The organism is Microcoleus sp. AR_TQ3_B6, from assembly GCF_036702785.1.
GTDB lineage: Bacteria > Cyanobacteriota > Cyanobacteriia > Cyanobacteriales > Microcoleaceae > Microcoleus.
In genome coordinates, this window is sequence record NZ_JAUBVJ010000017.1 from 1 (window position 1) to 57,671 (window position 57,671).

The window sequence follows — 57,671 nt, forward strand, 5'->3', positions numbered from 1 at the left end:
AATTAATAATTAAATGGGGGCGAAAAATCAAAAACAAGGGTAATGCTTGTATCACAGTTTAAATGTGTAACAGCTTACAACCGTTTTTACTCGCTCTACTGGCACGCAAAACTGAATATAAAATCCATCTGCACCCTTGACTAGCCGCACCCGCTTGATTTGACTCGGAGCGTAAAAGCCTAACTCACGAGTGCCTTTCATTTTTACTCGCCCAATTCCGCACTTGTCGGTAAAGCTGATTGATTTTCTATCTTCTGAAAGCTTCCAATAATTGGTTTTGTACTCAACAGAAAAACAATTATTTTGGAACTTCGGAAACCCGACTTTTTTACCTTTGATTCCTTTTTTGACGTTTTCATTGAAGCGAGAAATACTAGCCCATGCTCTTTCTGCACTAGCTTGTCGAGCCATCGCGCCTAACTTGTTGGCAAAGTCAAATTCTTTAGCCCAAATCGCACAATACTTAGAAAGAGCGAACCATGATTTAGCTCCACCATCAATCCAAAGCCGGAGCGATTTGTTGCGAATGAATTGACAAATTCTAATCGCTTCATCTATCATAGGAATGGTTGGTTTTATCCAAAAACATGGAGAAAGTCCCCCTAGAAGGGGGAGGCTCTAACCCCATTTTTCTGGTAGTCTAATATTCAATCTCTTCGGCGCACTCAGTACCAAACACCCAGTCTTTCGGCTGTATTTACCCCGTTAGCAAAAATAATTTTGGTAGAAACCGGGTTTTTGTGGCCCAATCCTAATTTACTTATTTTCTAAATCTATGCCAGCCCCAAATTCGGACGATCGCACATACATCCCAAAAAACCCCCGCAACCTCAGCCGCCAACAATACGAGCGTTTAACCGCTGAAATGACCGCTCCCTACCGGCCTATGCGACAGTTTGTCTACGTAGCTTGCGGCGCTTCCGGCTTTATCGGCGGCTTGGTTTTCCTCGCTAAAATTGCCTCGGGCCGCGAAATTGGTTCGGCTTTGCCCAATTTTGCCCTCCAAGTCGGAGTGGTGGCTCTGATGGTGTTCCTGTTTCGCTGGGAGCAGCGCGCCCAGAGCCGATCCCCAAAGGGGAAGTAACAAAAATTTACAAATCGAGACAAAAATCTATCTGAGGCAAATAAAAGTTAGAAATATAAAGAAATTATTAGGAAATCCTGGTTTGCAATCGATCCCTGTCATACTTAAAGAGTGGGTTCAATTGGGGTCAGCAAATTTAAAGGCCCTAATCATAAACCGCTTGTAATTCGTTCAATTGGGGTCAGCCTTCATAAAGACCCTAAATATATAAAATAAATTTAAGCCCAGCGCCAGCCTTCACTTATAGAAGAGCTGGCGCTCGGCATTTTGCTAGGAGCGGGAGATTGGTAGATGTGTCACAGTCTAATTAGAAAAAGATGTTGGGATATTTTACTATGAGCAGGTCATTTTTCCAAGGGCGGTGGACGTTATTTTTAGCAGCAGGCGCGGGAATTGTATTTTACAGCAGTGCTGCGGCGGCTGCCGAAAAGGTAGTGCTCAAATACAGTGCGATCCGAATGACTTTACCAGTCAGCGAATTAGAAATTTTTGCAGAAACTGGGAAAATGTCGCCCGGGTTAGAAATGCTGCTGGGAAAGGCAAAAAAAGACCCGGAAGCGGTTCGCAGCAGTCTGACGAGACCGGTGAAAGTCAGTCAAAGCTTTTTGGATCGGACGCTCAACAGTAAGGTTGGGGAAATCATTCTCGATGAAGTGGGTCAGGTAATTCGCACTCCTTCGGGGAATGCAAATCGAGAAGCTTTGCGCGAGGCTTTGGTGCTGTCTGCAACTAATGATAACGATATTACGCTGCTGGAAGCGATGAAGAATTATCCGACTCCAGAAGTTTACGTGGAGGGCGATCGTTTAGTTGAAGCTTACGGCAAACTTGTAGCTTGGTCAGAACAATTGGGTGGCGTTTCAGAACGGCTGCAAGACCTTTTGAACAAGATTCGTCTGCCTAGATTGTAGCGGATTTTGTCAAGGAGGGTTGAGCCGTGCGATCGCGCTTGGGTTGCTGAACCTGCCTCAATTACAGGGGAGTCACATTTTATTGTGCAAAATTTGCCTAATTTGGGCACCTGTTTAAAAAAAGAATGCCACCCTAGACAAGCTCCAAACCTGACCGCAATCAGTCATTCCCAAATCTCAAAACTCAAATCGTATAACTTGGCCGTAAAATCTCTGTTTAGATAAATGTTACACAGTTTACCATAAATTGAGAGTGAGTATGCGTATTATTACTGAGAAAAGTATTTGAACCAAAAAATTCGGGCAAAAGCTTGTATATCCCACATAAACTGAGATACGATCGGGTGGACATTGCAGGTTATCTATCTTAAGATAGAGAAACGCTGTCAGAGTGAGGCGCTTGCGGAAAAACGGCTGGTCATAAGTAAGCTCATGCTATAACAAATGCCTTGGCCCAACGCATTCCCCAAAACTCTTGACTAAAAAAAGTTGAAAAAAAGGTCAGAGACTGCATTAATTAACAGGATCTCAAATTCAAATAAGATCTTACTTTTCAGGGGCCTACACATTCACTCGCTCGACTCTATGTACGGGGTAACACTAGCAATATGAACAACAATCCTATTCGTTCAAAAGACCGTTTTTTGGTTTTCGGTGCTCCCGCGATCGAAGATGCTGAAATTCAAGAAGTGGTCTCAACCATGAAAACAGGTTGGTTAGGTACAGGCCCAAAAGTAATGGCTTTTGAAAATGACTTCAAAGCTTACAAAGGTTCCCAGTACGCGATAGCTGTCAATTCCTGTACGGCGGCACTGCACCTGAGCATCCTCGCTGCTGCGTTACAACCGGGGGATGAAGTCATTACTACTCCAATGACATTTTGTGCCACAGTTAATGCGATTATTCACGCAGGCGCAACACCTGTACTGGCGGATGTAGATCCGGTGACCATGAATATTGACCCCGCTCAAGTCGAAGCTAAAATAACTTCAAAAACAAAAGCAATTTTGCCGGTTCATTTTGCCGGCCGTCCCTGTGACATGGATGCGCTTTGCGAGATTGCTCGCCGTCATAACTTGAAGTTAATTGAAGACTGCGCTCACGCGATCGAAACAGAGTACAAGGGACGGAAAGCAGGCACATTTGGCGACTTCGGATGCTTCAGCTTTTATGTTACAAAAAATATCACGACCGGGGAAGGAGGAATGATTCTCGTCGGCCGTCAAGAATACGCCGACAGGCTCAAAATTTTAGCGCTGCACGGTATGAGCAAAGATGCTTGGAAGCGCTTCGGAGACTCGGGTTACAAGCACTACCAAGTGGTGGAAGTAGGTTTTAAATACAATATGATGGACCTGCAAGCTGCGATCGGCCTTCATCAAATGAAACGAGTTGCTCCTTATTGGAAGCGGCGGGAGCAGATTTGGGAGCGCTACAACGAAGCATTTGCGGATCTGCCGATTACTTTGCCCGCGAACCCCGAACCGGATACAATTCATGCTTATCACCTGTACACCATTCTGGTAGATGAAGCCAAAGCAGGAATCAGCCGCGACGAGTTCCTCAACGCTATGAATGCTGAAAATATCGGTGTCGGCGTACATTACATGAGTATGCCGGAACATCCTATCTATCAAAAAATGTTTGGATGGCAGCCGGAAGACTATCCGAATGCGAGCTACATCGGACTGCATACAATTAGCTTGCCGATTTCGGCAAAATTAACAGATGCAGATGTCGAAGATGTAATTGCTGCTGTTAAAAAATGTTTGGCGATCGGCCAACCTCGCACTCGATTACAAGTGGCAGCCAGCTAAACCGCCTAGACTATTAGCAACAAAACAATGTGAGATATCTCCGGCTAGTCAGAATCTATTGAATGACCGCTCACATTCAGTACCCTAAAATTTTACACTCTCTCAACCTAGTGGGATTGGAGTTTTTGGTTGATACATCTTGACTTTTGGGTATCCCCCAAACTATAGTTGTAGCTATTAAAAGTTCTGAACGATTAAATCTATGGGGTGCCGAATGTGAGTCAAAATCCTTTGAACCTAGATTTTGTAAAGCGAGCATTTATTGAAATCACCGAAAATCTGTCCCCAAAAATTGGCATGGCGTGGGTGCTGCGGGCTAATCTTTTTTTCAGGAACAAACAACCGATTGTTTAGCATATTTCAATTTGCCGATTTGTTAAGAAAAAAAATTAATAATGAATAAACACATTGGCTACTTTATTCCTAAATTTCCCGGACAAACTCATACTTGGATATGGCGAGAATATCAAGCACTCCTCGAGCTTGGTATGACACCTCACATAATATCAACCCGCCGTTCTCGCACGAAAGTTATACATAGTTGGGAGGAGGAAGCCCAAAGTATGACTGATTATTTACTACCCTTGGAAATCAAAGATTTTGTTAACGTTCCTATAGAACTAATCAAAGCTGGCCCCATTGCGTGGTGGCGCTGCCTCAGTGTAATTGCTAATACTAAAAATATATCCTTTTCTCAAAGGCTTTACTATTTGGTATGGGTTGTTATGGGGGCTAAGCTAGCTTGGCTTGCCAGAACCCAGGGCTGGTCTCACGTCCACGTTCATTCCTGTGGCAATTCTGCTAATATTGCCCTATTTGCCTCAATACTTTCGGGCATCACTTACAGTATGGCTCTTCTCGGTCAGTTAGAAGATTTTGGGCCCAATCAAGAACAAAAATGGAAACATTCTGCTTTTGCTTCTGTAATGTCTGAACAACTCCTCAACTCTGTCAAAGATGAGCTGGCAGGCTTCTTGCCAAAGGATGTGAGGGTGTCACCAGTCGGTGTAAATCTGGATGAAGTTAAGCGTGAAACTCCCTATAGTCCTTGGCAGGAAGGCAGTCAATGCCGAATTTACACTTGCGGCCGTCTGAATATAGCGAAAGGACAAAAGTACCTGATTGAGTCAGTGAAGTTGCTTCGAGAACGAGGGTTTGACGTGCGCTTGCAGATTGCGGGTGAGGATGAAGAGGCTGGTAATGGCTACCGCAAAGTACTGGAGAAATTCATTGAAGAGCAATCAATGTCTGATTATGTTGAGCTGCTTGGTTCTGTCTCAGAAGAACGAAATCGCCAAGGTTATAAAGAGGCTGATATTTTTGTTTTACCCAGCTTAAAAGAAGGAATTTCTGTAGCGGTTATGGAAGCAATGGCTATGGAAACTCCTGTAGTAGTGACGCAGGTGGGTGGAATGGCGGAACTGATAGATAGCGGTGTTGACGGTATGCTAATCCCGCCGGAAAATCCCGAAAAAATGGCAGATACTATAGAAAAATTGCTAAAGGACAAAGAGTTAACATTGAGCCTGATTCAAAAATCACGACAGAAGATTGCTGATAAATTCCACCATAGGCGTAGTGCTCAGATATTACTTGAATCCTTGGAGCAGATCAGCTAATTTTTGGAAGATTCAATCCGGTGATTTTTTAAGTTTTAATATCAATTCCGGCCCTCGGGGCCGGAATGATATCAAATCCTTGCTTCAAAAGTCGGGCTTAAAGTCGAATCAAGCTCGCAACAAATAATTCGCGCAATTTTCAGTTTTTTGACCCGCCCGTCAACAGTCAACAGTCAACAGTCAACAATCACGGACGGTGCAACCGGAATCGATATAGGTAGGTATCGATAACGTCCTAGCTCCTGAATAGAAGGAGCTAGGATATCTATATTAATTCTAAAACGCCCTTTGTTCAGAAAAATAGTGAAATTAACGCCGTGTTTCAAGTTGGTTTTAAACATGGGGCGATGGGAAGCTACTATCGGTTACAGCATTTGGCTTTGCTGCTGCTCAGTAAGCCAAAGTTTCTAAAGTTTCCCGCAGATAGGACCGCACCTGCTGATCGATGGTGGCATTTTGCTGCAGGCTGTCAAAATTGAGTTCTAGCTGCCAGCGTTGAAATCCTGAACTTGCGCCGATCGCGGATTTGAGACTGCCCCAGATTTCAGAATCTTCGCACAGCTCGATCGGCTCTGCGGCTTGAGGTTCTTGTGCGATCGGTAGATAATTAGCCATATTGTTATACCTCTGTTTTAATCCCCTGTAAGGATTGAAAGCTTACCTTGACACTCTCTATTATAGATTCTTCTCTCCCGATAGCCAATATAAAATATCCACAACCTGCGATGAAAAATTAAATATTAAGACTATTAATAATCTCAATCTGAGGAGGGGCATTACCTATTTTTTGCACAGCATACATCTGTACAAATTAAAGTAGCTTAAACTACAACTGTGCCCATTTTAATTTTTTATTTCACTTTTTTTCGCTCGACTGTTCGGGTAGAGATGTAACGCTCTTAGTGTCAGCAGGTTTTGGGTTGATAATACTGTCTGCTAACGAATTCTCTATGCCGGATGCTGGCCCAATTGACTCTGCGGGTGCAGCCACAGCTACAGTTGTCTCGCCTGCCAAAGCCGGCAAAAGTCGATCGACTTGCCAAGGCGCGATCGTAAAATCCTGCCGAATTTTTTCTAAAACATAAGGCTTTGTCGCTGCAAATTCTGATTCCGGCGTCAGCAAAACCGCCAGGACACTACTAGACACCTGCAAAAACAAATTGCTAGCTAAAAAAGCAGAAGCTGCCAACAACAATCCAGCCCACCGCCAGGAAGGAGGAAAGGGAGCCACCGAAGCCGCGAGGGGAGCAAATCGGTAGAGCTGCCACAAAAATAGTGCCAGCAAAACAGGCACAAATAGAGCGAGTCCTTTATTTAACTTAGTTTTAAACCGAGTCAGAATCCGGTGCTGCAAAGAAGTTAAATTCTGCGGTTTCACGGCCACAACTAAAATACTAAAAATGTAAAAAGGGCGGAACCACTGCATCCACAGCACAGGAAAAATACCTGCTACAGCCACTAAAAACATTTCTAACCAGACAGGGAGCAGGGGAGAACCCACTGCGAGTCCCAGCAAGCACAGTCCCAGGAAAATCGGCAGTGCAGCCGCCCCAGAAAGGTGAATCCACAAAAAAGGCTCTGACCAAAAAGAACGCACTTTAAATAGTTATGAGTTATGAGTTTTGATTTTTGAGTTTTGACAGCTAGGGACTCACTCTTGACCCAGAAACCCGCTGCGAATATTACATATCTAGCGGTTGTACCCAGCATTTTGGCAAGAAACTCGGTTGCTTTGCGTAAGTCTTATTTTAGTTTTGAATTTTGAATTTTCAGCAACAGGCAAAACGATTATGACGTTGTTAATTGCTGACATCTTTGCTTTTATTGCTTCTTCCTTCTCTCGCGACGATAACGAAAACCTTCTTCCTTCTTCCTTCTCTTTTAGATAACGAAAACCTTCTTCCTTCGGCTATAAGTTAAAAACAAAAGTTACGAGTGATGAGTTTGGGAGTATTGAGTGAAGAGAATAGTGGCGAGCGATCGGCAATTTAGTTGCCTTCACTCAAAACTTCTCTTCCAACCCAACACTCACAACTCAAAACTATTGAGATAGAGTCCGGCGCTTAGTAACCATCCGGTAGGCTTCAATAATATCGCCCTCCGCCCAGTCGCTAAACCCGCTCAAGGAAATGCCGCATTCAAAGCCAGCATTGACTTCCTTGGCATCTTCCTTCATCCGTTTGAGGGAGTCGAGGACACCTTCATAAACGACATTGTTGCCGCGGCGCACCCGCACCTTGCAGTTACGGATGACTTTGCCAGAGAGGACCATACATCCAGCGACAGCCCCGCGACCGATCGCGAAGACAGCGCGCACTTCGACTTGACCCAAAGGTTCTTCCACCAGTTCGGGTTCCAGCAGACCTTCCATCGCCCCTTGAATGTCATCCAAGAGGTTGTAGATAATGCTGTATTCCCGCACGTCTACGCCCGCTTGGTCGGCGGCGAGGCGAGCTTCGGTGGCCAGAGTAGTATTGAACCCGATAATCACAGCATTGCTGGCTGCAGCGAGGTCAATATCCGTTTCTGTAATTTCCCCAGGAGCCGATAGCAGCAGTCGGAGTTGAACTTCTTTTTGAGGAAGTTGAGTCAGAGCGCCGACAATTGCTTCGAGGGAGCCTTGGACATCTGCCTTCAAGATCAAGTTGAGTTCCTTGAGAACGCCTTCCTTAGCTTGTTGAGAGAAGCCGCTGAGGCTGATCCGGCCGCCTTGCAGCAGGCGGGAATCTCGTTGGGATGTAGCTCTTCCAGAGGCGATCGCCGCTGCTTCTTTTTCGTTTGCGAAGACATCAAACTCGTCTCCGGCGCGAGGAACTTCCCGCAGCCCCAGCACTTCCACCGCGAAGGATGGAGTTGCTTGCTCTACGCGATCGCCCCGGTCATCGATCATGGCGCGCACCTTGCCCAGAGCCGAGCCTGCCACCACAATATCGCCCACTCGCAGAGTGCCGTTCTGCACCAGCAGAGTTGCCACAGGTCCCCTTGCCTTGTCGAGGTGAGCTTCAATCACAGTACCCTTAGCCGGTCGGTGCGGGTTAGCGTTGAGGTCTTCCATTTCCGCGACTGTCAGAATCATTTCCAACAGCGTATCCAGGTTTTCGCCTCGGATCGCGCTGACTGGCACCATCGTGACATCACCGCCCCAGTCATCTGCGACCAAGCCGTACTCAGTAAGCTCTTGCTTCACCCGTTCCGGCTGAGCACCCTCCTTGTCTACTTTATTGATAGCCACGACAATTGGCACTTTCGCCGCTTTCGCGTGGCTGATCGCTTCAATTGTCTGGGGTCGCACGCCGTCGTCTGCCGCCACCACCAAGATGGCGATATCCGTAACCCGTGTTCCCCGAGCCCGCATCGCTGTAAAGGCTTCGTGGCCGGGCGTATCCAAAAATACCACCTGCTGGCTCTTGCCATCGTGTTCCACATCCACGTGGTAAGCCCCGATGTGCTGGGTAATCCCCCCAGCTTCTCCCTGAGCTACCTTTGTTTTGCGGATCGAATCGAGCAAGGTAGTTTTGCCGTGATCCACGTGTCCCATAATCGTTACCACTGGCGGACGGCGTTCGAGGTATTCCAAATCCGCTGCGTCCAGCATCTCAATCACTTTGATAGCTGGGGCTACTTTTTCTGGGGTTTCCACCTCTACGCCCATTTCTTCGGCTACCATCCTCACCGCTGGAATGTCGAGGGTTTCGGTAATGTTGACCGCAATGCCTTTAGAGAACAGCCGCTTAATAATTTCGGTTTCCGGAACAGCCAGAGTAAGTGCTAGTTCTTGAACGGTCATCGGCCTGCTCAGCAGCAGCTTTTCTGGACGTTCTACCTTAGCTTCGGCTGTTTTGCCCCGGTTGCCGCGTCCCCCGGTCGAACCTGAAGAAGAACTTTTATCGTGAGAAGGGCCCGGTCTCTTATTTTTTCCGCTGCTTCCGGGTGCGCCCGGAGTTGGTGTTGACTTGGGTGCTGCTTGTCCCTTCGCTTTAGCTGGGCGGGCTAGGGACAGGCTGACCGTGACTGGTGCTGGCAGATCCAAGCCGTTTTCTAAGTCATCGTCATCCTCGTCTATTGGTTTGAGGCGAGAACGTTTTGCCTTAACAGCCTTGGCCGCTTTGGCAGCATCTGAGTTTTCGTCATCATCTTCTTCCCAAATGACCGATGTCTTTTTGGCAGGACGAGGGAGAGTTGGCCTGCTGAGGAGAGGAATCTCCAGCAACGGCGTATTATCTTCTTCATTGTCATCAGTGTCATCCCCGGCCGGCACCGTGTCACCGCCCCGGCTGCGCAGCCCGGTAGCTAACGTTGCCGGGGCAGGGCTCCGGCGCGGTCCCGGCTGGGGTCGATCGGCCAGTTGAGTTTTTACTGGGCCACCAGCGCCTTCCCGGCGCGGTCTTTGGGTGTCGCGAGATTCGCTAGAAGCGGACGGTGCAGGTCTGCTGGGGCGGCTCGGTTTAGCCGGCGCTTCCAGAGTTTCTGACTGTTCTGATTGCTCTTGCTCGGTTTTTGCAAGTTTGAGTACCGGCTTGTTTCCCAAATTTTGTGGGGTACGGCTAGCAGACTCTGACGCCGCTCTGACTGGTGGCGACGTGAGTTTTGCCGACGGTCCGGGAGGGGCAACCGGCGGTTGCTTGGTGCGTTCGGGAGCCTTTTCCAATGACGGTTGAGGTGTCAGAGGTGCCACCGCCTGCGCGGTTGTTTCCGCGATCGCACCTACAGTTTCCGACAGTGTTTCTGACACAGTTTCTGACGGAGCCGCCGATACAGCGACATTTGGCTTCGACAGTACAGGTCGATTGATATTTGGTTTAGCTGGAGGCTGGAGTTGTTGAGCGGCGGGCGATTTTGGAGGAGTTGCCACGGTTGCCCCAGGCTGGGTTTTTTGCTCCTCGTTGCCCGCAGGCTGGGAGGAAGCACCAGCCGGCCGTACTTTTGGACTGCGTATTTCTAAAATTTGCTGCTTTTTTTGTTGGTCGTTAGGGTGAGGGCCAGATTCTCTAGATGGCGCTGCTGCTCTTTCCGGGGGAGCTGGCTTGCCAGGGGAAGAGTGGCTGCTGGCTACGTATTTTTCAGCCGTTTTGCGAATGCGTTCTGCTTCGGATTCTGTAATTGTGCTGCTGTGGCTCTTAACTGAAATATTGAGCCGCTCGCATACTGCCAAGATGTCTTTATTATCCAAATTTAGTTCCCGTGATAATTCGTAAATTCTTACTTTGCCGTTGTTCATCCACTCTGCCCTCTTTTGTGCCAACCAGTTTTTACATTGTGATTTTTTGTTCTAATGACGACATCATTCGCTGTGATTGATTCAGTGTCAGGAATCAGGGTTTTGGTACTCGCTCAGCAATTTTATCTAAAAGATGTAACTCGCTGAAGTCTGCGGTTGGAGAATTCTCAAGTCTTTTTGGGAACTTGGAACTCTGAAGTCTGAATTTTGGCAACAGCCACTCTCTCAACCTTCAAAGTTTGCCTTTCCACCTTGAGGATACCTCTGCTAGTACCCCACCCTTATCTAATCTGACACAAATCTTTCCAGACTGGTGGGCAGATCGGATTGGGGTTTTAGAGCTGGCGCTACCGGTAATTACTGGTAGGGCTGCCAAGAGGGTTTATACAGTCGAGGCCGAACTATTGTCAGTTTTTCGCCCGGCCCGGGATGGTGTCAGATGTACGGTCAGATTTACACTCAGATGTGGCTAAACGCTGCCAAAGTGTTTGGTACAGTTCGTCAGACACAGGCGCTTTGAGCGATCGCCCAAGTCGATTTTTTTTCTGAGCTGCTTTGAGGCATTCGGCTTCCCGACAAAGGTAAGCCGAACGGCCAATGCCACTATCTAATTGTACCTGATGAGAAGGATAGAGCCTGACTACTCGCCAAAAAGCTTCCTTAGGAGCTATTTTTCGACAACTTGCACAGCACCGGTAGTTCGGTTTCATTTCTTGTGAGAGGGGGAGTAGGGTTCGAGGGGAGTAGGGGAGAATTCCTCCTTGTCTCCCTTCGAGAGAAAATATTGTGAATGTCACAGTTTTTAGACAGCGGCTTCGGTTTCCTCCGTGGCGGCTGCCTCCTCTTCCTCAAATTCTGCGGTTTCCTCGTCGTAGTCGCCTGCAGAGTCTGCGTCGTAGTCGCCTGCTAGTTCTTCGAGCCTGGTTGCTTCTGCTGCCAATTTGGTGTCTTCAGCGGCGCGATCGTACTTAGCAATATCTTTGATATCAATTTTCCAACCGGTGAGGCGGGCTGCGAGGCGCACGTTCTGACCTTCTTTGCCAATGGCCAGACTCAGTTGGTCTTCAGCGACCAAAATGTGAGCTCTCCTGCCTTCTGGAGCAACTAAACGCACTTCATCTACTCTAGCGGGACTCAGAGCGTTGGCAATATAAGTTGCTGGATCTGGAGACCACCGGATCACGTCTATTTTTTCGCCGCGCAATTCGTTGACTACTACCTGAATCCGCGATCCCCGCGCTCCGATGCAGGCTCCTACGGGATCTACGTCGCGATCGAGAGTATCAACTGCTATTTTAGTCCGGGGACCGACGTGCCGGGAGGGCGGATTTGCCTCCCTGGCTACGGCGACAATCCTCACCACCCCGTCTTCTATTTCTGGTACTTCGTTAGCAAACAGGTAAACCACCAAACCTGCGTCGGCTCTAGAAACAAGTAACTGCGGCCCACGAGTCGAGCCTTCACCTACTTTTTTGAGATAAACCTTGAATGTAGCGTTTGCCCGGTAATTGTCGTTGGGCAACTGTTCGCGCTTAGGGAGTTCGGCATCTACTTCTGGCTGACCGAAGCTGCTGGTGACTGCTAAAATCACCGACTGCCTCTCAAACCTGAGCACTCTTGCTTGAAGAACGGTTTCTTCTAAATCTTTAAACTCTTCTTGAATCATTTTGCGCTGTTGGTCGCGCAGTTTTTGAGCGAGAACTTGTTTGGTCTGGATGGCAGCCATGCGACCAAATTCTTTTTGATTTGGTGTTACGTCTACGAGCACGATGCTCCCAGGCTGAGCTTCCGTGGCTACTTCTTGCACTTCCGAAAGTGAGATTTCGTGATCGGGATTGATGACTTCTTCGACAATAGTTTTGTTTGCTAAAACGCGGAAACCTTCTTGTTCTGCGTCGAGTTCTACATCAAAATTGTCGAAGTATTCTTCGCTGAAGTGGTCGAGTTTTTGGGTGCGGCGGTAGCGTTCGTATCCTTTGAGCAGGGCTTCTCGCAAGGCTGCTTGGACGGCGTGTTTGGGTAAATTGCGTTCTTTGCTAATACCTTCGACCATTTCTTTTAGTCCGGGCAGGGGAACCATTGACATATAAAACACTCCTTTTTGGCTTTGGTAATAAGTAACTGGTAATCGGTAATTGGTAATGGGAAATTTTCGAGTAAAAGCGATGGCGGATGATTGATGAGTTACTGGATAGGATAAGGAAAGCTAGGTGCTGTAACAATTTATTTGTTGTTCCTATTCAACCCGCTGCTAAAGATGTGATTGTTAAAAAGTAACTCGCAGCGAAGCGTTTTCAGCTTGCTGCGAGGCAATCTCAAAACTCAAAAATCAAAACTCAAAACTCAAAATTTCCCTTTACCTCTCCTTTCCTTCGTCTAGTTCAACTTTGACAATCTGAGGGCGGGGAATTTTAACCTGGCGCCCTTTTTGATTGAGATAAACCGCTGTTTCATCCCGGGAGAGGAGTAGTCCTTTCCACTCTTTGATTCGCGAGTCCGGTTCGGTGGCTTTGACTGTCACGGGGAAACCTTTAAAGGTAATAAATTCTCGATCGCTGCTGAGCAATCGGGATATTCCGGGACTGGAAATCTCTAGCACGTAGGCATCGGGTATGATGTCGGCTGCATCTAACTCGGCATCGAGGGCTGTGCTCATGCGCTCGCAGTCGGCTAAACCGGTGTCTTGTTGGAGGTTGCGGATGTCTACCCGCAAGACGGGAGGATTTTGGTTGGTGTGAAACACTGCTCCCACTACTTCCAATCCCAGTGTTTCCGCAACGGGGGTAGCTAAGTCAATGATTTGTGGGATTAGGGGATGAGTCATATCGAATACTTAAGTTAAAACTCCTAAACTCGGATAGGGGCAAGGAAAAATTTGGTGTTGAGATTGCTTGGCTTTGAGGTGGTTTGATTAGGTGGCTGCGACTTTCCTCTTCAACTTTGGGACTTAGCCAACATCCCCGCAGGGGATCTCCAGGGGGGGATTACCCCTACTGGATCGGTCCTCAACTTGCAAGTCTGACGCCCTGAGCTCTTTTCCTGCGACTAATGCAACAAAAAAAGTGGGCTTGACCCACTCCTAGGTAAAACAATTTCTTCCAAGAAGTTTGAGGACTTCTTCCGATCGAAGGCAGGCCTCAGTTCTCAGTTTAGCTCGATCGCCCGCCCAGTGACCAGAGAAATGGGTACAAGCCTCCCCCTTCTAGGGGGACTTTCAATGAAGAGGTCTTCAGTGAGGAGTCTGAATAAACAAGCTCCTATTTATTCAGAGTCGCTGTATAATGGTTGTATGTTGAATCTAACCTACGAGTACAAGCTCATTCCCACCAACGCGCAACGCGAAACATTCGACCAGTGGCTGAACATCTGTCGCAAGGTCTATAACTTTGCGTTGCGGGAACGGAAGGATTGGATCAATTCTCGCAAGTGTGATATCAACTCGTGCAGCATCAAACAGGAATACATCATCCCTGCCGATGCACCGCGTCCAACCTTTGCCCGTCAGTGCAAAACACTGGCATTCGCAAAGAAGTCAATCCCCGAATTGAAGCTCCCTCACACCCATGTCTTGCAGCAAGTGTTGCGCCAGTTAGAGGCGGCGTTTGTGGCAAGGTGGGATCGCGGGCACGGCTTTCCTAGATTCAAAAAGCGGATGCGCTCATTTGTGTTTCCTCAATTGAATCTAGAATCTGTTAAGCGCTTTAATGGCATCCATTGGGTCAACTTGCCCAAGATTGGAAGCGTCAAAATGCACCTATCGCGCCCAATCCCTGAAGGCTTTGAGGTCAAGCAAATTCGCGTTGTGAAACGGGCATCTGGCTACTGGGCCATGCTCACTTTACAATGTGATGTTGAAGTGCCTCAAGTCTCGGCATCAGGGCATGGATTGGGGATTGATTTAGGGCTAGAACATTTTTTGGCAACGTCTGATGGTGAATTGATTGATAGACCTCGATTCTTTCTGGGTGGACAACGCAAGCTGAAATCGCTGCAACGTCAACTGAAACGGAAGAAGAAAGGCTCTAGGAAATTTCGTCAGCTTCACCATCAAATTGCCAAACACCACGAGTACATCTCGAATTCTCGGAAAGACTTTCACTTTAAGACCGCTCATCATTTGTGCGATGGAGCCGAGACCGTCTTTGCCGAGGAGTTGAATCTCAAAGCCATGTCCGCCGGGATGCTGTGTAAGCACACCCTAGATGCGGGGTTTGGGCAGTTTCTCAACATTTTGAGTCATATCTGCTTTAAGCGAGGTGTGTACTTCGCCAAGGTAGATGCTCATGGTACTAGCCAGACCTGCCCAAAGTGCCAAACCCATACAGGTAAAAAGGAACTGTCTCAAAGGGTGCATAAATGTCCTGAGTGTGGCTATGAAACGAATCGAGATGTTGCAGCCGCCCAAGTGGTTTTGCAGCGTGGATATACAGCGGTGGGGCACATCGCAGTGAATTTTGGGGAGGGTAAGCTACATGAGTAGTCCCCATGAACCAAGAATCCCCTCGCCTTTAGGCAGGGGAGTTGTCAAAAACCGATCGCCCTCGGGAAAGTGTCCGAGGGGAGAGGGGAGAGCTAAGAGGGGGAATGAGGACGACTTCATCACCCTTTTGGAGCGGGGTGGGGCGAGGGCAAATTCCTGGTTGATACCGTGCTCGGGTGTGATCGCGCATAGTTAGAACAGTGGGCGATCGGTACTCAGGCGTTCTAGGGCTTGCGATACGGGAGTTTCTTTGGGAAATTCTAATTTCAGTTCGGACAAGCCCTCTGCTTCTTGATAGGCGGCAAAGAGTTTGACAGTGATGGTGATTGGTAGATTAGACATGGGCGATCGCATGATTAACGGTATATTGACAAAACAGCCCAATAAAGATTCACCATAAAAAATCCCCATTACTAATGCTCAATAGGAAGCTCAATTACAAACTCTACCCCCCCTTCGGGCAACGAAATGCAGCTCAGCTTACCACCATGTTTTTCTTCTACGATCTCACGGCTAATAGACAAACCTAAACCTGTTCCTTTACCCACCGATTTAGTAGTAAACATCGGCGTGAATAAATGCTGCATTACTTCCTCAGTTATGCCAACCCCATTATCAGCAATCCGAATCACCACTCTGTCACCCTCAAGCATTTCAGTGCCGATCCGAATCTGTGGACAGTGATTGCTCTGTTTCTTTTCCCCGCACAGCGGACAACTGATTGTATACTCTTCTAAAGCATCAATTGCATTCGCCAATATATTCATAAACACCTGATTGAGTTGCCCCGGATAACACTCAACTAGCGGCAATTTGCCATACTCTTTAATCACTGCAATTTCTGGCAAAGTTCCTTTAGCTTTTAGTCGATGCCCTAAAATTAATAAGGTACTATCTAGCCCCTCGTGAATATTCACTGGCGTTAGTGCCGATGTATCCAACCGAGAGAAATTACGCAGTGACAGAGAAAGATTGTAAAGTCGCTCTGTTCCTACGGCCATTGAATCAATAATTTTGGGCAAATCTTCAACAATAAAATCTAACTCAATCTCCAAGGACTTATCCTCAAATTCTGATGTCGAAGTAACGCTGTGCTGGCAAAGCCGAATCATCCCGATCAAATCGGCAATATATTCCTTGGCAATAGGGATATTATTGGAGATACAACTAACTGGATTGTTAATTTCGTGAGCCACCCCAGCTACAAGTTGACCAAGGCAAGCCATCTTTTCACTTTGAACCATTTGCACTTGAGCTTTTTTAAGATTATCCAAAGCTTGAGAAAGTTCAGCCGTTCGTTCTTCCACCCGTTTTTCTAACTCCTGCGCGAGCTGATGTAACGCTGTTTCTGCTGCAAGCCTGTCTTCAATTTCCCGTTTGAGAAGCAGATTTTGCTGTGCTAGAGTTTTAGTCAAAGAACGCAGTGTTAAATGGAGGTTGACGCGAGCTAACACCTCCTTTTGTTCAAAAGGCTTAGTAATGTAATCCACCGCCCCTAGATTAAAGCCTTTGACTTTATCTCCTATGTCAGAAAGAGCCGTCATAAAAATCACTGGAATTTCGTTCGTCAACCGACTTGCCTTCAGCCGATGACAGGTTTCAAATCCGTCAATTCCTGGCATCATCACATCTAACAGAATCAAATCAGGCTGACTGTATTCAGCCTGTTCGATGGCAGTTTCGCCATCAGTTGCTACCAATATCTCCCATCCAGGACCACCTAAGGCTTCAGAAAGCACGTCGAGATTGCTAGGGTTGTCATCGACGATTAAGATGGTGCTTGTTTCCATATTACTTACCTTCATTATTTTTATATTCTGTGGGATTTAATAAACTCTTTGATTTTTTTCATCTGATAGCCTTGGGCTAACTGGCGCAGCTCAATAGCAAAGGAAACAAATTGCTTATCCAATTTTTCTAGGTGCTCACTGCGCTCCACAATTCCTTTTACGTTGCCTCTCATAGCCAGTTCAAATAAAATTTCCATTTCTTCGGGCGGGGGAGCTATTAAAGAGGTCGATTCAGAAAGTGATGGAGGAGCAGAGTCAAGGGAAATAGTGCTGATTTCTTCCTGCTTTTTTTGGTCATATATCCATTCAATTTCTAAATATTTTTGCAACATCTCAAATAGCTCTTCTGCCTGCACTGGCTTACCGAGAAAATCGTTGGCTCCACCCTCCAAACTTTTATGTTGATCCGTGGCAAATACACTGGCAGATGAAGCAATGATTGGCACTTCTTTATAGTGTGGCAAATTTCGGATACGGCGCATCATCTCAAAGCCATCTAACACTGGCATCACCAAGTCAGTGATAATCATATCCAACTTAAACTCTTCTACTTTTTCTAAACCCTCTTGACCGTTTTTAGCTTCGATTACTTCAAATCCGAGGGGTGAGAGCAGATTGACAATGACTGAGAGATTTTCCCATTTGTCATCCACAACCAAAACTTTCTGCTTTCTACCTTGATAGCCTAGTAGCTTTCCTACCTGGGCAATCGTGGGTGTATTTGCCCAGTCTGCTGCTTCCGGTAAATCCAAATCTAGCCAAAAAATACTGCCGGATCCTGACTGACTTTTTACTTGAATTGTACTACCCATCATTTCGACAATTTTCTGGCTAATTGTTAAACCGAGTCCGGTGCCTTCCGCATGACGCTTGCTGTCTCCTACCTGTTCAAAAGGCAAAAATATTTTTTCTAATTGTTCTGGTGTCATACCAACGCCAGTATCTTCTATTTGAAAGCGAATTTTGTGAATTAGTAAGGCTGGCTTTGGCTCATTGCTTTGTAAGTTTTCACCTGTCCCCTTTTCCAGAGGTTCTATCTTAAAAGTCACCCCTCCCGAGTCGGTAAACTTAATTGCATTGCTCAGTAAGTTAATGAGTACCTGTCGCAAGCGTTTTTCGTCAGCATGGATGCCAGCAGGCAGTTCTGAACTGGGTTGATAAACAAAAGCAATTCCTTTTTGTTCGGCTCGGATGCGGCAGATTTCCGCGACTCCCTGCAAAAAGGAAGGAAAATGAAAATCTTTCGCGTACAGTTCCAATTTCTGGGCTTCAATTTTAGCGAGGTCTAAGATGTCATCGATCAGGGTTAGCAGGTGGGAGCCACACTGGTGAATGATACTGATGCCTTGGATCTCTTTCGGAGCCATCGTTTTCGATCGTTCTAGGATTTGAGCGTACCCTAAAATGCCATTGAGTGGCGTTCTCAATTCGTGACTCATATTCGCTAAAAATTCACTTTTAGCTTGGTTGGCAGTATCAGCGCTTTGTTTGGCTTCCGTGAGTTCGGCGGTGCGTTGTTCTACTCGGCTTTCTAGCTCTGCATTTGTTTTGGCTAGCGCCTTAAAGGATTCGCGCAACTGCTGGGCCATAAGGTTGAAAGACTGACCCAGAACTTCTAGTTCTTTTATGCCTTTTACCTGCACATTTTTCTCTAATTCTCCACTCGCAATTGCCCTAGAAGCTTCGCTCAAAAGGAGAATCTGACGGGTAATCCAGCCGGCGGTTAATATTCCTAAAACGGTAGCCACCGCCAAGGCTCCCAAACACAACAAAATGGTAGTCTGGGTATTGGCGTTAATTTGATCCATAAAATCCCTTTCAGGAATTACTACCACAATCAGCCAGTCCAAGCCTCGGCTATCGTGAAATGGCATGACTTGGAGGAATTGCCGCCGGCCGGCGAGAGTAAAATCTAATTGTTGAGAACTGTTAATTTTAGTGAGGTCGCCAAAGTGTTCTTTTAAATGCACTATTGTCAGCCGAATTAAATCATCTCTGCTGTCTAAAGCATTCAGGCGATGGATTTCACCATTCTTGGTAATAAATGGCTCTTTGAGATTTGAACTAGCTACTAGAAGTCCCGAAGGTTCTATAATGAATGTCTCTCCCGAACGTCCGATTTTTAAGCTGTGCAGGAAGTCACTGACGAAAGAGAGCAGAAAATTAGCAACTAATACTCCCCTTAGCTCGCCACTTGCGTCATACACTGGATGTCCGGCGGGGAGCGAGAGCATTTTTTGACCGACAATCGGAAAAATCTTACTCCATGTCGGCTTGCCTAAGCGTACACTATCTTTATACCAGGAACGAGTGAGTATATCATAGTTACGGGAGATTTGTAAGAGGTTTGTTTGATGGCCTTCGCTATCAGATTCATAGATATGAAGTTCATTCCGATGCTCTTTGTCTGCTATTTTAAAAATTACTTTGCCATCCTCTAGACGTTCAACGGCAATGAACTCTCCATTTTTGGTAGCCAAACCCATATTAGATATATAATTGAAGGCTTGTAGTTGCTCCCAAAAATAGCGCTCTGTACTCTCTAAGTCGTCTGGATTTAAGTATCCTAGTCGAATGGCATTGGCATTCAGTTGATTGACGCGAGGGGCTGTATCTAGGTATGTGTTTAGCTGCTGCTGGATGCGGGCCGTAATTTCACTCCGCAACTGGCTAGCAACTTCGTTGACTGCTTTTTGTCCGTTGCGTAAGGATAGCCAACCTGTCAGCCCGACGGCTGCAAAGATTTGCACAACGAATGGGAATACTAAAATCAGGCGCAGGGACACCTTTTTGTTAGAACGGTTTGATAAGAAAGTGGTTGCAGAGGTGTGTGACATGGATTTGTGTTACTCCTGGGGTAACGAGTTGGCTGAAAAATCTCAGTGGATTTAGTGCAATGAGGCGGAGGAAATATATATTGAAAAGCAATCTCTAATAGTTAGTGAAAATTTTTAGACAGTAACTTGCTTGAACAAGCATGGCTACTTACGTGTTTTTTCTGAGAGGTTTATAATTAGAACTGACTAAAGATGCTGACGCGCCTGTTTTTTTTCTAGCAGTTGTAAAGCTTTTTAGCCTTGAGGAAAGCAGTTAGCAATCATATCTAATAGATTACTTGGTTGAAAGATATTGGTAGTAGTTTTTAACTTTACTTTACAGATTGGCTCTTGAAAGTATAATTTCATCAAACTTCATATAAATTGATCTAATGTATGTCTAAAAAAATTGACCTCTTTCACTAAAAACATGACACGCCAGGCCGCTGAAAACCCTAAGGGCAGTCTAACTCAGTACCGCGCTCAAGATTTGATGCACAATCCTACAGATGACTCTCGTAGATAATGCCGATCGCACATGAAACTTTACAATTCCTGCAAGTTTCATTTGCAGGAGTTACAGCTGGGTAATGGCTAATTGCTGATAGCGGAAGAAAAAATAAGTAAAGCGGTGTGGCAGAGGGAATTATGACACAGGATAGGGGTTAGGGCTATTCTTTTAATTCTGGGAAACTATAGCCTTTCTCAGTAACATGAGGTACTATCTGGCATAAGGCATAGGCCTCCGCGGGCATAGGCCTCCGCGGGCATAGGACATAGAGCATACCTCACCACGCGATCGAACCGCTATATGTAAGCTTAATAGTGAATTTGGTATTATAGGTGAACACATTGCTGGCAAGGATTTTAAGGTTCTTCAAATCCTTGGGGCTAGGGTTTGTCATCAGTTGATGTCAAGGAAGGTAAAGTAGAGATACAACTGACTACAAGGATTCGATCGCAAGGAACAAGTCGCCGTTATGCCCGCTGGGGATGACGAGTGGGAAAGGATCAAAGATTTGTTGCCGGGAGGTGAAGGTTATGTGTGTGCGACATCCTGCCTAGAATCGGTTGTTCGTGGAAGCGGTGTTACACTAGATAAGATAATCCGTGGATTTTACCGTACATTACCGGATCTCAACTAAAAAAAGTTTTCTGCCCCAATAAAATATGATTGTTGTTGAAAGACATTAAGTAGACAGACAGCATCAATTTTTTAAACGGTTATATCGCTTATCCTTCCTGTTAAAAAACCTCTACAACCATGCTAACTATTGCATGAATCCACACTTTTTTCAGTCGGGGTCGAAGGCGGGATATGCTTTAAATCTCAAACAGTTATATGCGATCGTCAAACCCAAGGACGAGTATAAATCTTTACCACCAAAAGTTAGCAATCAACTTGTCAAATTTGCCCTCACCGGCAACCATCATCGGGTGCTGATTTAACCGCAAACTTTCAAATAAATTTTGAGAACTTAATTAGTGGGAATAACTCGCGGTTAAAGGCTGCAACGCAGGTTTCATCTCCGACGTGAACGCGCGGAGTTTTCACCAAGAGCGTTATAAAGCTGGCCACTTGATTGAGAACTTATGAAGCCAAACTCAAGCAGTATCGAGCCATTCCCACCTGCTGCCGACTTGCCCAAAGTCAACTTGGTGGGAACAATCTAATTCGCGGTTACTGCGTTACTGCGTTAGGGATCAACTGATGACAGGCCCTAACGCGGGGCTATGCGTTGCAGTTCTTTGGCTTGTTCTAAAATTTTCTCGAAGTCTTCTTCGCTCAACCGCTGAATGTAGTTGATTTTGAACTCTTCTAGGAAGTCGCACAGCAGCAGTTGTATTTCTTGCCCGGTTTGCTGCTGTTGCAGTTCGGTTGCTAAAGCTTGCCCGAAATGTTGGACTAGCTGGCTTGAGAGTTTCATGCCTATGGGGTCTTCGATGGCGATTTTGAAGGCTTCGTAGGCATCTTGGGGGCCGAGAGTGGCTAATTTTGACAGTTCTGCAACTAATTGCTCTGCTAGCTGTTCGGGCAGGTTTCCCAGGCCGGGTACTTGCTTCCATCCTTGATAGAGGGGGGATTGTTTGAGGAAGCTTTCAATATTGTACCGGAGGAGGGCTTCTAGGTCTGGCTGGAGTTGGGGGAGGACTTTGTAGACGGTTATTTGCACGAGATGGGTGGCGATCGCTTCTATTTCATTGATATTGTTGATGTCTAAATAGCGGTGTTTTTGGGATTGAAAGAGTTGACGAGTTAGTTCGCCTGTGGTAATTGATTGTTGCATCTGGTTGATGAGTTGAATTACTACTACTTCGGTCAATTCTTGGGCGAAGTTGGCGACGAAACCTCGACTGATTTGGGTGCGTATGGGTTGGAGATCCGGCATTTTGGCTTGGTGGATGCGAATTGTGACGGGTAATACTCGCAACAGGCGCCAGAATGGCAGCAGCAGGAAGATGTCGTACCATCGCCAGAGCATGGCCGACCGCCAACTGACGCTGCGGTGGCGGCGGCTGATCGAGTAGGTACGGGCTAGAAATTCGATCGCGAATATGGCAATAAATGGCAGGTCGATTTGCCAGAAGTTATCGGTGAATTCGCCGTTTTCTCCGATGGTGCGGTAATAGTTGGTGGCGATTAATGGCTTGATTTTGGCGTCAAACCACTGGATTTCTTTTTGCCAGCCTTGTTTGTTTAAATAGTCAGGGTTCCAGAATGTTTGGAATGATTGTTTAGCGGAGTCTTGCGGATTCGGAACCCGATCGCGCATCCGGTCTTTTATTTTTTCGAGGGTGCCACTTTTTGATGCTACTCGAAAGGGATCTTCGTCGATCATTTCCGCGCTCAGATTGTTTATTTCCTGCAATTTGGCTGCTACTTCGGGGGAGGGCAAGCCTGTTTGCACTACTTGAATTTTTAATTTTTCTAAGGTTTCTAGATATTTCTGGGTGTCTCGGTGGGGTTGAATTCCTTTAAATGGGTCGTATAATTGAGTGAGAACTGGCAGTTGCCGGAAGTAGAAATCTCGCCCTGGCACGTAACTTATGTCAAATAATACTAGGCTTAAATTTCCTAGGGCGACCAGTGCCATGAACCGCTCGAACCAGGGTACTTTTGGTGATTTTTTGGGGGAGTTTGGAGTTTGAGAGGGCTGTAGTTTTGGTGTCACTGGCGCTTCCTAATTAAGTAGACCGATCGAAATAGATGTAACTGGTAATAGCTGAAAAAAGGAAACAGGGAAAACTGGCTACTTGTCGGGGATCGCTCGGATTGCGATCGATCGAGCTAGTATTTATTTTAACGTGGGTTTGTTGGGGAGTTTTGGATTGTTGATTTTGCCTGGTTAGGTAAAAAATTATACTGCTAAAATATTAAAGTCGATCTAACTTGACGGAAGCCGCAGCTCTCGTTAGTCTGGTTCTCTCTGGCAATAAAATTATATCTCAGGGGGAATCCTAAGTTTTTTTTGGCGTTGCAGACCTAACTGGGCTGGTAATAAATTACTATTTCTGTTCGATCTAGTGGCTATTTGACCGCTAAATCAAATGTATTGCACGGATCGGACTCGCTTGGTTAGATTTGGACTTCGAGTTTGAGGTGAAACCCTCAAGAGAGTTATACTTGCTCAGGGGCAGTAGGGCGATCGCGCCCCCTTCGATCGCGAGGGTGGCTGCCGCCTCCGTAAGGTTCGAGGTCTCGCCTCTACAAAAACCAGCTCGCGATCGGACTCTTGAATAATATAAAACCCTGACTATAATTTTGTTCGCATTTTTTTAATATATGACATACTGCCTTAATCTCGATTGCCCAAGAGACAAGCGTCAGAACCCACCAGGCACAAAGTATTGTCTTAATTGTGGTTCAAAGCTGCTGCTAAAAGACCTTTATGCAGCAACTGAGCCGCTGCGCGACGGGGGATTTGGCAGGACTTTCCGAGCTATTAATCATGGCAAATTTGAGGAATTGTGCGTGATAAAACAGTTGTCACCCCCTCAAGAGTTTCAGCGGAAGCCCGGTCATTTTAAAAAATATGTTCGACTGTTTGAACAAGAGGCAAGGCGGTTATACGAACTGAAACACCCGCAAATTCCTCAGTTGATTTCTTATTTTGAGGAAGATGGACGCTTGTATTTGGTGCAAGAGTTTATTGATGGCAATAATTTAAAGGATGAGTTAGAAAAGTACGGTGCTTATAGCGAAAGTAAAACGAACGAACTGCTGTTAGATTTGTTGCCTTTGTTGAAGTTTGTTCACGACAGAAATGTAATTCACCGCGATATTAAGCCTGAAAATGTGATCCGCCGCTCTCGCGATCGTAAGTTAGTGCTGATAGATTTTGGGGTTTCCAAACAGGTAGTAGCTGCTGCTCCGACTAAAACTGGAACCAAGTTGGGAACTCCCGGCTACGCGGCTCTAGAACAGCGTCACGGTAGGGCTGTTCCTGCTAGCGACCTTTACAGTTTGGGGGTGACTTGCATTCGCTTGCTGACTTCTGTTATGCCTTATCTCGATATCTACGGGGACATTCACGATGACCTTTACGACCCGCTTGAAGGCCGCTGGCTTTGGAGGGAGGCTTTGCCGAAAGGAACAAAAATTAGCGATGAATTAGGTCAGGTTTTGGATAAGTTGATTCAGGAATATGTTAAAGACCGCTACAAGTCGGCTGTGGAAGTTTTGGAGGCTTTAAAACCTCCTGTTGTTGTTCTCCCAGGGCTGGACAAGTTGCAGCAGGCAACTGTTCTCAGTCCTTCTGTACCGACTCAACCGGTGGCTGAGTCTCCGGTAGTTTCTGAGAATTTAGAGTCGGAAAAAGGTATTGATTATTCTCACTTGGCAAGGCTGCTGGCTGCTAAAAATTGGCGGGGTGCTGATGAGGAAACTTCTGTGAAAATGCTGGAGGTGATGGAGCAAGTTTCACGGGGTTATTTGAGCGAGGAAGATATTAGGAAGTTTCCAGCTAAGGATTTGCAGACTATCGATAGACTTTGGGTGCGGCACAGTCACCGCAGATTCGGTTTTTCTGTGCAAAAGGCTTTGTGGGTAAAGTCGGGGGGAAAGGCTGGTGTTTATGATGCTACAGTTTGGGAGAAGTTTGGCGATCGAGTGGGCTGGCGGGTTAACGACCAGTGGGTATACTATACGGAGCTGAATTTTACTTCTAAGGCAAAGCCTGGACATTTGCCGGGGGGGACTGTTTTTGGGTGGGAAGGCGGGGTTTTGTGCGGTGTTTTGGGTTTGGGTGGGATCTGGTTTCTGCTGTCGCGGCGGGATTTGTAGGAAGCAGGAAGTTCGGCAATGGATTGTATAACGCATTTAGCGGATGGATGTTGAGGTTCGAGGGAAGAGGTTCGAGGTTCTACGCAAGAAGGAACAGGGAAGAATCGGGGAATAATGGCTCATCTGGCAATTATTTAAAGAGTTAACAAGTTTTTAAATTCTTTCTGTTCTCAATAAGCTGTGACGGCTTTGAATTGCATATTTCAATCAAGGGGTCAGTCGATTTTAGATTTGAGATTTTAGATTTTAGATTGAAGCATTGACCCCACGGATAAATACGTTAGGCAATTTTCATCGGATACAGGTTTTTTATTTCCCCGGTCCTGAGTCTGCTTTCGGAATGAATCCGGGGGCTTGTATCCTGGATGCTTTCGGTCAAAAGGGTCAAATTCTCTCCTCCTCTGCTTTTCTTCCTCTCTCCCGCGGACTTATACCAGTTTAAAAAAATAATGCAACTGTAGGCACGCTCGAAACCCATACAGAATAAGTCATTCCCAATTTTTCAATTATTTAATCTCAAATCGAAAATTGTATTACCTACAGACGCTGTAGATGGGTAGGAGCTGATTACAGGTTGCCGATCGTCAGCGATATGTCATGAGCGATATGTTATATATAAATAATGTACAAAAAACTCAGAAAATAAGATATAATCACAAACCATTTTTTTGTGATATGTTTTTAGAGAAGGGCAAGCGTACAAAGTCGCAGGCCAGTCCTGGTCCGTGGAAAAGCATGGGGACTGGCTTTGGCTCCAATTTAGCAAGGAGATATATCTATGTTGCAAGAAAAACGTCTCAAGCCGTGGACTGTAGTTCGCTCGCTCCCAAATGTGGAAAAGGTGGTTGTGGGTGAGTTTCGCAGTTGGTCTGATGCAGACGGTCACTTGAAAATTCTCAAGCGGATGGTTCCGGCGGATCGATTGACTGTTGTGTTCGATCCGGTAGTTCAAGCGTAATGTCGCTGGTAAATTGATCGGCCTGCGATCGCTCTTTGAGCTAAGCGAGATCCTCTTTTGTTAAATAAAAAATGCGATCGCTAAAAAGGATCTCGCAACTTGAATCATTTTCCTTAACTGCGGCGAATTTCAGTAATTTGGTCGGCAACATCCAAAATTATTTGGGGCATGGATGGCCCGGTAAAAATCATATCCAAATGATGCGGCTTGGTGTCAATCAATTCCACCACTTCAGCTTCGGGAATCAAGCCCAAATTCACCGCTAAACTCAATTCATCGAGAATAACTAGGGAATAACGGCCTTCGCGCACGGCATTTTGAACATACTGCCACAATTGTTCGATCGATTGCGTCTCAAGCTCATCTAAATCGGCCTTGTCAATGCAGCGGGGCAAATCGCACCGCACCCAATCTAAATTTTGCCCCAGCCGCACCGGATGCTGATGCCCTTGATTGATTCCCCCTTTGAGGAACTGCACCGCCAGCACCGGGGATCCCTGTCCTGCAATTCTGAGGGCCCCAGCCATGACACTGGTAAAAAAGCAGCGGTGCGGGCCTGTAAAGACTTGCACCAGCCCTTGAACTGTGTAGGGCAAGCTGTGGGTTAAATTGAGTTTAGGGGTTTGTAACTGAGCAACCATAGGGCAATATTTAATCAGCAACTAAGTCTTGAGTGCAGCTCCGACCTTGGCGCGGCTGAAGCCTGCTTGACAATATATAGTGTACTGGGCCGGGTGCACATCCGATCGAACGCTAGATATACAAGTTGTCAAAAGCTAGCGGCAGTGGCATTCGCAGTCGTTTGTTGGATTTTTGAACTCAAGCAAGCACTTAGGCAGAAACGGTTTTTTTACCAAAATACGGCGGGGATCGCCCCTGTTAGATAGTTAGAGGGTGAAAAAGCCAGGCGATGAGAGTCTTGGGAAGTCCAGGACTGTGAAGAAAAGGTACACATCGCGTAGAATTTGAATGTCGCGGCACTAGGAGCAGGGACTGTGAGATTGGTGATTCTGGGAGGGCCAGGAGCGGGAAAGGGAACTCAGGCTGAACTACTGTGCAGCAATTTGAGCCTTCCTCTGCTGGCTGTGGGAGACATTCTACGGGAGGCGATCGCAGAAGACACAGATTTAGGCAAGCTGGCGGTGTCTTATGTCGAAAGAGGGGAATTAGTTCCCGATGCAACTATGATTGAATTCTTTCGCCGCCGGCTGCTGCTGTGGGATGTCATTAATGGCTGGGTGTTGGAGGGATATCCGCGAACGGCTTTTCAAGCTGAGGAGTTGGATTTTTTGCTGGAGGATTTGGCTCAGCAGCTAGATTGGGCGATTTTGTTGAAAGTGCCGATCGAGGTTTTGCTGAGGCGATCGAGCGATCGGGCTCGATCGGATGACCACCCTGAAATTTTACAGCGTCGGCTCGATTTGTTCCACGAACGCACTATTCCTCTTTTAGAGTATTACGACTACCGCAACAAACTGTTAACTGTCAATGGGGACCAATCGCCTGAACAAGTCCAGCAGGATATTCTCAAATTGATCGAGGCTAAGGGCAAATAGTCAGACGATTTTAGATTTTAGATTTTAGATTTTAGATTGAATGACTGCATATTTAACGACTTTTAAAAAGCCGGAAGATTAAGGCAAATTTCCCTGTTTTTAATTCCCAATTACCCCTTACGAATCACCTAAATATTATGTCTTTCCAGCGTCCCGACGGCCGACAACCAAATCAACTTCGTCCAATTAGTTTCGATCGAGAGTTTACGAAATTTGCTAGCGGTTCCGTACTCGCAAAAAGTGGCGATACTCAGGTACTTTGCAGCGTGACAATTAAGCCGGGAGTGCCGAGATTTCTGGAGAATACCGGACAAGGTTGGCTGACAGCGGAATACCGAATGTTGCCTGGTTCTACGCCGCAGCGACAAGAACGGGAATTTATGAAGTTATCGGGACGCACTCAAGAGATTCAGCGGTTGATTGGGCGCAGTTTGCGATCGTGCTTGGATATGCGACTATTGGGAGAACGCACCATACTTGTGGATGCGGATGTTTTGCAAGCGGACGCGGGGACTCGCACGACTTCAATTACTGGCGGGTTTGTGGCTGTGGCTGATGCTTTGAACAAGTTGGTGCAAAAAGGTGAGTTAGTGCGATCGCCCATTATTCGTCAAGTGGCGGCGGTGTCTGTCGGACTTTTGGAAGGCGAGCCATTTTTAGATTTGAATTATCTTGAAGATGTGGCGGCTGAAATTGATTGTAATGTGGTAATGAATGGAGATTTGAATATCATCGAAATTCAGGGAACTGCCGAAGCCGGAAGTTTCAGCCGGAGTCAGTTAAATCAAATTTTGGATGTAGCAGAAACCGGGATTCAAGAATTGCTGGAGGCTCAGCGGCAGGCTTTAGTTCAGTAGTCATTAGTCAGCAGTCATTACTCATTAGTCTATTTTCAGCCACGAGCAAGGGATGAGAACAAATATGCAGAATAATCCTAGCCCTTCAGAATCGGTAAAACAAGTCATTTTTAATCACTGGTCATATCAAATCCGTTAGGATCGGAATAGTAAATTCGAGTTCACTTTTGACGGTTGACGGTTGACGGTTGACTGTTCACTGTCAACCGTCAACCGTCAACATCACGGACGGTGTAACCGGAAATGATATCATTTCTGGCTGAGGCGATGTTTGAACCGACAGCGCCAGGTTCAAGTCAGGCAACCTATTTTGTTAACACACCAGACAATCGGTGTTATCCCCTAGGGAATCGCCCTGTAATAGTATAATTTACTCTAGTTTACTGCTTGTGCTACAATTAAGTAAAAATCTTTGTAATTACTAATTGCTAAGATAATGCAAGCTGAAAAAATATCAATTTCCCTATCACAATCGCTAGTAAACTTTATTGAAAGCTACAAAATTGCTAAAGGATGCAACTCGCCCTCCCAAGTAATTGAATTAGCTTTGGAATTGCTGCGGAATCAAGAACTAGAATCTGCTTACCGGCAAGCATCCAGTGAATTAGACTCCGCTTGGGATCTAACACTTGCGGATGGATTGACAGATGAAACGTGGTAAAATTTACTACGCTAATCTAAGTCCTACCGTTGGTTCTGAGATAGATAAACGCCGTCCCGTATTGGTGGTGAGCAATGAGGCTAATAACCGTGCCGCCAATACAGTTACAATTCTACCAATTACCTCTAATGTAACCCGTGTCTACCCTTTCGAGGTCTTACTAAATCCAGAGGATAGCGGTTTATCCAAACCTTCTAAAGTACAAGCACAGCAAGTACGGACAATTTCTAAACAGCGAATCACCAGCGATGCAGTGGGAAGTTTGAGTGAGGAAATCATGCACTTGGTAAATGCTGCTCTCAAACTGCATTTAGATGTCGATTAACTGTGATATACAGGCGTTTTTTTGTGGCACGGGCGTCCCGCCTGTGCTACCCCAAGCTTTTAAGCTATAATAGTTGCGTAACGTCGAGGTAAGTAAAAAAGTAATATGGATCAAACTTCTACAGTTACAATTAGCAATACATCTTATCAAACCCTCGTAGAAATCTCTGCACTCTCAGGAAAACCAATCGAAACAGTTCTCGAACAAGCGATCGAACAATACCGAAGACAACAGTTTTTAGCAGCAGCCAACCAAGCTTATCTTGCCTTACGCGATCGCCCAGAAGCTTGGTAAGAAGAACTTGAAGAACGGGAAGCTTGGGATATCACTTTAGAGGATGGTTTGGAATGACATCCGCCAAACCATCACGGGGTGATATATGGCTGATTGACTTGAACCCAACACGAGATTAATGATGGTAGAAGAAAGACTGCGTATTCTTTTGAATTTATAGCTAAAAAATATTTTTTTAGCTTTCAGACAGATAAATATCCCTTTCATTCCCCTGACTGAATTTGACTCCTCACCCACTGCCTAAACCCTCGAATCATCGACGTTTCCCCCACATCTTTTTGCCTTTCCAAAAATCCCATAATCTCAGAGGTTGACAAAAAAGGAAAGTGAGGAGAAACCTCCCGCTCTACATATTCCTGACCTTCTAACTGATAGAATATTAAACGCGAACCGTCATAACGCCAAACCTCTGGCACGCCCAAACTTGCATACAATTCCAGGCGGTTAATAGAACTGCTAGTAATGTCAATCTCGATTACTAAATCCGGTGGCGGATCTTGATTCAAATTGATTTGATTGAGGCTGCGGACAATTTCCTCATTCTCAAGGTAGTAGCACTGATCCGGTTCTAATCCGCGTTCTAAATCCTCGCGCCTGCAAGTCAGAGAACCCAAGCTGCGAATTTCTACATTTAACTCTTCTGTTACTGTTTCTACAAAACGCCCTAAGATTTGTTTGTTCCCCTCATGGGGTGCTGATGGAGTCATAATTTCTAAAGTACCTCGATCGTAAGTTAAACGAATTCCCCGCTGTTGGGCTAGCTCGTTTACCAGAGATTCGTAAGTCTGCCAACTAATATTTTTCAGCACAACTCCCGGTTGTGGGGTTTGAATCAGGGTGGCTGTCATGGCTACCTGCTTGCTTTTTAGCTTATTTATTACATCTTAACCAAAACGCGGGTTCACCAACAATATCTGCCAACAATCTCCAATCTCAAAAACCCGCCCGGCAGGGATATTGTGGTCAATCGATCGGACATGACATTATTGACAATGCTGCAAGATGTGAGTTAAAACATAAAATTTCAACTAAAGTGACGGGTTTAGATTTTGTTATTAACAGTTTATATACAGCAGATTTCACCTTGATGAAGTACACCCGTCAAGCGATCGCGAGCTGTAGGGAAACGGCACTGCCGTGTCCTCTATATTTGCTCGGTTTCTGCGTCCAAAACTATATGTAACAGGCATTTAGTCAAATGGTTTAATAACGGCTGATACTTGGCCCTAGATAGCTTCGCTGACTTGTTAGGGGAGGGGAATTTGAATCACAAACTCAGTTCCCTCACCAGGAGTAGAGAAGCACTCCAGTTTACCCTGATGTTTTTCCGTGATAATTTGATAGCTGATCGACATTCCCATCCCTGTGCCTTTTCCAATCGGTTTGGTGGTGAAGAAGGGATTGAATATCTGTTGCTGAATGTCTGGGGGAATACCAGGCCCGTTATCCGCGATCGCAATTTGCACCCAGCGGCCATCAACCACCGAAGTCATAATTTTAATTTGATTGGGATTTGCCTGGATATCCTGAAACGTTCGACCAGCATTGCCATCTTCTAAAGCATCGATCGCATTGGTGAGAATATTCATAAACACCTGATTGAGTTGTCCGGCGTAGCATTCCACCAGCGGTAGAGAACCGTAGTCTTGGATCACCTCAATAGACGGTCGTTCCGGTCTATCTTTAAGCCGGTGTTGCAAAATCAGTAGGGTGCTGTTAATACCCTCATGAATATCGACTGCCTTAAACTCTGCTTCGTCGATCCGCGAAAAGTTTCGCAGCGACAGGACAATTTGGCGGATGCGATCGGTACCCATTTTCATCGAAGACAGCATTTTTGGCAGGTCTTCTTGCAAAAACTCCAGGTCGATTTCTTCCGCTGCGATTTGAATTTCGTCAGCAGGGTTAGGATAGTGCTGTTGATAAAGCTGCACGAACCCTAACAAATCTTGGGCGTATTCCTGTGTATGGACGAGGTTGCCGTGAATGAAGTTGACCGGGTTGTTAATTTCGTGGGCGACTCCCGCAACCAGTTGCCCCAAACTAGACATTTTTTCGCTCTGAATTATCTGTGATTGGGTGTGTTGCAACTCACTTAGGGCGTTTTTGAGTTCACCGGTGCGGTCTTCCACCCGGTCTTCTAATTCTGCATTACTTTTTTCTAAGGCCGTAAACGATTCGCGCAGTTGTCTTGCCATGTGGTTAAAGGAGTTGGCAAGGGCGTTGAGTTCTTGAATGCCGCTGTCTTCTACAGCTTGGTCGAAGTTGCCAGATCTTATTGCCTCACTCGCCCGATTCAGTCGCAGAATCGGACGCGCAATCCAGCCGGAGGTGAGAACGCCCATCCCACAAGCTACCCCCAATGCTGCTAAGCAGAGCCAGATTGTGGTGCGAGTATTGGCATCAATCTGTGCCATGAACTCGCTTTCTGGCACACTCACCACCACTAACCAATCCAATCCATATTGGTCGCGCCAGGGAGTGACTTGCACATAGTAGAGTTCTCCCTGAAAATCAAGTCGGAAATCCGTTTCTTTAGAAATGGATTGAAACCCTTTGAAGCGTTGCTGGATTTGTTTGGCAATTCCCTGCACTATGGGATTGCCACTGTCGATCGCCTTCAAACGCCGAATCTCGTCCTTGACAGTGGTAAAGGGTTGTTCTTTCGCAGAATTAGCAATCAACAGCCCATTTCGTTCCATGATGAAAACCTGCCCTGAGCTACTGACATCTATATTCCGCAAGAAATCGCTCAGCTTCAACAGATGGATATCGACTCCAACCATTCCTAGCAAGCGATTATTTGCGTCATAGATGGGGCGACCAGCGGAGGCAGCGATGTAGGGATAATTGGGATAATTTACGGTGACGATCCGCGACCAGATGGGTTTACCTGCTTTCACGGGTTCGGTGTACCAGGGTTCTTGGAAGTTGTCCCAATCATAAATAGTCACGACGTGAGTGCGATCGCCTTTGTTATCGGTGGCATAGTTGGTGACATTATTCGGGGGTTTGGGACTCCAATCATCAATCACGACGGTTTTGCCGTCGTAGCGTGCGGCTCCTACTCCCTCACCCGTGGTCAGCCCAATGCCGATGTAATTCAGGTCATAGGCCTGCATTTGGTGCCAGAAATACTTAGCGAGGGTTTGGCGATCGCGCACATCTAGCAATCCCATCCGAATCGCATCGGCGTTAATCCGAATCACTTGATGCGGAATAGATAAATAAGCATCCAGATGTTGATTCACCGTGCTGCAGGTTCGATCCATCAACTGCTCCGCCAGGTTGTTTACCGCTTTCTGTCCATTTTTGAACGACAAATATCCCACCAGACCGACTGCTCCAAAGATTTGCAAAACAAATGGCACGATCAGTATGAGCTGCAATCGGAGCGCCTTAGTTTTGCCGAATTGACGTATGTTCATGCTCAAAAATTACTTTTCTTTTAGTGGGATATACCTGATATCTTGCACCATTGTCAGCAACAGGCAAGATGCCTGTTCCACAAGAAAATTTATCTTTTATAAACAGGCATCTTGCCTGTTTATAAAAGGCTAATTGAGAATGGTGCAACCTATGAGATATACTATACATTTCCATCATGTTTATACACACAAAATTTAAGTTTTTTAAGTAAAAAAATGTCATTTTTTATGCTTTTCCTGAGCCTTGCCACCCGTGATGAAAACTGCTCAGTGCTGCTCCCAAAGGGATCTCGCCCTTTTGTCGAAACCCGATCGATCGGCTTTACTGCAGAGTTTTCGCCGAGCTTGAATTGCAAATTCAAAGTTTAGTAAACGTAAGGCGTGGCCGGATTGTTAATGGTTGCTACCTCTAATTGATTTGGGAATTTTGGTTGATAGTAGCGCCGATTACAAAACTTGCCGTGGGGCGATCGGAATTTCAATAATAAACTCGCTCCCCTCTCCGGGTGCAGAAACGCACGTCAATTTTCCGCCGTGAGAACTGACAACAATCGAGTGAGAAATAGACAATCCCAAACCAGTTCCCGAGCCCACCGGCTTAGTTGTAAAAAACGGATCGAAAATCTTGTGCAGCACCTCAGTTCTCATCCCCGGCCCGTTGTCGGCAATTCTAATTATGACAGACTTCCTGTCTGTCACCTCTGTAGAAATTGTAATAGTAGGCTGTTCCTGAGAGTTTTCCGGGCAATCTCTTGCTACGAGGAGAGCGTCGATCGCATTTGTCAAAATATTCATAAATACCTGATTCAACTGAGACGCATAACAAGTAATTAGTGGTAGCGTGCTGTAATTTTTTATCACCTCAATTCCCAAACGGCCGCCCTCTTTTCTCAGGCGCGGTTGCAGCAACATCACCGTACTGTCGATGCCATGATGGATATCTACCGACTTCATTTGCGCTTCATCGAGGCGCGAGAAATTCCGCAAGCTCAGCACAATGTCCCGGATTCTTTCCGCTCCTACTTTCATAGAATCCAGCAGCTTTTGCAAATCTTCGCTCAAAAATTCCAGCTCAATTGTTTCTATTTCCTCCAGGATTTCATCAGCAGGTTCGGGATAGTGTTCCTGGTAAAGCTCAATCAACTTTAGCAAGTCTCTAACGTATTCGCTAGCCGGATTGAGATTGCCGTAGATGAAACTTACAGGATTATTAATTTCGTGAGCTACACCAGCCACCATTTGACCCAAACTAGACATTTTTTCCGTTTGGATTAATTGAGCTTGAGTTAGTTTAAGCTCGCGCAAAGTTTGTTCTAAACGCTCGTTTTTTTCATTTAACTCCTGCGTCCGCTCTTGGACTTTCTGTTCCACCGAATTGTAAAGCAGAGCATTTTCCAAAGAAATAGCAACTTGGGAAGAAAGCAACCTTAAAACTTCCAATCTCTGGGGAGTAAATGCCCCGACAGTTAAATTGTTTTCTAAATAAAGAATACCAATCAGTTTACCTTGATTGATGATTGGAGTACACAAAATAGATTGGAGTTGATGTTTGGCGACGTAAGGATCGGCTGTAAATAGTCCCTCAGCCGCCGCATTGCTCAACACCAAATCCGAGCGAGTCCTTTCCACATAATTAATCACCGTCACAGGTAAATCCTGATAGCCTTCAACAGGCGTAAATTGCAGCACGGCTACATCTTCAGAAAATACTGACGCTTTAGCTAAAATCAACAGTTGACCATCTCTGACCAATATCAAAAAACCTAATTGAGCACCTGCATTTTCCAAGGATATTCTCATTAAAGAAGCCAGCAACTTATCGAGGACAATTTCGCTAGAAATCGCCAGAGATGCTTTCATTACCGTTGCTAAATCCAGCACTCTCGCATCGCTGCCAGTAGAACTATGAATAGTTGTTGTAGTTTGATTGTTTTTAAAACTTCCGTTGAGCGGCGTCATTTCCCGCAACTGCGGATACTTCTGTTCTAAATCTTCTACTTTCCGGACTGCACCCCAGCGCAAGTAGCACGAGTGAGCTTCGCGCAAGTGGATTTTGGCATATTGATACTTGCCTTTACTCAACCAAAACTTAGCTGCTAGTTCATTTGCCAGCGCTTCATTTTGGACAAACTCATTGTCTTGGGCTAAATTTATAGAGAAATCGTACAGTTCTACAGCTTCTGAATCTTTCTTGGAAATTCTGGCTATTTCTGCTTGTACTAAAAGGTACTTGTGCAGAAAATTTTCGGCACAGTTGTCTGCCCAAATTTTCATCTGTTTTTGGTTGGCTTCTAACTTTTCCCAATAGAGCTTTTGCTCGTCTTCTGAAACATTTGGGAAAACGGCGGCTAAAACTAGAGAAAAGAAAAAATTCCATTCGGTAGCGGGTATCGCTCCGGTAATAAAAGATAGCTGTTTTTCTACTTCCAAAGCTAGTTGTAGCGCTTCGTTGAAGTTGCCGTACCAGTACATTACCTGGCATTTGCGAATCTGATAAAGGCAGAGCGAGTACCAATTTTGATGAGCTTTACAGTTGTGCACGTATTCAGCTTCGCTGATATCTTCGCTTTCAAATACAAACTTTTCAAGAGTGAGTTTGCTCAAGTTTCGCAGGATTAACTCTACCCCTAATAATATATCGGTTACGAGCTGATTTTTGGTTTTTTGGCTGAACTGCAAATACCTGCTCGTGTCGGCCATAATTTGCGAGATTTCTTTACCTTGAAAAAATGAGTTAGCTATGCGGTTGGACAGGATATAACCCGCATACTCTAAATCTCCTGATTCTAAAGCTGCTTGATATCCTTCATTGCTGATTGCGTGAGAATCTTTGATGTGGTTGAACCAGTAATAAAACATACTGACCAGGGATGAACAAGCTCTGCACTTCAAGCCGATATTGCCCGATTTTTCGCTGAGATTCAGCGAGAGCAAGCCGAATTGATACGCAGCTTTGTAATCTCCAGAAACTGCGTTTAAGAACATACCGTAGCCAGCATAGCAAAGAGATGCTTCGGGTACTAAACCGTATTTAAGAGAAAGATTGACTCCTTTTAAAACGCTGACTTTCCACAAGTCTGGATTTTTGAGGTACGCGGATGTCAGCAAGTTTGTAATTAATTTGACTGCCACTTTTTTGTCTGGTACGGTCATTTCGGGGGCGTCAATCAGGGAAGGTATTTCTCTACCTGCCAAAAAATCTGTGGCTGCTGCAAATTCTTCGGATATGACTTTTTGTAGCCCGTCTAGCGGCAAGTCAATTCCGAGCAAGTTCAAAGCTTTGATTCCGGCTTTAACGGCTTCTTCGTACTTCGCCCGCAGGGTGTACTGCACGATCAGCAGGTTGTAAATTTCTACCTTTTCTAAGGGCGATCGCGCTTTTTCCAAAGTTATATTAATAAATTCTTCTGAGTTATCGAAATAACCGTTTAAATACTCAACATTTGCCCTCTCCATGTGCAAGGCAAAGGCTAAGTCGTAGTGGGAATTCCAAATATCGGCGGTCAAACCGTCCATACCTGCGGTCAAATACTGCAATGCTGAAACATAAGCGGTGGCGTCTTTTGCTCTGCGAGTTGCATCTAAATTCAGCGTGGCTAGTTCAATTAATTCGCGATCGTCTTTAATTAGCGATCGAGCTACATTCAAGTGATCGACTAATTCAAAAATTCTGTCAGCGCGATATTCAGCCGGAGTGTTTTCTAGGATTTGCCTGCCTATTTTCAGGTGAACTGCCTTTTTTTGCGAGTCGTCGATCAGAGCGTAAGCTGCTTGCTGTACCCGATCGTGCAAAAATTTATAATTCAGAATTAATAGCGGAAACAGCACGTAATCTAAGGACTTGCTTTCCAATTCCGAACTGGGTAGGATCAGTCCAGACTTGATCGCTGGCAACAGTTGAGAAAAAGTTTCCGACGCTTCTTTCTCATTAATTAAAGAAAGAGTATTTAAGTCAAATTCGTTGCCCAAACAAGCCACCAAACGCAAAACTTGCTGCGTTGAACTTGGCAGTTTTCTCAATTTTTGTACCATCAAATCTACTACATTGTCAGTGATAGCGCACTGCTCTATTTGAGTCATATCCCAATGCCAGCCGCCCTTGCTCCCCGACTGTGGCGGGTGAAAAACTAGCAAGTTTTCCTGATACAATGTTTGTAGGAATTGATTGACAAAAAAAGGATTGCCGTCTGTTTTGCTGACCACCAGTTCAGCTAAAGGTTTGACAGATTCTCGATCGCTGTGCAACGTCTCGGCAATCAAATGAGTTATGTTTTCCACCCCCAGCGGCGACAAAGCAATCTCATTAATGATAGCTTCCTGATTTCGCAGGGTCTCGACAGTCATCATTAAAGGATGAGTGGGACTAACTTCATTATCCCGATAAGCGCCAATTAAAAACAGATATTGCGTAGCTTCATCTGTCATCATCAATTCGATCAATTTGAGAGTAGCAGAATCAGCCCACTGCAAATCGTCGAGAAAAATTACCAGCGGATGTTCGGGCTGGCAAAATACGCGAATAAAATTTTGAAAGACTAAATTAAAGCGGTTCAGACATTCCGTCGGACCCAATTCAGCTACAGGAGACTGAGCTCCGACAATTAATTCAACTTCGGGAATGACATCAATAATAATTTGCCCGTTTTGACCGAAGGAAGTGCGGAGTTTTTCGCGCCAAACTGCTAATTGAGCCTCGCTTTCAGTTAACAGTTGCCGCACCAATTCCGAAAAAGCGCTAACAACCGCAGAGTAAGGAATAGTCCGCTTGTACTGGTCAAATTTTCCCCAAATAAAATAGCCGCGCCTGCGAGTAATAGGTTTTTCTAAAATTTTCACCATTGCAGATTTGCCAATGCCGGAATAACCAGCAATCAGCATCATCTCGCTGCGAGATTTATGCTGTCCTCTAGCGAACACTGACCGGGAACTTTCTTTTCTCGATTTGCTCTCTTTCTTGAGCACATAAAGTTGGGCAGGTTCGCTGCGGTAGGGTCGATTATTTGTTGCTGCTACCCGTTCAAATGCCGCTAAAAGAGTTTCAACTTCTCGCTGTCTGCCGTAAAGTTTTTGAGGGATTTGAAATTTTTCGGAAATATCTTGGGTGGCGAGAGGAAACTCGGAAATAACCCCAGATGTTTGCAACTGAAACAGGCAGGATTCCAAATCAGCTTTTAGTCCCCAAGCACTTTGATAGCGCTCCTCAGCAGTTTTTGCTAACAATTTCATCACAATATCTGAAACAGCTTGAGGAATTTCTGGAGCAATTTCAGCGAGAGGGACTGGTTGTTTGGCGATGTGACAGTGAACTAACTCCATAGGATCTGTAGTGGGAAAAGGGAGCTGTCCTGCCAGGATTTCATAGAAGGTGACGCCGAGGGAATAAAAGTCGGTTCGGTAATCGATTACCCGGTTCATTCTGCCGGTTTGCTCGGGCGACATATAGGCTAAAGTTCCTTCTAAAAAATTAGGATTTTTATTGGGAAATTTTTCCAGGTTTGATGCCGTTGAGATGCTAAAATCTATGAGTTTAACTTGTCCTGTAGCTGGATTAAAAACTATATTAGAGGGGTTAATATCTTTATGAATTACATTTTTGCCGTGAATTTCTCCCAAAGTTTCAGCCACTTTGATGGCCGTCGTCAGAAATCCTAGAATGGTAAATTTTTGGGAAGCCCTAAAAATTTTTAAAGATTCTCCCCCAAAATCTTCTAATATCATTGCCAGACTATTTCTCACCTGCTGCAACTTGTACACTTTAACAACTCCGTCCAGCAGGCTCAAGTTGGCAGTAATCTCATATTCGCGCTTGTATCTATTCAGTTCTTCAGGAGTCGGATAGTCTTCTTTGATAAGTTTGATAATAACAGGTTGGTTGTCCTGCTCGTTGTGGCCGCGGTAAACCAGGGAAGTGCTGCTTTCATAAATGAGAGCGAGAACTGCAACGCCGGGAATTGCCATCATAGTTGGGTTCTCTCAAATTAGGTGTGCTGGGTCAATTTTATAGGACTTACGCGCGGCGGGCTAGAAACCCGGTTTCTTCGTTGCTAGTCGTTGACGAACCCAGGATTTTATCGTATAAACCGGGTTTTTTTTCGTAAATCCTATGTTATTCTTCATTATCACTCAAGAGCTATCTTTTGGGATGTGTGGGAAGGCACGTCTTGACAGCAAAGAGCTGTTGCTGACAAAAGCCCCCTGGGGCTTTCGTCACCTTAGCAGTTAGGTTAACAAGAGCGCAAATACAGGATGTGTGGGACACTTTACTCTGACACTCGATCGCCATCCGGACAAATAAATTATTTCAGCTTCCAAGGAATTGCTGGATTTTAGCCGAGCGCCACCGCATTACGTGAAAATACGTAAGTGCTGCCAGATTTATTTTTTCCCGTGACAAGGTGCGAATTGCTGGTTCTAAAAAAACTGAGCTGCCAGATTTATTTTTTCCCGTGACAAGGCACGAATTGCTAGTTCTAAAAAAACTGAGCGGTGCAAGTTTTAACTGCAATTCGCGGCCGAGGCGCTGAGGGAAGTAATACCATTTTAGATTTGAGATTTTAGATTAAAGAATTGAAGAATGGGGAATGACTGATGACTATCAGGGTTGGGAACACGGGGAGAGAGTTGCATTCTTTCTTTAAACTGGTGCAATGGCGTTTTGCCGATCGTGCTGTGTGGCTTCGGGAGCCGTAATTTCCCTCAATTATGTCTGTTTGGGCGATCGATAAACAAGTCTAACTGATCGTTAGAACCCACTAATATCAACTCCGTTAGCCTCCCAATAGTAAATTCGAGTTCACTGTTGACGGTTGACGGTTGGCAGTGAACAGTGAACAGTCAACTGTCAACTGTCAACATCATTTCGATGTAACCGGAAATGATATAAATTTGACAAAAAATGTAGAATTATTGCACCTTGTCTGGTTCGCCGCAGCGAACCCTAGGGCGAGATAATTTGCCTAGCTGTGAAGAAATTTTTAGGAAAGATTAAGAATTATTGCCATAAAAGCTAGGTCAATTTGTTGGGATTACGAGCCAAATCTCAAGCAGGAAAGGCGTTTGAGGATTTACCAAATCTGTAAATCCTCAGAAAGTTACTATTTCTAAAGGATTCATCCGGTGAGAAAATCAGAAACAACCTTAAAATTTAGCAGTAATCGCCCGATCGGGCAATTCTCAACCAGCACCAGGAAAAATACCTGTCAGTCACTCAGCCCTAAAGGGACTGAGCTTGTGAGAGCGATCGAGCAAGCTGTACTGACGGGCCTAAGACCTTAGAGGTCTACGTTATTTGAGTCATGACACCCTGTGGATGCGAAGCTAGTCAAGAGTCCTGTCATCTGCAATTAAACAGTCTTAAAGTCACTGAGGCAGTGTTGCAGGTCTAAAAAGCTCTGATAACAAAGGCGCGTGCTAACATTACCCCGCAAGGGAGATCGAGGCAACCATACCTCACGCCTTGGGGCAACCATACCCCTCCACCCCTCGCCCGAGGGGATTCAAAGCGGTTTTAACCGCCAAGTAGTTTCTTCTCAGGTCTAAAGAGTCTGAGTTTCCCACTTACCGAGTATTTTTTATGAAATTGGCTTATTGGATGTACGCAGGCCCAGCCCACATCGGCACTTTGCGCGTAGCCACTTCCTTCAAAAACGTCCATGCGATCATGCACGCACCGATTGGAGACGACTATTTTAACGTCATGCGTTCCATGCTGGAGAGGGAACGGGATTTCACCCCGGTAACTACCAGCGTTGTTGACAGACACGTACTGGCGCGGGGTTCGCAGGAACGGGTGGTGGACAACATCACCCGCAAAGACAGAGAAGAACACCCAGATTTAATCGTGCTCACCCCGACTTGCACCTCCAGCATTCTGCAAGAAGACTTGGAAAACTTCGTGGAACGAGCTCAATTGGATGCTAAAGGCGATGTATTGCTGGCGGATGTTAACCATTACCGCGTCAACGAACTGCAAGCAGCCGATCGCACTTTGGATCAAATCGTCCAATTTTACATTAACAAAGCCCGCAAAAAAGGCGATTTAGTAGAAGCCAAAAGCGAAAAACCATCTGTCAACATTATCGGTATGTCTACCCTGGGTTTCCACAACCAGCACGACTGCACCGAGTTGAAGCGTTTGATGGCAGATTTGGGCATTGAAGTCAACGAAGTTATTCCCGAAGGTGCTTCGGTTCATAACTTAAAAAGACTGCCGCGCGCTTGGTTTAACTTGGTTCCTTATCGGGAATTGGGGATGATGGCCGGGGAGTATTTGCAAAAAGAATTCGGCACGCCGATGGTGGATATTACGCCGATGGGTGTGGTGGAAACTGCGCGCTGTATCCGCAAGATTCAGCAAGTGTTGAATGCTCAAGGTGCGGATGTTGATTACGAGAATTTTATTGACCAACAAACTCGATTTGTGTCGCAGGCTGCTTGGTTTTCGCGATCGATCGACTGCCAAAACTTAACGGGCAAAAAAGCCGTTGTATTTGGCGATAATACCCACGCTGCGGCGATGACGAAGATTTTGGCTCGCGAGATGGGAATCCACGTTGTGTGGGCTGGAACCTACTGCAAACACGATGCTGATTGGTTCCGGGAACAGGTAAGCGAGTATTGCGATGAAGTGCTGGTGACGGACGATCACGGGGCGATCGGAGATGCGATCGCCAAAGCGGAACCTTCGGCGATTTTCGGTACGCAAATGGAACGCCACGTCGGTAAGCGGTTGGATATTCCCTGCGGCGTAATTGCTGCACCGATTCACGTCCAAAATTTCCCGATCGGCTACAAGCCATTTTTGGGTTATGAAGGCACGAATCAGTGCGTAGATTTGGTGTACAATTCCTTTACTTTGGGAATGGAAGACCACTTGCTGGAAATCTTCGGCGGCCACGATACTAAGGAAGTGATTACGAAGGGTATTTCGGCTGATTCTGATATGGCTTGGACGAAGGATGGACAGGCTGAGTTGAATAAAATCCCTGGTTTTGTGCGGGGTAAGGTGAAGCGGAATACTGAGAAGTTTGCGCGCGATCGGGGGATTGATAAGATTACCGTTGAGGTGCTTTACGCAGCGAAGGAATCTGTCGGCGCGTAGGTTATTGGTGGGGTGGGCATTTGCCCACCTTACTTAGTAATATCAACTCCGGTAGCATCGGAATTAATATTACTCACAGTCAGGACACGGCAGTGCCGTGTCCCTACCTCCATTAATTGTAGGGACACGGCACTGCCCATTGGTGTCAACTTAACGTCAAACCCAATCACAGACTGCTGTTTGACTATTAAATCTAGATCCCCCCTAGCCCCCCTTAAGAAGGGGGGGACAAGAGTCTTCTGAAAGTCCCCCTTCTTAAGGGGGATTTAGGGGGATCTAGACTCAGGTAAAACCGATATTTATCAAGGATTTCAGTCTTAAGTTGACACCAATGGGCACGGCGCCGTGTCCTCTATATCATTCCGATGCAACCGGAAACAATATGACGATCGCCCTTTTCAAACAAGCGTGCGATCGACCTTATTCTTCCGCGCTATCTTCTGGCTCATTTTCCGCCTCAAAATCCACCTTCTCATACATATCTGCTAGCGGTACTTCAACTTTAAAAAAATCAAAAACTAGCGCTGTATCCTCTTCATCGTACTGACTGTAGGACCATCGCTTGTTTGCCAACTTGCAATACTGCTCTACATAAATTCGCGATTGGTCAATTAGAATATACTCTTGAAAGGTCGGCAGCGTTTGATAAAACTGAAACTTATCGCTGCGATCGTAACTTTTGGTAGATTTGGATAAAACTTCAATAATAACTTGAGGATTTATTACCGTATCTTTGCGATTGTTGTAATACTCAGGTTTCCCTAAAATTACCATCACATCGGGATAAGTATAAAATCGCTTTTTCGGCATCCACAGGCGCAGGTCACCCATGAAAATATTATAATCAAGTCCCTTAAGAGCAAGACGTAATGCTATACTCATATTCAGGGAAATGTGATTGTGATTTGTACTTGCACCTGTGATGGGAATAATTACTCCGTCGCAATATTCACTTTTAGACTCTGCTGTTTCTTCCAAAGCTAGATATTCTTCTGGAGTAAAGTATCGCTGTGCTGTTGGCTGTTCTGTTACTTGTAGACTAGCTGTCACGGTTTTTTACCCAATTCAATTAATATCTTGCGTCCAGTCTAACATTGCCCAAAAATGCGATCGCCCGAATCAAACATTCGGGCGATTAAGAATGGGATAGCTTCGCCGCGCGTACTTTCAGAGAGTCGCAACCAAAATTAGTCGATCGGATCGAAAACTAGAGTCAATCGAGCACCGGGAAGCAGTTGTTTGAGAACTCGCAAGTGACCCTCTGCATCTGACCAACTGCGAAAGCGACCCACAACGACCCTTTGCAGATTCGGAAGCAAACGAACCACAATCCACGGTCTGAGACGTTTCTCATACGGCATAATAGGTGTATCTCCTTTATTAATTGGAGCCATAGCCAGTCCTTGCTTTTCCACGGCGGGGGACTGGCTTTTGACTTTGCACCTGTAGTGTGCTGTAAAAATTATTGCACAAAAGGCCCTCATTGGTAGCAAAAAATTACTAAAATAGCGTTATCGCACCACGTTCGGCGTAAACTTGTATGATTGGGAGCGTTAGCACAAGGCAAATATTGACAGTGAGCAAGCGCGTTCACATAACACTCCCCGACTACATCTATGAATCTTTAGAGCAGTGGGCCGATCGACAAGGTAGACCCACAGCCAGCTTGATAGCTTTTATTGTTGAAACAGCGGTGTTGGAAGCCAAAAAAAAAGGAGACATACCCCCTGAGCCTGAAGATCCCAAGAGCGACAGTAGTTCCTAGGGTGCGTCGCCACCCAAAATCTCAGACTTGCATATCGATAATCTTAGTCCTGGACGCAGAAACCGGGTTTTTTACGAAAATATTGGCTTGTAGCCTTTAATATCGGTAAAAAACCCGGTTTCTTTGGTTTGATGTGTCCAGGAGTGAATCTAATAGCGACCCACCTGTGCGATGATTAACTTTCCCATACAACTTGGCAAATCCACCGCACGATCGCTCCAATCAAATCAGATTGACTGAGTGAAAAAGCTGTCAGCGAATCCGCGTTATTCTCGCTAACAATAGCAATATTGCCGTCAAACTTGCTTAAATCGTTGACAAATGTCTCGCTAAATCCAGTCGCCTCTTCCCCCCGCGAGTTGTAGAATACTAAGATGAAAGATTTCTCGCTATCCACCAGCAGCAAATCCCAATAAGTTTGTAAATCTGCCATTGTTTTCGGTGTGCCATCCTCACTTTTGGGACAGCCTTGTTTCAGCATTTCGGTGTAAATCTTGGCGGCGGGGTTGTCGGGGTTGATGAAGTTTTTGCTGTCGATGAACAGGAGTTGGATTTGAGTGGATAATTCGGCTTGATTATTGATTTCTCTGGCAATGTCTTGGGGGAAAGTTTGCCAATCGGGAACTTCAGGATGGGGTGTGGTGGGTGGATGGTGCCATGCGTGATAGAAGGTGGGGTAAGGGAGATTTTGGGCACAGTGCCAGATGACTTTGTAGGAATTGTTGTATCTGTCAAAGTCATTTTCGTAAGTCTCATCGGATAGGCAATTTTTTAAGGCAGTGACAACCCCTTTCATTTGCTGAGTTTCTGTCATTTTTGTTGTTAAAAAAAAGGCTGCTGTCTCCTGTCTAGATTTATCCTCACCTGTGAGGATAAATTGAGTTAAATCTGCAATCGGATATGGGTTGCCTTCGTCTATTACCCCTAACCTATTTGTGTCTATTTTCCCTAACCTATTTTCTGCTTGATACCGAATATTTTTATCTCCAGAGGTGTGGAGTAACTCAGTCAAAGCGACGATAGAATCTGGGTTGCTTTCGTCTATTTTCCATAAGCTATCTGCTGCTTGCAACCGAATAAATTCATTCTCCGAGGTGCGGGTTAACTCAGTTAAAGCGGCGATCGCATCTGAGTTATCTTCGTCTATTTTCCCTAAGCTTTCTGCTGCCCGCTGCCGGATAGATTCATCCTCAGAGGTGCGGATTAACTCAGTTAAAGCGGCGATCACATCTGGATTGCCTTCCTCTATTTCCCCTAACCTATTTGCTGCCAGGCACCGGATACCTTCATCCTCAGAGGTGCGGGTTAACTCAGTTAAAGCCGCAATCGCATCTGGATTGCCTTCCTCTATTTGCCCTAAGCTATATGCTGCCAGCCACCGGATATCTTCATTCTCAGAGGGGCGGATTAACTCTGTTAAAGCGACGATCGCATTTGGGTTGCCTTTGCCTCCTATTTCCTCTAAAGTATATGCTGCGTTCTGCCGGATTTCAAAATCCTCAGAGGTACGGATTAAGTCAGTTAAAGCAGTGATCGCATCTGTGTTGCCTTCATCTATTTTTGCTAAGATTGTTGTTGCCATACACCGAATATCTTGATCCTCAGAGGTGCAGATTAACTCAGTTAAAGCAGCGATCGCATCTGGGTTGCTTTGGCCTATTTCCCCTAAGTTTATTACTGCCTTATACCAAATATCTTCATCCTCACAGGTGCGAATTAACTCTGTTAAAGTAGCGATCACATCTGGGTTGCCTTCGTCTATTTCTTCTAAGATTATTGCTGCCATACACCGAATATCTTCATCCTCAGAGGTGCGGAGCAACTCAGTTAAAGCGCCGATCGCTCTTGTACGATCACTCTCGGGCAATATTGCTTTTGATGCTTCGGCAATTGGATCTAAAAATGTCTGCCACTCCTGCTTTTCAATATTGAAATAACCAAATCCCCACTGCACAATTTGAGCAACGATCGCATCAGCCAAAGAACAATCCTTAAACTCATCAATTAATACAGCCGCTAAAAAATAAGCTCGATACCAATAAAACTCATCTTCAATTCCATCATCAAACTCGACCAACGCCTGAATAAATGCTTCCTTCTCCTCCCTATCCACATCCTTTCGCCCCATCCACAACAACATCACCTCTTTCCACTGCCGCTCGAAAATCGGATAAATCTCCTGCTGCTGATTCTGCGGCACGTGATTCAAGAAAAAGTGCCAATCCTCAATCTGGCAGGCTGCAAAATATTCCTGAAAAGAAGGATGATAGAAAGCATAAACAGATTTCAGCGGGTTTTCGGCATCACCTCCGACTCGATTCAGCCAACCTAAGTCAATTGCTTTTTTAAATAACTCTGGATGCGGTTGCTCCAGATGTTTGCTCACAAACCAATCCGGCAATATCGATTTATATCCAGCTTCAATTGCTGTCCGTGCAAACTTTCTCAAGGCAGCATTTAAGTTTGTTCTCTGTGCTGGTGTTGTCGGGAAAGCTTGTTTTTTGAAATCATAAAGCGCTACGACAAATACCTCATAAAGTTCGGCTTTAGTATCCGGTAATTTTTGCTGTCCGAATTCCCAAGTTAAACACAGCAGGAATAACCGCAGGGGATTGCGTACTAAATCTTTGATTCGCTCTTTTCCCGGTTCGTCTAAGGCGGCGCGGAGATTCGCCCCCAGCTTCCCCTTACCCAGGGGGGGAGCAGGAATTGAGGTGGTTTCTTTGGCGCGTAGAACCCCCCCCAGCCCCCCCTTGGTAAGGGGGGGAGCAGGAATGGAAGTAGTTTCCACCCTGGGTAAGAGATTAGGAATCGGGCCAGTTTCCCCCCTTGGCAAGGGGGGATTAAGGGGGGTAAACCATCGATCGATAAACAATTTCACCTGATCGCAATTCTCGCCGTCTCCATAGCTGAAATCGAGCATTCTATAAGTATCAAAATCAGACAGGGCATTCCCCGTTGCCTCCCAAATATTCAGGCGGCAACTGATTACTATTCGTACTTTATCAAATACCCGTTCTCTCAACTGTGGCGACAGAGTTCCCAGGGAATCGGCTATTCCCATTTCATCCGCGCCGTCCAACAGCAACCAGATTTTTCCTTCACTCAGTAATTCATTAAATTCTTTCACCCATTCCGCAGGTGCAGCATCCAATTTTCCCGCCGCTATTCGCAGCCAATCTTCGATTAAATATTTGCACAAAGGTTTTTTCACCTCTGCTAAGGATATCCATACCGGCAAATATTCAGTTTCCGCCAATATACGATCGCCAATTTTGAACAATTGAGTGGTTTTTCCCGCACCCGGTTCGCCGATGACAGCAAGGCGTTTGCCGTTGCTTTTAGGGCTGTCACTGTTAGCGAGGACTTTTTGGCAAAATTCGTCGTAACTGATAAGTTTTCCGGCTTCCTGATAAGCTTGGGAACCTATTTGAGGGGAAAAATCATCGCGGCGCTGGGGTTTTTGCTGGCGTTCGATTAATCCCAAGGGGACGTGGTCGAGGTCTATTTTTCGCCCTAAGTCGTTAGCAAAAAAAGTGTTGGCTGCTTGTCGCTTGGTTTGGGCTGCGGCGCGGCAGGTTTCGCGCCAGTCAATTTGGGTTGCTGGCGGTGAGGGTGGGCTCCATTCGTGGCGATCGACAATTTCGGTTATTTGTAAACTTAAAGCTTGGCAAATTGCGTTAGCATAACCTCTCTCAATTCCTATACCCTTGAAAAACCGCTCAACAGTCTTGTGACTTCCGATACCAGCCTTTTCGGCAATACTGGGAAATGTCCAAGGTTTGCCGTTATCGTCTTTTCCAGTATTTTTGGCGTTGTTGAGTTTGGCAATTCCGTCTGGAGTCGCCGGAATTCCTCGATCGCGCGTTTCGCCCATAGGTATCAGACTGATGTGATTCCCGATATTATAGCGGTTTTCTCTGGGGTGGAATACACATCAGTCCTTGACGCATTCAGACCAAAGAAACCGGGTTTTTACCTAATATGTGGACTGCGACGCGTCTTTTCGTAAAAAACCCGGTTTCTGACCACCCGCGCTTAAGTCCTAACAGATATTCGGTAGGGATACAGCATTGCTGTGTCTTTACTGTGTCTTGGTTACGAGATGTGCGATCGGGACAGAAAGGGGAACTTAATATCTGTCCGTTATTGGCCTGGTACTACCGCAGCTATTCAGTTATTTATAAATTAACCCATTGAGAAAACCCGCCATGACTACACAACAATTCAAAATCATTTTGGCTCAAAATCCGCAGATTCAATTATTCATCTGGCTGGCTTTCATCGAGTACGCAGAACTAGAAAGCCTCGAATCGAGTAAAAAATCACTCTCCCAGGAGTTCAAAGATATTGTCAAAAATCACAAATTCACCTCCGTTGTTGGACAATTGACCGAGTTTGGCATCGTCAATTTAATCTCGTGGTTAGATCCAGTTTCAGGATTTTGGATTGGTATTGTTTGCTTAGTTTGGCATATTTTCCAGGATATTAGGGAAGAAGACGAAGAAGACAGCGATAGTCACTCCAAATAGGTTCGCAGCATCGGACTTTAGTCCTCGGTTGGGAATGAGAATTAACAATAGGTCGTCACATCTTCGCCACACTCGTCAGCCAAATAACACAAAGCTCGAAAGCGCAGCCCAACCACTTGCTCGTAAAGCGGATTTAACTTGCACAGCGGCGGAATGGAGAATAAAGTGCGATCGCCCGCGAGGAAAATTCTACAATAGACCTCTTGCAAAAATGCTGAGACCCCTCCCCTTAGTAAGGGGAAGGAGCCTAATTTTTCTTGCTTCCCCCCGAAGCTGCGGGGGGACTGAGGGGGGTGTTTTTGACTTTTGCAAGAGGTCTAATATCAGATGAGCCAATATTGCCCTAATGCAAAAAGTTATGTCAACCTTTACTCCAAGGAAGCATCCCGCTATTGTGGCGCCCGTCGGGCCTAAAAATAGTTTAGCGAAGCATCCCCAATTCAGATTTCATCATCCCGCTTTCCTGCACAATCGCGGAGGCTGCTTCCCCCAAAATTTTGTGTGCGGCCGTCGTCGGATGAATGCCGTCCCAAAACAAAAATCGATCGGGACTACCACAAACACCTGCACCCGATAAACACGCACTCATCACATTAGTCAAGCCATATTTAGCCGGATTTGCTCTCGCATCCCGATAAAGCGCATTAGCATCCAGAGTCGCAATTTTTAAGTCAGAATGCTGTTGACTTAATACCTTAACCGTTCGCCTCAAACCCTGATTGTGTGCTTGTGTTAATGCAGTGAGGCTTGCCGAATTAGCGCTTGTTCGCGTCGCCGGTAACTGCCCCAAATCTGGTAAATTTGCCAGCAGGATATTTTTGGCACCCACACCAGCAAGAGATGCGATCGCCCTCCCCACATTTTCAACCGGAATATTCGCATTATTTCCCCCCTGCAAATAGTCATTCGCCCCCGCCCACAGTACATACAGCGCATGAGGATTTGCCTGTTTGTGGGAGTTAGTCCACGACTCAACTTGAGTTAACAAGCCAGGGACAAGGCTGTTGCGATCGCTTCGGGTTGTTGCACCTCCACAGGCAAAATTAGTGACTCGTTCAGGCGGCAACTTTAGGCGATCGGCAAGATACTCTACCCAAACCTTACCATTCGAGTAACGCCCTTGAAAGTAAGTCGAACGAGGCGGATACTGACCCCCGCTGGATCGAAACACCATTCCCATATCGGAAAGACTGTCGCCAAATACATATAGTTCATTGACAGCCTCAGAACTTTGAGCTGATAGGATGAGTGCAACCATAAAAGATAAAAGCGCAATAATTACTGCAAAAAACGTTTTTTTCAACACTTAGTATTAGTTAGATGCTTAAAATATTTGATAATTTGTAGCCGGTAATTACCGAGCTCGGTATTTGGCGATTTAGTGTGAGTTATATTCTTGAAATCGCTTAAATATTAGCCCCAACTACTAATATATCAATTACTCGTTACTAGGCTCTGCCTGGTAACGCATATCCGGAGGAAGAGCCTCCATAGTCTGGGCCGAGGCAGAGCAAGAGTGACATCGGTTCCCAGGAAGAGCCTGGAAGTTAACCAGTTATTGAAACTGATGCGAGGATTGCTATATTAGCCCCAATTACTAATATATCAATTTGGTAAAAAATGCGGGGAGTAAAACTGAACCTTAATTGTGAGTTGCCTCACTCCACTGCTCAACCTACATAGATTGGTGATGTCCTTGACATTTTTCTAATGGTATCTAGCTCATACCGCTGTAGAGGGGAAAAAACCGTACATATTTTGGGAGATTACCCAATAAAGTTAGGCAAAAGACGAACCTGCAGCATCCCGGTTTGGCGCTGTTGAGCCTCAAACGGATATTGAGCCGTTAAGGTACACCGAAGCATCCCATTTGATTGACATTTTTCATCAACCACAGCAATCCTGAAATTTTCAACCTTCTATCAATTTGTTTTACTGCCGACTCTACAGCCCCCAAACCTCCAAAGCAAACCTTTTGTGTTGACAATTGCTCTTCGTTAACAACCCGGAGGCGATGCTTCTTCAAATAAGCATAAAAGTTCTACGCTGGTTTTTGACGGCAAGACTTACATCAATTGATAGTTTCCTCGCCTCGTCCTTGCGACAGAAATTCCTTACCCCGTCAGGCCAGACGCTTCAACGACCCATCCGACCTTATATCAATTCCGGTTAGATGGGAATGATTAAACCACAGAGGGCACAGAGGACACAGAGAAAGAGAAGAGAGAGATAATAATTCCGATGAAGGGCGGACATGATATTACATAGATTTTCAACCTTCGTGATACCAATCTAAAATTTCCCGCCAGGCCCCGTCAGGATTCAACTGGACAATAACATTGCAAATGCCATCATGACCATCTCCCAAACAGGTTAGTACCTCTGATAAAGGCTGACTGTTCAGATAATTAATTAACGCTTGATTGTCAAGAAAAAATGCCGCGTAATAACTGCCGTGCAGCCGCACAGCCTTGCAGTCAAGCCAGTGACTGCCCTCTCCCTCTTCTTTTCTGAGACGGACTTTCCCCCCATCCATACTGGTTTCCTTACCAAACAAAAACCCTCCCCAACAAGGATAAGGGAGAGTGAAAAGACAGTGAGAAATTTAAGTTTTTGGAGAATTAACAATAGGGAGTCACATCCTCGCCACACTCGTCAGCCAAATAACACAAAGCACGAAACCGCAGCCCAACCACTTGCTCGTAAAGCGGATTTAACTTGCACAGAGGCGGAATGTGAAATAAAGTGCGATCGCCAATTTTGACTTCCCGCTCAAACGGACACTGGCTGGGAATAAATTTACACAGCAAGCGAGCCAACTTTTGACTTTTAATTGCGGTGTTATCAAGCCATTGTTTTAGCGGATGCAAGGGGTCAAAGTGTGGCTTTTGACCGTAAGGTTGAGATTTTGTAGCGACACTAACTGCGGTTTCTTGTTTGCCCAACGATACCCAACTTGGTAGAGTTCGGTAGGAGACTGTATGCTCAAATACATTCATTTTGCTCTGTTCCTCTTTTATAACGAGGTGCCAAGAACTCTCTGTAGAGCTTGTGCGATCTTATCTACAATCAGGATCTACAGCATCTCGTTTGGCTTTACCGGATTGAACTTCTTAAATTAATGACTTTAGGCGAGAAAATTAGTTCCGGATTTTTTTAGGCACGGTGTGCGATCTAAAAAGTGTCCTCATTTCAAGCCCAACGATTGATTGAGCGGGTAAAAATTCTGTCTTCTACGTTCTAGCTTCTACCATCGGTTGACTCTCCTTTTGTAGTTCATCTACAATTTTGACGCATCGAGGTGAATTATTCCATAAGTGAAAATGCGGAACTTTTAATGAAAGTTATAATATTTCTAAATAAGCTCTGCTGCAAAAAACCCTGAAACCGGGCGCCCACTATCTTTTCTCGCGATCGCGAGGGAAACTCCTACAATTAGAAATAATCGGTATCACCGCCCTCACCACCCATGAGCAACCCAGAAACCAAAACTATCACCCGCGAATTGCAAACCCACGCCGCCATCCTCGGTGGCTTCGTCTCCCTCCTCTGGATTATCGAAATTGTCGATGTATTCCTGTTCCGAGGCAGGCTGAATGCCTACGGAGTCCGCCCCCGCAGCATCGACGGACTTGAAGGCATCTTGTTTATGCCTTTTCTGCACGGCAGTTTTGCTCACTTAGCTGCCAATACCCTCCCTTTTGTGACATTGGGTTGGTTGATTATGCTGCGAGAAATTAGCGACTTTTTTATCGTGAGTGCTATCACTGTGCTAGTCAGCGGATTGGGAGTTTGGCTGACTGGTGCGCCTAATTCCGTTCACATTGGTGCTAGCGGATTAATCTTTGGTTACTTCGGATTTTTGCTGCTGCGGGGCTATTTTGAACGCAGCTTTACCTCTATTTTGTTATCTTTAATTGTCGGTTTCTTCTACGGCAGTTTAATTTGGGGAGTTTTGCCCTCGCAGCCGGGAGTTTCCTGGCAAGGGCATTTCTTTGGCTTTGTTGGCGGGGTATTAACAGCCCAACTTTTAGGGCGGCAGAAACGGCCAATTAACTAGAATAAGACTGAGGCTGCATTGTATCATCACCTTGGTTTCTTGCTGATAAATTATCTGAAATCGCAGGTTTTTTGGCAAGAAACCCGATTTATTTAGTAATAGAAATTCTGAAAAGTATGGCTAAATATAGATGGTACGCGAGCATCTGTAAGGACACAGCATTGAAGTCTGCGCCTCCAAGAACACCGATTTTTAATAATTGGTATAATATTGGAGGATTGGAGCAGCGACTTTTTTTAATTGGTATAACAATTGCCTCCAGGAAAGTAGGACTAACTACTTACTAATAATTCAACGTGCGCCGGCAAGTATACAGTAAAAACCGAACCGCCACCTAACTCGCTTTGAACTTGTAGATCGCCACCCATCATCACGCAAAAGTGACGGCTAATAGTCAGTCCCAAACCCGTGCCGCCGTACTTGCGCGTAGTTGAGGCGTCGCCCTGCATAAACGCTTGAAATAAATGCTGCAATTGTTCCGGGGGAATCCCAATGCCCGTATCAGCTACGCGAAAAATTATTAAGTCGGAAGGTTCTGCTATTTCTTGAGTTGTTAAGCTGTCATGTTTAACTCTTTCAATGCAGAGGGTAATAGTGCCACGTTCGGTAAATTTGGCTGCATTGCTCAGCAGGTTGAGCAATATTTGACGAGTTTTGGTAAGGTCAGCATACATCATTCCCAAGTCGCTAGCACAATAAACTTCAAACTTATTAGAATTTTTATCTACCAAGGGTTTGACAGTAGAAGCTACCTCGTCAATTAAATTAACCGGGTTGAAAGTTTCCAAATAAAGTTCCATCCGCCCTGCTTCAATCTTAGAAATATCTAGAATGTCGCTAATTAAAGAAAGCAAGTGTTTCCCAGCAGTTTGAATTTTGTGCAAGTCGGGGATAAAATCTTCGCAGCCTAAATCCTCGGCGTCTTCTTTGAGCATATCGCTGTAACCAATAATTGCGTTGAGAGGTGTTCGCAATTCGTGGCTCATATTCGCTAAAAAGGCGCTTTTGGCTTGGTTTGCAGCTTGAGCGGTTTGAGCGACTTTTTGAAATTCTTCTGCTAATTTGCGCTGGGTAATATCTTCAGCAATACCGACGATGCGGTAAATTTCCCCTGTTTTGCTGCGAACTGGAAAAGCCCGATCGCGCACCCAGCAAACTGAACCGTCCGAGCGCACTACCCGATACTCCTCATCATAATCGCCCCGCCCCTGTTTCTCCAAAGCAGCCTTGACGCGATCTAGATCCTCCGGATGAATAGCATTCCAAAAAGCTTCCGGTTCAGAGTGCAAACTCTGACAGCTCAAATGCCATATTTTCTCGCAAGCAGGACTCACATAAACTAGCTGCTTTTGATTGGGTTCTCTAATCCAAAATACCTCATGAATATTTTCTGCCAACTGGCGAAACCGCTCCTCGCTAGCCCGTAACTTCTCCACAGCACTGTGAAATTCAGTCACATCCTGAATCAGCGAAGCCACCCCCACTATCCTGCCATCAGCATCAACCAAAGTCGTATTGTACCACTCGCACAGAATAATTTTGCCGTCCTTTCTGATGTTCTTGTTAAGGCTGGTAACTCCTCCTTTCTTAGTGAGCAAAGTTATAGATAGTTGCCTGACATACTCCTTAGCATCTTCAGGGACTATTAGATCGACTCCGTGGCGTCCCATTGCTTCCAAGCGGTTGTATCCAAAAATTCTTTCCGCTGACAAATTCCATTCCGCTACTTCAAAGTTGAGATTCCATTCAATCGCTCCCAAAGGAGTTTGGTGAAGATGGAGAGCCAGTTTTTGCTGCGAGTTTTTCAGAGAAATAATTAATTTATTTTTGTCGGCGAGCGCAGATTGCACCCGATCTTCGAGAGTAGTAAACGACTCTTCCAATTGACGGGCCATCATATTAAAAGAGCGAGCCAGGACACCCACCTCATCCTCCCGATCTAGAGACGCCATCAAGCCGGGATCTGCCGCCATCCCGTCCCATTCTCCCCGCGAAAAAGCATCCGCCGCCTTGCTCAGACGCCGAATCGGTACAACAATCCACCTAGAAGTCACAACGCCAATCGCCGTTGCCAGCACCAAAGCACCCAGACACATCACCACAGTATACCGAGTGTTGGCATTAATCCTTTCCATAAAATCCGCTTCAGGAACGGTCACCACAATCAACCAGTCGAGGCCGCTGCTGTCTGAGAGCGGCGTCACCTGTAGAAATTGCCGTTGACCGTCGATCGTAAAATCTAACTGGTGAGATCTGTCAATTTTGCCCAAATCCCCGAAGCGTTCTCTCAAATAGCGGGCACTCGATCGAATCTGAACATTCTTGCTGCTGGCTGCCACAATCCGTTTCGCAACGCCGTTGCTAACAATAAATGGTGGTTCAGGAGTAGAATTTGCCACCAATTGCCCAGACCTTTCTATAATAAAAGTCTGTCCTGATTTGCCAATTTTTAGACTTTCCAAGAATTGATTTATCTTGGAAAGTCTCAAATCAGAACCCAGGATTCCAATCAGTTTCCCATCCTCGCCATAAACTGGTTGAGCCGCCGTAATTGCTAGTTTGGGAGCGTCAAAATAAGTATAAATTTTACTCCAAGTCGGTTTGCCTGCGCGCACCGGAGCTATGTACCAAGGTCGGAGGCGGGGGTCGTAGTTGAGAGTAGTTTTTAATAGCTTGGTTGGTTCCCCGAACTCGGACTGCCCGTAGCGCTGCAAGTTATAGCCAGTAGATTGATTGGAAATGTGAACTTGCAACTTGCCGTCGTCGAGGCGTTCAACTCCAATAAAGTCTTTTTGTTCGGAGGCGAATTGAATGTAGCTAATTTTATCAAAGGTTTTGATTTGTTGGCAGAAGTAGCGTTGCAAACTATCAGCATCCTGCACGTTCAAAATGCCGAGACGGATGGCTTCGATATTGAGCTGATTGATTTGGTGGGGTGTTTTGATATAAGCATAAATATGTTGCTGGATACGCGATGTGACTTCTGCCCGCAGTTGTGTAGCAACATCGTTGACGGCTATGCGCCCGTTCCGCAGCGACAACCACCCCGTCAACCCTACAGCCGCGAAAGTCTGGATGGCAAAAGGCACCACAAGGACGATGCGAATTGGCACTTTGCCCGACATTTTTAAAATCTGGTCGGTCAGATATTTGATTGGCATGGTAAAGCAGAACTATTATGACCCCACAACATTTCCGTAAAGTGCAACCTGATAAGCGCAGATTTTGAAGTTGAGATCGTTTTAGTACGCAAAGTGCTGTTAATAACTCAGAATCTGCAGCTGGCAACTGAATTTTTAACGACTTCCACCGATATTTTAGCGCGATCGTCCGCTTTGAGAGCAGCGGCGATCGAGATGAATGCAGTATCCATCCTGGACTCACTCTACACGCTCCTACTATTATAGATTTGAGATTAAACAATTAAAGAATTGGGACAGACTGATTCTGTAAGGGTTTAGAACTTGCCTAGTGTTGCATTCTTTTTTTAAACTGGTATCTGAAACCGAGTTTTTTTAGGGTTTCGGCGGGCTGCAACGACGTATTTTCGTAAAAAAAAACACACACAATGGATGCCCAGGCGGATAGCCACCTGTGCATCCAGCACGAACTATTTTTCCACTCCTGACGCGCGCTAATCAAACAAACTGAGTTTTTGGTTGACTCCTTCCTGAAATGACGTATTTTGGCGTTTCAACCCGGTTGCGGGGTCAGTTCTATTTTTCCGATAACGCTATCCAAAGTTATAAGTTTTCACAGGAACTTTAATTGGTATCTACACAAGCAGCTACTTTTGATAGATTGCAACTTAATTGCGGTTGGGTACAATAAGCATAGTAGGATGCAACTAGCGGAGGCATTGACGATGAACGCAGTTATTGCTACTCTTGGCACTGCTCTGGGACTGACTTCAATTTTTATCGGTTTCACCCCGGCGGTTCTCGCCCAACAAAGACTGCAACCAGCGCCCCAAAATTCGGAAACGACTTTATCCGGCGACTCTCTCAGAAGTGTGGAGGACAGAACATTAGACTCGGACTACCAAAACTTGATTGGTGAACGAGAAACGGCGACTAATTCTGCTAGAAGGGAAAGCAGCTTGGGCGACACATTTCGCCTCAAAATCGATGGCCCATTGGAATTTATTACTACTCCTTCGGATGCCCAGCGCCAAGGAAATCCTTTACCTCCAAAACAAACCGACAGCGGCACGGAAGCGGGAGTTCAGCTTCAGCTAGGACTGTAGCAATTTTAAATGAATTCATTTGAAGCAAGCGAGCGATCGCGGAACCTAATTTTTGAGAGTCGGAACTCTTGTGACTGCGATCGCCTTTTTTTATACGTTTTATCACAAGTTGTGTGCGTTTCCATCACACTACAGCGCCGATTATCAACAGAAAATTAGGACTAAGCTGTTCATCATTTAAATTTTCGATGCTATCTAAGCAAGTATTGGGTTTCAACCTCTGAAATACGCATTTTAAATGCACCACAGCTTATTAAACTTCTGATTAATTGCGATCGGCTACATATCTTTACAATAGCGCATAAAACTGGCGGTGAAGGTGATGGGAAAGGCTAAACTGCTCGATTATTTACGGGGGGAGTTGGCGATATCGAATTCTGCGATCGCCGTTGCTCTGCGACACAGTGAACAAGATGCCAGCCAACTGCCGATGGTTCTGTGGCAGTACGGGTTAGTTACACTCGAACAGTTAAACCTAATTTTTGATTGGTTGGATGGAAGCTCAGCCGACTGAGCAATTTAAAATTTTCACCGAGAAAAGGTCGCAAGGATGCCCAACACCTTACCAGTAGGTCTGATTGGGTTCCAATTGTGGCGAATAAATACAGCAGATTCCATGTTAATCAAGTACACCCGTCAAGCGTTCAATCGCTGTAGGGAAACGGCACTGCCGTGTCCTCTATTTTTGCTATGTACCTCACTTACCTAAAAAATGCTGTAAATTGAGCGATCGCCAATTCTCTATTAGTAGGACTAAGACCAAAAAAAAACAGTTTCTCCGAAAAATAATGGATTTCTCCCAGAGATGCTCGCCGCAGAAACCGGTTTTTTTGCCCCGCGTGCGTAAGTCCTGATTGTATTAAATAAAAT

At 45.6% G+C, this 57,671-nt stretch carries 41 protein-coding genes and 2 pseudogenes; 19 read left to right on the top strand and 24 right to left on the bottom strand.

The features are described 5' to 3' along the window. Positions 1 to 51: 51 nt before the first annotated feature. Positions 52 to 561 carry an RNA-guided endonuclease InsQ/TnpB family protein gene (locus QUB56_RS11005; protein ID WP_445243329.1) on the bottom strand — a complete coding sequence of 170 codons (510 nt, stop codon included), beginning with the start codon at positions 559 to 561 and terminating at the stop codon, positions 52 to 54. Positions 562 to 775: 214 nt separating this feature from the next. Between QUB56_RS11005 and QUB56_RS11010 the strand changes: the two genes are divergently transcribed. The 4 genes from QUB56_RS11010 (at position 776) to epsE (ending at position 5,431) form a co-directional block, all read left to right on the top strand. After that, on the top strand, positions 776 to 1,084 hold the full coding sequence (locus QUB56_RS11010; RefSeq protein WP_332955184.1) for a DUF3493 domain-containing protein: 309 nt from the start codon (positions 776 to 778) through the stop codon (positions 1,082 to 1,084). Between the two features lie 335 nt (positions 1,085 to 1,419). Further along, on the top strand, positions 1,420 to 1,995 hold the full coding sequence (locus QUB56_RS11015; RefSeq protein WP_332955185.1) for an alpha/beta hydrolase: 576 nt from the start codon (positions 1,420 to 1,422) through the stop codon (positions 1,993 to 1,995). A 608-nt stretch (positions 1,996 to 2,603) separates the two neighbouring features. Further along, positions 2,604 to 3,812, top strand: coding sequence for a DegT/DnrJ/EryC1/StrS family aminotransferase (locus QUB56_RS11020; protein WP_332955186.1), 1,209 nt, complete (start codon positions 2,604 to 2,606; stop codon positions 3,810 to 3,812). Positions 3,813 to 4,207: 395 nt separating this feature from the next. Beyond that, a complete protein-coding gene (epsE, locus tag QUB56_RS11025; RefSeq protein ID WP_332955187.1) occupies positions 4,208 to 5,431 on the top strand; it encodes an exopolysaccharide biosynthesis GT4 family glycosyltransferase EpsE in 1,224 nt (407 codons plus the stop codon). Between the two features lie 390 nt (positions 5,432 to 5,821). Here epsE and QUB56_RS11030 read toward each other — a convergent pair whose 3' ends face one another. From QUB56_RS11030 to rimP, 6 genes are all read right to left on the bottom strand, one after another. Then, positions 5,822 to 6,046 (bottom strand): hypothetical protein, encoded by a 225-nt coding sequence (locus QUB56_RS11030; RefSeq protein ID WP_332955188.1) that lies wholly within the window; start codon positions 6,044 to 6,046, stop codon positions 5,822 to 5,824. Positions 6,047 to 6,287: 241 nt separating this feature from the next. Continuing rightward, positions 6,288 to 7,028, bottom strand: coding sequence for a low-complexity tail membrane protein (locus QUB56_RS11035; RefSeq protein ID WP_332955189.1), 741 nt, complete (start codon positions 7,026 to 7,028; stop codon positions 6,288 to 6,290). 444 nt (positions 7,029 to 7,472) lie between these two features. Continuing rightward, on the bottom strand, positions 7,473 to 10,649 hold the full coding sequence (gene infB / locus QUB56_RS11040; RefSeq protein ID WP_332955255.1) for a translation initiation factor IF-2: 3,177 nt from the start codon (positions 10,647 to 10,649) through the stop codon (positions 7,473 to 7,475). 407 nt (positions 10,650 to 11,056) lie between these two features. Further along, complete coding sequence (locus tag QUB56_RS11045) at positions 11,057 to 11,359, bottom strand: YlxR family protein (RefSeq protein ID WP_332955190.1); 303 nt, start codon at positions 11,357 to 11,359, stop codon at positions 11,057 to 11,059. Positions 11,360 to 11,451: 92 nt separating this feature from the next. Next, on the bottom strand, positions 11,452 to 12,735 hold the full coding sequence (gene nusA / locus QUB56_RS11050) for a transcription termination factor NusA (protein ID WP_332955191.1): 1,284 nt from the start codon (positions 12,733 to 12,735) through the stop codon (positions 11,452 to 11,454). A 270-nt stretch (positions 12,736 to 13,005) separates the two neighbouring features. Beyond that, positions 13,006 to 13,473 (bottom strand): ribosome maturation factor RimP, encoded by a 468-nt coding sequence (rimP, locus tag QUB56_RS11055; protein WP_332955192.1) that lies wholly within the window; start codon positions 13,471 to 13,473, stop codon positions 13,006 to 13,008. A 465-nt stretch (positions 13,474 to 13,938) separates the two neighbouring features. Between rimP and QUB56_RS11060 the strand changes: the two genes are divergently transcribed. Then, entirely contained in the window at positions 13,939 to 15,129 is a 1,191-nt protein-coding gene (locus tag QUB56_RS11060; RefSeq protein WP_332955193.1) for a transposase, read from the top strand. Between the two features lie 192 nt (positions 15,130 to 15,321). Here the strand turns inward: QUB56_RS11060 and QUB56_RS11065 are convergent, their stop codons facing one another. The 3 genes from QUB56_RS11065 to QUB56_RS11075 are packed head-to-tail and all read right to left on the bottom strand — an operon-like array spanning position 15,322 to position 19,756. After that, positions 15,322 to 15,540: a hypothetical protein gene (locus QUB56_RS11065; RefSeq protein ID WP_332955194.1), complete on the bottom strand. Its 219-nt coding sequence runs from the start codon at positions 15,538 to 15,540 to the stop codon at positions 15,322 to 15,324. A 2-nt stretch (positions 15,541 to 15,542) separates the two neighbouring features. Next, a complete protein-coding gene (locus tag QUB56_RS11070) occupies positions 15,543 to 16,919 on the bottom strand; it encodes a response regulator (protein WP_332955195.1) in 1,377 nt (458 codons plus the stop codon). Between the two features lie 20 nt (positions 16,920 to 16,939). Continuing rightward, the gene (locus QUB56_RS11075; protein ID WP_332955196.1) at positions 16,940 to 19,756 is read right to left on the bottom strand and encodes an ATP-binding protein; all 2,817 of its coding nucleotides are present in this window, start codon (positions 19,754 to 19,756) and stop codon (positions 16,940 to 16,942) included. 1,257 nt (positions 19,757 to 21,013) lie between these two features. Here QUB56_RS11075 and QUB56_RS11080 point away from each other — a divergent pair. Continuing rightward, complete coding sequence (locus QUB56_RS11080) at positions 21,014 to 21,184, top strand: hypothetical protein (RefSeq protein WP_332955197.1); 171 nt, start codon at positions 21,014 to 21,016, stop codon at positions 21,182 to 21,184. Between the two features lie 272 nt (positions 21,185 to 21,456). On the opposite strand, the gene QUB56_RS11085 is transcribed toward QUB56_RS11080, so the two are convergent. Beyond that, positions 21,457 to 22,830, bottom strand: coding sequence for a hypothetical protein (locus QUB56_RS11085; RefSeq protein ID WP_332955256.1), 1,374 nt, complete (start codon positions 22,828 to 22,830; stop codon positions 21,457 to 21,459). A gap of 689 nt (positions 22,831 to 23,519) precedes the next feature. Here QUB56_RS11085 and QUB56_RS11090 point away from each other — a divergent pair. Next, a complete protein-coding gene (locus QUB56_RS11090; protein ID WP_332955198.1) occupies positions 23,520 to 25,019 on the top strand; it encodes a GUN4 domain-containing protein in 1,500 nt (499 codons plus the stop codon). A 778-nt stretch (positions 25,020 to 25,797) separates the two neighbouring features. Further along, positions 25,798 to 25,977, top strand: a complete 180-nt coding sequence (locus QUB56_RS11095) for a hypothetical protein (RefSeq protein WP_332955199.1) — start codon at positions 25,798 to 25,800, stop codon at positions 25,975 to 25,977. A gap of 113 nt (positions 25,978 to 26,090) precedes the next feature. Here QUB56_RS11095 and QUB56_RS11100 read toward each other — a convergent pair whose 3' ends face one another. After that, positions 26,091 to 26,618, bottom strand: coding sequence for a P-loop NTPase family protein (locus tag QUB56_RS11100; protein ID WP_332955200.1), 528 nt, complete (start codon positions 26,616 to 26,618; stop codon positions 26,091 to 26,093). A gap of 354 nt (positions 26,619 to 26,972) precedes the next feature. Between QUB56_RS11100 and QUB56_RS11105 the strand changes: the two genes are divergently transcribed. The 5 genes from QUB56_RS11105 to QUB56_RS11125 all read left to right on the top strand — a co-directional run bounded on the left by QUB56_RS11105 (position 26,973) and on the right by QUB56_RS11125 (position 29,670). Further along, positions 26,973 to 27,533: a nucleoside monophosphate kinase gene (locus QUB56_RS11105; RefSeq protein ID WP_332955201.1), complete on the top strand. Its 561-nt coding sequence runs from the start codon at positions 26,973 to 26,975 to the stop codon at positions 27,531 to 27,533. A 137-nt stretch (positions 27,534 to 27,670) separates the two neighbouring features. Continuing rightward, the gene (gene rph, locus QUB56_RS11110) at positions 27,671 to 28,390 is read left to right on the top strand and encodes a ribonuclease PH (protein WP_332955202.1); all 720 of its coding nucleotides are present in this window, start codon (positions 27,671 to 27,673) and stop codon (positions 28,388 to 28,390) included. Positions 28,391 to 28,826: 436 nt separating this feature from the next. Then, a complete protein-coding gene (locus QUB56_RS11115; RefSeq protein WP_332955203.1) occupies positions 28,827 to 29,051 on the top strand; it encodes a CopG family transcriptional regulator in 225 nt (74 codons plus the stop codon). Next, the gene (locus QUB56_RS11120; RefSeq protein WP_332955204.1) at positions 29,038 to 29,376 is read left to right on the top strand and encodes a type II toxin-antitoxin system PemK/MazF family toxin; all 339 of its coding nucleotides are present in this window, start codon (positions 29,038 to 29,040) and stop codon (positions 29,374 to 29,376) included. Before QUB56_RS11115 ends, QUB56_RS11120 begins: the two co-directional genes overlap by 14 nt. Positions 29,377 to 29,481: 105 nt before the next feature. Beyond that, positions 29,482 to 29,670, top strand: coding sequence for a hypothetical protein (locus tag QUB56_RS11125; RefSeq protein ID WP_332955205.1), 189 nt, complete (start codon positions 29,482 to 29,484; stop codon positions 29,668 to 29,670). A 203-nt stretch (positions 29,671 to 29,873) separates the two neighbouring features. Here QUB56_RS11125 and QUB56_RS11130 read toward each other — a convergent pair whose 3' ends face one another. The 3 genes from QUB56_RS11130 to QUB56_RS11140 form a co-directional block, all read right to left on the bottom strand. Beyond that, positions 29,874 to 30,518, bottom strand: coding sequence for a Uma2 family endonuclease (locus tag QUB56_RS11130; RefSeq protein ID WP_332955206.1), 645 nt, complete (start codon positions 30,516 to 30,518; stop codon positions 29,874 to 29,876). Positions 30,519 to 30,917: 399 nt separating this feature from the next. Next, positions 30,918 to 33,098 (bottom strand): ATP-binding protein, encoded by a 2,181-nt coding sequence (locus tag QUB56_RS11135; RefSeq protein WP_332955207.1) that lies wholly within the window; start codon positions 33,096 to 33,098, stop codon positions 30,918 to 30,920. Positions 33,099 to 33,545: 447 nt separating this feature from the next. Continuing rightward, positions 33,546 to 39,059: an AAA family ATPase gene (locus QUB56_RS11140; protein WP_332955208.1), complete on the bottom strand. Its 5,514-nt coding sequence runs from the start codon at positions 39,057 to 39,059 to the stop codon at positions 33,546 to 33,548. 1,612 nt (positions 39,060 to 40,671) lie between these two features. Between QUB56_RS11140 and bchB the strand changes: the two genes are divergently transcribed. Further along, positions 40,672 to 42,198: a ferredoxin:protochlorophyllide reductase (ATP-dependent) subunit B gene (bchB, locus tag QUB56_RS11145; RefSeq protein ID WP_332955209.1), complete on the top strand. Its 1,527-nt coding sequence runs from the start codon at positions 40,672 to 40,674 to the stop codon at positions 42,196 to 42,198. 420 nt (positions 42,199 to 42,618) lie between these two features. Here bchB and QUB56_RS11150 read toward each other — a convergent pair whose 3' ends face one another. Further along, complete coding sequence (locus tag QUB56_RS11150) at positions 42,619 to 43,248, bottom strand: Uma2 family endonuclease (RefSeq protein ID WP_332955210.1); 630 nt, start codon at positions 43,246 to 43,248, stop codon at positions 42,619 to 42,621. 137 nt (positions 43,249 to 43,385) lie between these two features. Next, on the bottom strand, positions 43,386 to 43,592 hold the full coding sequence (locus QUB56_RS11155) for a hypothetical protein (RefSeq protein ID WP_332955257.1): 207 nt from the start codon (positions 43,590 to 43,592) through the stop codon (positions 43,386 to 43,388). A gap of 182 nt (positions 43,593 to 43,774) precedes the next feature. Here QUB56_RS11155 and QUB56_RS11160 point away from each other — a divergent pair, with 182 nt between their 5' ends. Next, entirely contained in the window at positions 43,775 to 43,963 is a 189-nt protein-coding gene (locus QUB56_RS11160) for a ribbon-helix-helix domain-containing protein (protein WP_332955211.1), read from the top strand. Between the two features lie 175 nt (positions 43,964 to 44,138). On the opposite strand, the gene QUB56_RS11165 is transcribed toward QUB56_RS11160, so the two are convergent. Beyond that, positions 44,139 to 47,840: an NACHT C-terminal alpha/beta 1 domain-containing protein gene (locus tag QUB56_RS11165; protein WP_332955212.1), complete on the bottom strand. Its 3,702-nt coding sequence runs from the start codon at positions 47,838 to 47,840 to the stop codon at positions 44,139 to 44,141. Positions 47,841 to 48,174: 334 nt separating this feature from the next. Between QUB56_RS11165 and QUB56_RS11170 the strand changes: the two genes are divergently transcribed. Next, positions 48,175 to 48,495 (top strand): hypothetical protein, encoded by a 321-nt coding sequence (locus tag QUB56_RS11170; protein ID WP_332955213.1) that lies wholly within the window; start codon positions 48,175 to 48,177, stop codon positions 48,493 to 48,495. Positions 48,496 to 48,536: 41 nt separating this feature from the next. Here the strand turns inward: QUB56_RS11170 and QUB56_RS11175 are convergent. From QUB56_RS11175 to QUB56_RS11195, 5 genes and pseudogenes are all read right to left on the bottom strand, one after another. Further along, positions 48,537 to 48,671 (bottom strand): annotated as a pseudogene (locus QUB56_RS11175) (Mo-dependent nitrogenase C-terminal domain-containing protein); the annotation flags it as partial. 245 nt (positions 48,672 to 48,916) lie between these two features. Continuing rightward, on the bottom strand, positions 48,917 to 49,753 hold the full coding sequence (locus QUB56_RS11180; protein ID WP_332955214.1) for an SGNH/GDSL hydrolase family protein: 837 nt from the start codon (positions 49,751 to 49,753) through the stop codon (positions 48,917 to 48,919). A 588-nt stretch (positions 49,754 to 50,341) separates the two neighbouring features. Next, positions 50,342 to 50,482 (bottom strand): hypothetical protein, encoded by a 141-nt coding sequence (locus QUB56_RS11185; protein WP_332955215.1) that lies wholly within the window; start codon positions 50,480 to 50,482, stop codon positions 50,342 to 50,344. A 294-nt stretch (positions 50,483 to 50,776) separates the two neighbouring features. After that, a pseudogene (locus QUB56_RS11190) lies at positions 50,777 to 51,040 on the bottom strand (ISKra4 family transposase); the annotation flags it as partial. Between the two features lie 76 nt (positions 51,041 to 51,116). Further along, positions 51,117 to 51,494: a Mo-dependent nitrogenase C-terminal domain-containing protein gene (locus QUB56_RS11195; RefSeq protein WP_332955217.1), complete on the bottom strand. Its 378-nt coding sequence runs from the start codon at positions 51,492 to 51,494 to the stop codon at positions 51,117 to 51,119. Positions 51,495 to 51,964: 470 nt separating this feature from the next. Here QUB56_RS11195 and QUB56_RS11200 point away from each other — a divergent pair, with 470 nt between their 5' ends. Beyond that, positions 51,965 to 52,555: a rhomboid family intramembrane serine protease gene (locus tag QUB56_RS11200; RefSeq protein WP_332955218.1), complete on the top strand. Its 591-nt coding sequence runs from the start codon at positions 51,965 to 51,967 to the stop codon at positions 52,553 to 52,555. 272 nt (positions 52,556 to 52,827) lie between these two features. On the opposite strand, the gene QUB56_RS11205 is transcribed toward QUB56_RS11200, so the two are convergent. Then, positions 52,828 to 55,716, bottom strand: coding sequence for a PAS domain S-box protein (locus tag QUB56_RS11205; protein ID WP_332955219.1), 2,889 nt, complete (start codon positions 55,714 to 55,716; stop codon positions 52,828 to 52,830). Positions 55,717 to 56,420: 704 nt separating this feature from the next. On the opposite strand from QUB56_RS11205, the gene QUB56_RS11210 reads away from it, so the two are divergent. Further along, a complete protein-coding gene (locus tag QUB56_RS11210) occupies positions 56,421 to 56,801 on the top strand; it encodes a hypothetical protein (RefSeq protein WP_332955220.1) in 381 nt (126 codons plus the stop codon). Between the two features lie 322 nt (positions 56,802 to 57,123). After that, entirely contained in the window at positions 57,124 to 57,315 is a 192-nt protein-coding gene (locus tag QUB56_RS11215) for a DUF2949 domain-containing protein (protein WP_332955221.1), read from the top strand. The last annotated feature ends 356 nt before the right edge of the window (positions 57,316 to 57,671 follow it).

Coding starts and splice junctions, on each gene's coding strand:
- QUB56_RS11065 (WP_332955194.1), bottom strand. CDS start 15,540: ATGGGGATTTTTTATGGTGAATCTTTATTGGGCTGTTTTGTCAATATA.
- QUB56_RS11140 (WP_332955208.1), bottom strand. CDS start 39,059: ATGATGGCAATTCCCGGCGTTGCAGTTCTCGCTCTCATTTATGAAAGC.
- rimP (WP_332955192.1), bottom strand. CDS start 13,473: ATGACTCATCCCCTAATCCCACAAATCATTGACTTAGCTACCCCCGTT.
- nusA (WP_332955191.1), bottom strand. CDS start 12,735: ATGTCAATGGTTCCCCTGCCCGGACTAAAAGAAATGGTCGAAGGTATT.
- QUB56_RS11090 (WP_332955198.1), top strand. CDS start 23,520: ATGACATACTGCCTTAATCTCGATTGCCCAAGAGACAAGCGTCAGAAC.
- QUB56_RS11030 (WP_332955188.1), bottom strand. CDS start 6,046: ATGGCTAATTATCTACCGATCGCACAAGAACCTCAAGCCGCAGAGCCG.
- QUB56_RS11135 (WP_332955207.1), bottom strand. CDS start 33,098: ATGAACATACGTCAATTCGGCAAAACTAAGGCGCTCCGATTGCAGCTC.
- QUB56_RS11210 (WP_332955220.1), top strand. CDS start 56,421: ATGAACGCAGTTATTGCTACTCTTGGCACTGCTCTGGGACTGACTTCA.
- epsE (WP_332955187.1), top strand. CDS start 4,208: ATGAATAAACACATTGGCTACTTTATTCCTAAATTTCCCGGACAAACT.
- QUB56_RS11095 (WP_332955199.1), top strand. CDS start 25,798: ATGTTGCAAGAAAAACGTCTCAAGCCGTGGACTGTAGTTCGCTCGCTC.
- QUB56_RS11020 (WP_332955186.1), top strand. CDS start 2,604: ATGAACAACAATCCTATTCGTTCAAAAGACCGTTTTTTGGTTTTCGGT.
- QUB56_RS11015 (WP_332955185.1), top strand. CDS start 1,420: ATGAGCAGGTCATTTTTCCAAGGGCGGTGGACGTTATTTTTAGCAGCA.
- QUB56_RS11010 (WP_332955184.1), top strand. CDS start 776: ATGCCAGCCCCAAATTCGGACGATCGCACATACATCCCAAAAAACCCC.
- QUB56_RS11155 (WP_332955257.1), bottom strand. CDS start 43,592: ATGGCTCCAATTAATAAAGGAGATACACCTATTATGCCGTATGAGAAA.
- QUB56_RS11165 (WP_332955212.1), bottom strand. CDS start 47,840: ATGGGCGAAACGCGCGATCGAGGAATTCCGGCGACTCCAGACGGAATT.
- QUB56_RS11205 (WP_332955219.1), bottom strand. CDS start 55,716: ATGCCAATCAAATATCTGACCGACCAGATTTTAAAAATGTCGGGCAAA.
- QUB56_RS11200 (WP_332955218.1), top strand. CDS start 51,965: ATGAGCAACCCAGAAACCAAAACTATCACCCGCGAATTGCAAACCCAC.
- QUB56_RS11195 (WP_332955217.1), bottom strand. CDS start 51,494: ATGAATGTATTTGAGCATACAGTCTCCTACCGAACTCTACCAAGTTGG.
- QUB56_RS11085 (WP_332955256.1), bottom strand. CDS start 22,830: ATGGCACTGGTCGCCCTAGGAAATTTAAGCCTAGTATTATTTGACATA.
- QUB56_RS11115 (WP_332955203.1), top strand. CDS start 28,827: ATGCAAGCTGAAAAAATATCAATTTCCCTATCACAATCGCTAGTAAAC.
- bchB (WP_332955209.1), top strand. CDS start 40,672: ATGAAATTGGCTTATTGGATGTACGCAGGCCCAGCCCACATCGGCACT.
- QUB56_RS11080 (WP_332955197.1), top strand. CDS start 21,014: ATGAATCCACACTTTTTTCAGTCGGGGTCGAAGGCGGGATATGCTTTA.
- QUB56_RS11180 (WP_332955214.1), bottom strand. CDS start 49,753: ATGGTTGCACTCATCCTATCAGCTCAAAGTTCTGAGGCTGTCAATGAA.
- QUB56_RS11070 (WP_332955195.1), bottom strand. CDS start 16,919: ATGGAAACAAGCACCATCTTAATCGTCGATGACAACCCTAGCAATCTC.
- QUB56_RS11075 (WP_332955196.1), bottom strand. CDS start 19,756: ATGTCACACACCTCTGCAACCACTTTCTTATCAAACCGTTCTAACAAA.
- QUB56_RS11130 (WP_332955206.1), bottom strand. CDS start 30,518: ATGACAGCCACCCTGATTCAAACCCCACAACCGGGAGTTGTGCTGAAA.
- QUB56_RS11215 (WP_332955221.1), top strand. CDS start 57,124: ATGGGAAAGGCTAAACTGCTCGATTATTTACGGGGGGAGTTGGCGATA.
- QUB56_RS11060 (WP_332955193.1), top strand. CDS start 13,939: ATGTTGAATCTAACCTACGAGTACAAGCTCATTCCCACCAACGCGCAA.
- infB (WP_332955255.1), bottom strand. CDS start 10,649: ATGAACAACGGCAAAGTAAGAATTTACGAATTATCACGGGAACTAAAT.
- QUB56_RS11120 (WP_332955204.1), top strand. CDS start 29,038: ATGAAACGTGGTAAAATTTACTACGCTAATCTAAGTCCTACCGTTGGT.
- QUB56_RS11100 (WP_332955200.1), bottom strand. CDS start 26,618: ATGGTTGCTCAGTTACAAACCCCTAAACTCAATTTAACCCACAGCTTG.
- rph (WP_332955202.1), top strand. CDS start 27,671: ATGTCTTTCCAGCGTCCCGACGGCCGACAACCAAATCAACTTCGTCCA.
- QUB56_RS11045 (WP_332955190.1), bottom strand. CDS start 11,359: ATGAAACCGAACTACCGGTGCTGTGCAAGTTGTCGAAAAATAGCTCCT.
- QUB56_RS11005 (WP_445243329.1), bottom strand. CDS start 561: ATGATAGATGAAGCGATTAGAATTTGTCAATTCATTCGCAACAAATCG.
- QUB56_RS11170 (WP_332955213.1), top strand. CDS start 48,175: ATGACTACACAACAATTCAAAATCATTTTGGCTCAAAATCCGCAGATT.
- QUB56_RS11125 (WP_332955205.1), top strand. CDS start 29,482: ATGGATCAAACTTCTACAGTTACAATTAGCAATACATCTTATCAAACC.